Source organism: Mycoplasma testudineum (assembly GCF_002245785.1).
In the GTDB taxonomy this organism is placed as follows: domain Bacteria; phylum Bacillota_I; class Bacilli_A; order Mycoplasmatales; family Metamycoplasmataceae; genus Mycoplasmopsis_B; species Mycoplasmopsis_B testudinea.
On record NZ_NNCE01000007.1, the window covers coordinates 1 to 53,101 of the forward strand.

Genomic DNA, 53,101 nt, shown 5'->3' on the forward strand with positions numbered 1-53,101 from the left:
AGTGTTCTCTAACTGTTAATTTTTTCATTTATAAATTTTACTCACTTTCACCCTTTAAAATAAAACAGTCGCTTTCATTCGTTATTTATTTTTTAAATATAATTAATAAAAATTGAATTATTTTTTTATAATTATGTACGAGTAGCATTACAATAAGTTGCTACAAAACTTTAATAAATATTTATATATTGTTTTTGAAAGGACTATATGAAAAAACGTAAATTATTGTTTGGACTAGGGATTCCAGTTGTAACTGGCTTAGCAGCTATTGTAGCTGTTGCATGTAATCCTGGTACAGGCAACTCAGCAGATGAAGAATTTAAAAAAGTTGTTGATGCTATTAGCGGAAAATCTTTTGAAGTAAAAGATACAATGTCAGTTGCATCATTTGGTACAAAAATCACAGGTTTAACTACTAAAGATACTGCTGGTAAAACTAGTGATATTAAAGCACTTTTTGCAGCTGATTTTAGTACAGCTTTAGGATCTTCAGCGCAAGTTCAAAGCGCTACTTTTACAAGTGCAGATAGTAAATTAAAACTATCATTATCTTACCCTAATACAGATGCTAATATGGAAGCTACATTTACAGTTTCTAAATTAACAGCTACAGAAACTGTTGACTTAGAAAGTATTTTTACAAAATTAAATGACAAAACTTTTGCTCCTGAAACAGAACATGCACAAAAATCACCTCAAATGTGAGAAACATGAGCAAAAGGGTTGAATAATGGCAATTTAACAACCGGAATGAAGGCATGAATTAGTGGCAATTTTGATACAGATTTAGGTGCTGCCACCATTACAAAAGTTGCTGTAACTGCGCCCGCTAATGATGAAGTGACAACTATTATTATGACATTAACATTAAGTAACGGGACTGCAAATAAAGATGTAAAAATTACAGTTAGCCCATTACCAAGTAAAAAATCATTAGATAGTAAAACTACACCTGAAAATAAAAATCAATTAGATGTCACTGCAGTAAAAACGGCTTTAGAAAAAATAAGCACTAGAACAACTGTTAATCACAAGAATGATTTACCTGCTGCAACAAATAACTATAATGATGCAGCTAAATTTTTAGCAGATATCAATCAAAGTAATTTAGATTTGAGAAGTACTAACTTAACTTTTAGCAATTTTAAAAATGATACAAACGCTGGAACTAAATCTTTTACTATAACTATTGCTAAAACTGGTGCTACAAGCATAGCATTAAATTTCACTGTTAGTGGATTTAAAACTAATGCTCAAGGAGCCCAAGCTGATGTAAATACTGTTAAAAATTCACTAGAAGCCATAAGTAAAAAAACTACTGTTAATCATAAAAATGATTTACCAATAGCAGGAAATAACTATGCTGATGCAGCTGCATTTTTAGCAGATATCAATCAAAGTAAGTTAGATCTAAAAGAAACTACATTAACTTTAAGCAATTTTAAAGATGATCCAAATTTTGGGATTAAATCATTTACTATAACTATTTCAAAAACAGGGGCAACAAGTGCAACAGTTACATTTGCAGTAAGTGGATTCAAAACAACAGCACAAGGAGCTCAAGCAGATATAAATGCAGTTAAAGCTGCTTTAGAAGCTATTACTCCTAAAACCACAGTCGGACATAAAAACGAATTACCTACAACGGAAAACGATTATAAAACTGTTGATGAATTACTAACCGATTTAAATCAAAATACTTTTGACAGTAAACAAACAACACTAGCTCTAGGTAAAATAACAAATGATGAAGCAGCAGGAACAAAAACAGTTACAATCACTATTTCCAAAAAAGATGCAGCAACTACAACAACTACAATTACTATAATAGGATTTAATACAACCGCTAAAGTTGCACAAAATGAAGTTGATGCTGTAAAGTCAAATCTAGAAAAAATTACATCAAAAGTTACTAAAAGTCATGCATCAAAATTACCAAGCGCAGTAACTAACTATGAAAATTCGAAGGCATTTTTAGATGATATTAGTCAATCAAGTTTTAATGTTAATGGCTCAGTATTATCGTTAAGTTCATTTACAAATAATGATAAAGAAGGTTCAAAAACATTTACCGTAACAATTACAAAAAATGGAACAACTGCAACTTCGTCAGTAACTGTAACTGGTTTTAATACAACTGTAAAAGTCGCTCAAGCTGAAGTAGATCATGTTGAAAAATTTTTGAAGGCATTAGGAAATGATAAAACTACTTTAAAAATTAATTTATACCCCGATACAAACAACGATTACTCAGAATCAGGGAAATTTTTTGAAGATATCAGTGTGACCGCTTACGATTTAAAAGGTACAAAATTAAGTTTTAATAAATTTAATAATAATGTTGCAACAGGTATTAAGACATTTGAAATTGTTATTTCAAAAGAAAGTGCTACAAATAAAACTGTTCCGTTTACTGTAAAAGGATTTAAAATTGCAGATTCTAAAGCTAAGGCTTGATATGATAAATGATCTGCTGTAACTAATTTTGCTGTAAAACAATATGATGCAAATACTAGTCAACTAGCCTTTACAAGAGGAACAGCACACCAAAAATGGAACACTACAGAAGGAAGTGTTGCAGATAAATTTAATGCCATTTTAGCTACAAAATTAAATGAAGAAAGTACTCCAACTCTACTAACTGACTATTCACCTGTATTTGAAATTCAGCCAAAAATTGACACAAATGCCGAATCAACTACTTTAAAATTAGAATATTACTTAACAAAGGTTGTAAATGATATAACGACTTATTTCAATGCTGATGGAACAGAAGCAGACGCTTTAGAAAAAATTACTAAGTCAAGCTTAAATCTTTCTGGCATGGTTAGTGATATTAATCAACTAAAAGCACAGGAAAAAAATATGCTTACTGCAACCACTAATTCAGGTTTATATGGAACACCACGAGGTTTGAAATTAGCGGAGTGAAAAGCTAAATTTAAGACAATTAATCTAAACACTGATGACCCGTGACGCGTTGTACATAGAGAGTTAGCCCCTAGCTTATTTTCTGAGCAAGATGGTGTAGTAAATAATTTGGATAATCCACAAACTGGAGAAAACGCAAGAGGTATTCCGACTGCCTTAACATTATTTTCATCTAATGTAGTTGGTGATGATGACAAAATTAAAAAATTTATGGCACGTCTAGAAACAAAAACACAGCTTTTGAACAGGTACAAAAGTACACTACTACAAGTTTTTTCAATCACTTTAACATTAAATGGCACAAGTTACGATGCTGTAATTGGAGCTCTAAATGGAAGTGTTGCAGATAGTGTAACTCCATTAAATGACGAAGTTATTAAAACATGATTTTTAAATCCATCACGTGATTCATTACAAAATCGACAAGAAAACCCAATCCCATATGAAAATCAAACAGAGTAAATTTTCTTCTTCATTTCAAATTTAAGAAAATATCAAAAAAACAATTGCGGTACATCAAGAGCGTGTAGCAATTGTTTTTTAATTTGTTAGCATTAATATAAACTAATAAAATTTATTAGAAATTTAACTAGTATTTTAAAATTTTGTAATTGATTAAATTTGAATATTTATTATTCTCTTTGATCTTCATAAGGCACTGAAGGATCTGCTGCTTCTTGCGCTGTACGCGATTTAGTTAGAAGTCAGGTTCTATGTATTTCGTTATTTTCAGCATCTGCAGAAGTTGCTCTTCCATTCAATGCACCCATAATTGCATCGTAACTTGTGCCGTTTAGAGTTAGAGTAATTGCAAATACATGAACTTTTATCCTATTGTATTGATTAGTTAATCATTTCTTCGTTTCCGGATTGGCCATAAAACTTTTAATTTTTTCATAATCATCTACAGCATTTGAATCGAATAATGTAATTGCAGTTGGAACACCTCTTGCCCTAGCACCTGTTTTAGGATTATCAATTGGATTTATACCATTACTTAGACTACTAAATATACCTGTTGCTATTTGAGTATGAATATTATCTGCATTTACTTCGATGGTTTTAAATCTTTCTTTTCATTCAGCTAATTTGATGTCAGGTGTACCAGATAAACCTGCCCCAGAATTAATTGTCATTAAATTAGCAGCTTGCGCCTTTAGTTGATCAATATCACTAACCATGCCAGAAAGATTTAAGCTTGACTTAGTAATTTTTTCTAAAGCATCTGCTTCTGTTCCATCAGCATTGAAATAAGTCGTTGTATCATTTACAACCTTTGTTAAGTAATATTCAACTTTTAAAGTTGTTGCTTCTGCATTAGTTTGAATTTCTTCGATTTCAAACATAGGTGTGTATTCATCTAAAGTAGTTGGCGTTTCCGAATCATTCAATGATGTTGTTAATACAGAATTAAATTTCTCTTTAAAATTATTACCATTATCTCAATGAAATTTTGTTGTTCCCCTAGTTAATCCTAATTGGGATGGGCTAGTACTATATTGTTTTATCTCTCAATCTGTTCTTGAAGCTCATTGATCATATCAAGCCTTGGCTTTAGAGTCAGCAATTTTAAAACCTTTTACAGTAAACGAGACAGTTTTATTTGTAGCGCCAGTTTTTGAAATTGTAATATCAAATGTTTTAATACCTGTTGCTACATTGTTTATGAAATTATTAAATAATAAAGTTGTTCTTTTTAACTCAAGGTTATTTTCATTAATATCTTCGAGAAAAGCTGCGACACTAGAATAATTATTGCTTTCAGATGGATAAGACGTTGTTGCTTTAGTAGACTTATCTACAAATTTTTTCAAAGCAGCCTCGATAGCATCAACATCAGCTTGTGCATTTTTAACTTCGTAACTAATTAATGGGCTTACTGTAATAACTTTAATTTGCACTTCTGCAGTTCCCAATGATATTTTTAAAGAAAGTAAAATACTTGTTGCATCATTATCTGCCGGTGCTGTTGCTTCAATTAATTTAACGATTGCTTCATTTCCTAAATCATCTGAAAAGGTCCCACCAATTCATTCTCTAACAGAAACTGTATTATCAACATCTTTTAGTGCATCAGCTCATGTTTGTCATTCTTGAGGTGTATTATTTTTATGTACATTGGTTGCTTCATATGTATTTTTAAGTGTAGCTATTACTGCATTAAGTTTTTCTTTATCTGATTTTTGAATTTTTGAATCATGACTAGGTAAACCAGTTATTGTTATATCTTTTGTTTGGGCATCAGCTGAACCTAAACCTATTGTTAATGTTAAAACTATTTCGGTTGCTTCAGCACTTGTTGGGCTTGTAGAAGCGATAGATTTAACTTTTGCTTCATTACCTAAATCATTTGCAAATGTACCACCAATTCATAATTTAGCCGCTTGAGTTTGATCACCACTATTTAGCAATTTTATTGAACTGTCTCATTCTTGAGGACTTTTATCTTTATTTGCATCATTTGAAATGTAAGTAGATTTTAAAGCGGCAATAACGTTAGCTAATTTTTCAGCATCTTTAGCCTTAGTATTAGCATCAGTTTTTGTATATCCTGAAACAGATAATTTTAATGGACTAGATTTAGATTCATTTTTTGTAACAATGACATTATTAAATGTTTTGGTTCCAGCTAAATCATCATCTGTTGCAATACCTAAACTAACTATTGTTCCTTTAAGATCAATAATTTTATTAACGTCAGTTAAGAAATTGGTAAATTCATCATAAGTAACTTCCGAAGGAAGTTGGGTTTTATTTGAAACTGTAACTAAATCAGCTAAATCTGTCAAAGCAGCACTTACTTCATCAACAGCTTTTTTGTCTGTTGCTGCAGTTGTAGAACTATCTAATGATTTTTTACTTGGTAATGGACTAACTGTAACTTTAGCATCTTTAGTAGTAGTTCCGTTACTTAGTGTTAAAGTCATAACTATTGAAATAGCATCTTCGCTAGCAGGAGTAGTTACAACAACTTTTGTGATGGTAGCAACACCTAAATCTGTATCAAAAGTACCTGCAATTCACGCCTTCATTCCGGTTGTTAAATTGCCATTATTTTATCAGCCATAAATTTCGATACATTTAATATGTAATTTTAACTATTAATTAAATCTATTTTCCATAAATAAAAACAAAAAAAGCCTTTTGCAGGCTTTAAAAATTATCTAGTTTTTTGACTATTTAAAAGTGAATATTTTAAAGTCCTTTTCTTTAGTGCTTCTTTATTATCTGGTTTAAAAGCTAAAGCTTCTAAAATTGGAATTGCAGTAGTTTTACCATTTATTATTCCAATCGCAATCCCGCTTTGCCCTTGGGCTAAATAATTAATAGCATTAGTTGCCATTCTTGTTGCATCTATTCTTTCTCTAGCACTAGGTATGCCACCACGTTGGATATGACCTAAAACAACTGCTCTAGTATTAACTTTTGTTTTTTCTTGAATCTTTTTAGCTAAATTTTGGACACTTTCAAAAATAAATTCACTTACAACAATTATCATTGAACGATGTTTATTTACATTCATGATTTCATCAACTTTATTAATAACTTCATCTTCGGAAAGAATTAAATCATTACTTACAATTAATTCTGCTCCAGTAGCAATACCTGAATATAAAGCTAAATCACTAGCACCATGTCCCATTGTTTCAACAATAAAACATGAATTATGACTTTTAGCAGTGCTTCTAATATTATCAATTGCACTTACAATTGAATTTAAAGCCGTATCATAACCAATTGTAGTATCACTTGAAGTAATATCATTATCAATAGTTCCTGGAAGTGCTACTGTTTTTACAGCTAATTCATGTAATTTTTGTGCTCCTTGATATGAACCATCACCACCAATTACTAAAAGTGCATCAATTCCTCTTTTATCTAAATTGCTTTTAGCTATTTTTCTTACTTCAATATCTTTAAATTGCGGATACCGAGCTGAATATATAAATGTACCACTAACATTAATATAATCATTAACGTCATATTTACTAGCTAAAACAATGTTATCTTCAACTAAGCCTTTATATCCTTCAATTACTAAATATGGTTCAATATCTTTGGCTCTAGCTTGTAAAACTGCAGCACGAATAGCACTGTTCATTCCCGGCGCATCACCACCACTAGCCATAATGGCTATTTTATTGATTTTACTTTTCATATTAATCCTTTAAGTAACTTTTTAATAAATCTTTTACTTCTTTTTCAGTTTCTAAATCTAAAGCTTTTAAAGCCATTTCTTTAGCTTTTTCATAATTAAGTGATGATATTAATTTTCGTGCCGGTAAAATTGAACTTGCTGACATTGAAAATTCATATAAACCTAAACCTAATAATAAAGGAATTGCTTCATGGTCTCCAGCCATTTCCCCACACATACCTACTCAAGCATTACCTTTTTTACCGCCATCTATAACCATTTTAATTAAACGTAAAATCGAAGGATTAAGTGGTTGATATAAATATGACATAGTTTCATTCATTCTATCTGCAGCCATTGTGTATTGAATTAAATCATTAGTTCCAATTGATAGAAAATCAGCATGTTTAGCAAATTTATCTGATAATACTGCTGCAGCAGGAGTTTCAATCATTAAACCAATTTCAATATTACTACGTTTACCAATTATTACTTTTTCTTTTTCAAGTTCTTTATATGTAGTTTCAAAAATTTCTTTAGCATCTTTAAATTCATTTACATTTGTTATCATCGGAAACATGATTCCGATTTTTCCAAATTGACTTGCTCTAATTAATGCTCTAAGTTGTGTTTTAAAAATTTCAGGTTTACTTAAACTCATCCTAATTGCACGGTAGCCTAAAAATGGATTTAATTCATATGGGAATTTAAAATAATTTAATGTTTTATCTCCACCAATATCTAAAGTTCTAACAACAATTTTTTTATTTTTATCATTAAATTTTTTTATAGTATCTGAATAACTTTTAAATTGCAATTCTTCACTTGGTCAGTTATTAGAATCCATAAATAAAAATTCACTTCTAAATAAACCAACTGCTTCAGCATCATTTTCTATAACATTATCCATATCAACTACATTTCCAATGTTAGCAGCTAATTCTACTTTATGTTTATCTAAAGTTAAAGATGGTTTATTTTTAAATTCTTTAACTGAAATAAGGTATTCTTGATATTCTTTAAATTGTCTTTCAAAAGCTTTTTCTTCTTCTGAATTAGGTTTTAAAATAACGCTTCCGTTTGAACCATCTACAATAATTAAATCATCATTACTTGTATTTTCAAAAACAGATTCTAATCCTACTACTGCGGGAATATTTAAAGATCTAGCCATTATCGCACTATGACTAGTTGCACCACCTATGTTTGTAGCAAAAGCTAAAACATATTTTTTATTAATTCTAGCTGTTTGACTTGGAGTTAAATCTTTAGCAACAATTATTACTTCTTTATCAATATTTGATAAATCAAACAATTTTACTTTAGCAATTCTTGCTAATATTTTTTTACGTAAATCTTTTAAATCGCTTGATCTTTCTTTCATGTATTCATCATCCATGTTTGAGAACATGTTAATGTATTTTTGATAAGAATCATCAACAGCAGCCATTGCGCTTAATTTATTTAATTTGATTAAATTTTCAAGTTCTTCAGCAATTATTGGATCTTGCAGCATATCAATATGTGCACTAAAAATAGCTGCATTTTCATCTTGATTTGCCTCTAATTTATTAACAATTGATTCAAGCTCAATTTCAACTTCTTTTTTAGCATCAAAGTATTTTTTTAATTCGATTTCAACAGATGAAAATTGCTTGTCAATTTCAATAATTTCATCGATTATTTTTAATACGCGCCCTTTTGCTATACCGGCGCTTGCTTTTATACCGTTTATTTTCATGTTGTTTTAATAATAAATGAATTTTTACGTTTTAACACATTTATTAAACTAAAAAAAGCGCTAGTCAAATTGACTAAACGCTTTTGTAATAAAAGTAAACTAAATCATTTTTTCATCAAGCATAACTTGCTTAATTGCCATAAGTGCTTCAGCTGCATCAGGACCATTAGCCTTGATTTCAAATTCATCACCTTTTTTTATTCCAAGTGCCATTACGTTCATAATAGATTTAAGATTTGCTTCTTTATCTTTTCCGGAAATAAAAATATCTGATTTGAATCTACTTGCCGTTTTAGAAACAATAGCCGCAGGTCTTGCGTGCAGACCAATAGGGTCAATAATTTTTGCTTTAAATTTTTCCATTATCATCCTTTGAATTATTTTAAATAATTTATATTTTAACATATCTATTAAACTTAGCATTTTTTTAAACTAGTGGTTTAAACATGTTGTAAAGAATTCGTTTTGGTAAATTTAAATATTTAGGAGAAAAATTCGATGTTTTACTATGACTTTGAGCTTCTAAGATTTCAAAATATTTACTAATTTGTTCAACAATTGTTCCATGTAAAATATCAATATTTTCATATTGTGCATAAAAAGAACGAATGTCAAAATTCATTGAACCAACATAAGCAATTTTATTATCAAAAATTCCTACTTTTGAATGATTAAAAAAATCATTCGTGTTTTTAACAATAAGACCGTATCCAATTAATTGTTCTATTTCAAAATTGCTAATTGAAGCAACAATTTTTTGAGGAGAAAAAGAAGGAAAATATAAAGTTACTTCGATTCCTGACATTAATGCAATTTTAATAGCTTGTTTTAAAGGTTCAGTAATTGAAAAATATGGAGTTGCAATTTTGATATTTTTTTGAGCTCTATTAATGAGTTTAATAATAGATTCTTCCAAAATCGGGTCGTTTATTTCTGGACCACCACTTACCATTAATAAATCTGCATTTGAATCAATATCTTTTTTAGGTATCAATCTTGTTATTGTACTATCAAGACTTAAATCCTGATCAGTTCACCTTTTTCACATTGAAGCAAACAATTTAGCATATTCAATAACATATTCACCTTCAATGCGGTAATTATAATCTTTAAAATAACCATGATCTTTACCCATAGAAATGTAATTATCACTTATATTAGAACCGCCATTATAAAGAATTTCATTATCAATTATTATTGATTTTCGATGATTGCGATATAAATTTGAACTTAAGAAAAATGTAAATTTCAATTGACCAATAAATGAAATTTCAATTCCGTTTTTTTTAAGTTCATGCCAGCAATGTTTTTTAAGGTTACGTCTGCCATAATCATCAACTAATCATTTAATTTGAATTCCCTGTTTTTTCTTTTTAATTAACTTGTTAGCTAATTCTTGAAATAGATAACCATCTTCAACTAAGTAAGAAATTAATCAGATATTGTGTTTAGCATTTTCAATTGAATCTAATAGTGAATTAAAATAATCATTAGGTTGTATAAATGGTTCAACTTTTGATTCTACTAATTTATTTCTATTAAATCATGACAATTGATTTAATGTTTCATATACATTTTTATCTTTTATTTCTTTTTTTATTTCAAAATCAACTGTTTGACGAAACTGACTTTTTAAAGCAATATAGTCTTTACGGTGCGGATATTTTTGACCTAAAGTAAAATATAAAATGTGACCAGCCAATGGCAAAACTATTATTGTAAATAATCAAGCTAATTTTGCTGAAGAATGCCTTTTTTGTAAAAAAATTATTATTGCACTAATAACACTAACAAAATAAACTGAAACTAAAACATATAAAAATATTGTTAAATGAATAATAAATAATGTAGCAAAAAAAGCTACAACTGCAGCTAAAACTAAAATAAAGAGAATGTATCATCCTCACTCTTTTATTCTTTTCATAAAATTATTATAAATAATTAAAATAAACAAATATATAGAAAAAGGTAATAAAAAAATGGCGGGTCAGAGAGGATTTGAACCTCCGCGGGAGTTGCCTCCCCTACATCCTTAGCAGGGACGCCTCTTCAGCCTCTTGAGTACTGACCCACAATCACTAGACTATTATAACCATATTTTTAGTTTTTAGATAATTTAGCTTTAGTAATTTACTCTGCTTTTTTGATTTCGTCAAGTATTCGATCAATTCTTTCAGCAGATTTAGCTACTTCATCAATTTTAAAAATTAAATTAGGAATTTTTCTCCAAGGAAGTATTTGTGATAATTCTGTTTTCAAAAAACCTTTTACTGAATTTAATTTTTCTAGATTTACATTTTCGTGATCCAAAAATGTGACATAAACTATTGCTTGGTCTAAACTTGGAGATAATCTTAAATCTCTAACAGTAACTAAAGTATCTTTTAATTTATAGACTTGATCATTAATAATTCTTGATAAGTTTAACATTAGTTCTTTTTCTTTTTTTTGTAATTGAATTTTATTCATAATTACTCCTTAATTTGACTCTAACATGATGAGTTAATATTTATAAATATTTTACTTGCTTTAGTCTTAAAAACCATTATTGTGTTTAAATAGTATATATGATTAAAAATTTTGATGCAATTGTAATAGGTGGAGGACACGCCGGAGTAGAAGCTGTTTTTGCCTTAGCAAAAAATAAACTAAATGTTGCTTTAATTACATTAAATGCAGATAAATTAGCTGCAATGCCATGTAATCCTTCAATTGGAGGACCAGCTAAAGGAATTATAACTAGAGAAATCGATGCACTTGGCGGGATTCAAGGTTATTATGCTGATCAAAATATGATTCAAGTAAAAATGCTAAATGAATCTAAAGGACCAGCAGTTAGAGCTATTAGAGCCCAAATTGATAAAGATAAATATTCTGAAGCAATTTCAAAAGCCGCTGCCAACAACGAATACATTAGTGTTATTGAAGATTTAGCTGAAGAAATAATTATAGAAAATAATAATGTGGTGGGTTTAAAAACAGAATCAAATGGAATTTTAAAAACTAATCAAATTATTGTAACCACCGGAACATACATGGACAGTCGAATATTGCGCGGTAAAGATATAAAATATACAGGTCCAAATGAAGAAAGAACTTCAAATAAATTGTCAAATTCATTGCGAAATTTAGGTTTTAAATTAATAAGATTAAAAACCGGAACACCGGTGAGAATTTGAACTGATTCAATTGATTTTTCAGAAGTAGATCAAGAAGTTTTAGATTTAAAAGAATATAAATTTTCAGATAATTCAACAAATAAATTAGCAAAGCAAATTCATTGTTATTTGACTTATACTAATGAAGAAACTCATAAAATCATTGAACAAAACATTAATGAATCAGCAATGTATTCTGATACTATCAAGGGGATAGGACCGCGATACTGTCCTTCTATTGAAGATAAAATAATGAAGTTTAGAGATAAAACTAGACATCAAATATTTTTCGAACCAGAAACTGCAAAACAAGATGTAATGTATATAAATGGTTTGTCAACTTCTTTTCCTGTTGAAGTTCAAGCAAAAATTTTAAAAACAATTCCTGGATTAAAAAATGCTAATGTTAAAGTTTGAGGCTATGCAATTGAATATGATGCAATTGATGTACAGGAATTAAAATATACTCTTGAATCAAAAAAAATAAATGGATTATTTTTTGCAGGTCAAATTAATGGAACAAGCGGGTATGAAGAAGCTGCTGCACAAGGATTGATTGCCGGTATAAATGCTGCTATGAAATTAAAAAATAAAGAGCCAGTAGTCATTGCTAGAAACGATGGTTATATCGGAGTTCTTATTGATGATTTGATTTCTAAAGGAACAAAAGAACCTTATAGAATGCTAACTTCCAGAGCTGAATATCGCTTACTTTTAAGAAATGATAATGCCGATATAAGACTAGCAAAATATGCCTTGCAAGCTGACTTAATTGATCGAAAATATTATGAAAAAATACTTAATAAATATAAAACAATTGATGAAAAAATTGAATGAGCAAAAAATCAGTTTGTTTCATCTAAAAGTGAATTTGGAATTAAATATAATATAGAAAATGGAGTAAGTTATTATCAAGCATTATCTAGACCTGATATCGATGCAAATGACTTAATCAATGATTTTGATTACTTATATGAAATGGTTGTCCAAATCAGATTAAAAGGTTATATTAAAAAGCAAAATATTCAAGCTGAAAAAATGAAAAGATTAGAGCTTTTAAAAATACCAAATGATATAAATTACGAATCTGTTGCAAATCTTGCAACAGAAGCAAGACAAAAATTGCTTAAAATTAAACCCAATACAATTGGGCAAGCAAGTAGAATTAGCGGTATTAATCCTGCAGATATACAAATGTTACTTTTCCACATTGATTCCAGAAGATTAAAGAAATAAAAAAATCCAATATGGCTAGAGCAAAGCATAATATTGGATTTTTTATTTCTAAATGTGATTAATTTGCTTTAATTTGATAACGTCAACATCAATAAATTCAACTTTTTCATTCAATTTTTTGACATCCACATCGATTGTTTCAACTTTTACATTTAATTTTTTAACATCAGTATCGATAGTTTCAACTTTTTCTTTTAATTCTTTAACATCTGTTTCAATTCGGTCAACTCTTACATTTAATTCTCTAACGTCAGTTTCAATTCGCTCAACTCTTACCTTTAACTCTTTCACGTCAGTTTCAATTCTTTCGACACGTTTTTCGAGATTATCAACTCTTACTATTAGGCTAGTCACATCATTTTGGATGTTATCTACTTTATCGGTTAGTTTGTCTAAAATTGTGAATATTTTGTTTAGAACATTTTCATCTTTATTTTCAACTTTATTAGGCATTACTGGATTATTATAACTTAAAATACTAGTAATCTTAACTTGGTAATTCTCTAAAATTTCAATTTTTTTATTATTTCAATCGTATAGTTCTTCAAGCTTATTTTTTGACGTAATATCTAATTTTTGGCCAATTTTATAACCTCTTATATATTTTTCAAACTTAACCGCAGCTTCTTTTCTTTTCTTTGTCATATCATTCATATAATTATTATAAATTGAAAAATAAACTATATTTAATGTGGAACAAAAAGCAGATATTGTGGAAAATTTTGTCGATTATGTTACAAAATTTACTGCATGATTTTATGATGTTTCTAAAGATAAAAAAATATAAACCAAAATTAATTGATTTATATAATATTTTTATGCTGCTGGTTTAATTCTAAATACTTTAGCTGTATTTTCAGCAATTACATGGCCTTTAATTTTTTGTAATAAAGTTCCACTATTTAAATTGCTATCACTAAACATTGCATCATTTGATTCAACATCAAGTGCAAATACAAATATTCTATAAAAACCGGTGTTGCCTTTATTAGGTGCTAAAGCACTAAAAGGAGTTTTTGAAAATATTGCACTTTGTGCTAAATTCAATCCCTGCACACTTGTTGTAAACGAATTAGCATAACTAAATGAATTTTGCCCGACTTTATAATTTGTATTTTCTGCTAAATTTGGATTAATAGCAACAGTTATTTTATCGGTACTTGGCTGACTAATTCCATAAGCTGTAAAATTATTTAACGGAACAGCATATGTATTAACATCTTGGGAATTGTTAATTAAAACAACGTAGCTTTTAGCTGGTTCAACTTTATTAAATGTAAGATTTAGTATTTCGTTACTACTTGGATTACTAAATACTTTAGTTTCTTTATTAAAAGTTGAAATATATTTTCTATCAAGTAAATCAGGACCAGCACTTTGAGCTTCTAATTTATCAATTGTTACATTTTGAATTACTTTTGTTGTAAAAATATCTTTGTAGAAATTACCTTTTAAATTTGCATCGGCAACAATATTCCCATTTGAATCAATTTTAGGGCTTGAAGCAGTGATTTTACCAAAACCACCACCTACTTGAAAACGGCCAATAAGCTGTTCGGCTAATGATAAAGAATTAATTCCAAAATTGCCACTTGCCATAACTGTATTAGCAATTTCTTCAGTAACTACTTCCTTTAAAGGCACGATTTGAATTTCATAATTATGATCTGTATCTGTAGGATTTGGACCATAAAATGCTTGGCTATTAGGTTTTTGCAAGTTTGTTGAAACTAAAGATGTTGATAATTTAGAACTTTGAACAGTTGAATTATTAAATTCAAGCAACAAGTTTTTGTTACCACTAGCTCCTTCAATCAATGAATTTGAATTAGTTTGTGTAAATGCTACTCAATGAACAAATGGATATCCGTATTCACTTGTTGATTCTTTATCAACTAAAATGATTGCATATGATTTAGCATCTTTGATTTTGTCTCAAGTTAATTGAGGTGAAATTGCAGAGCCTTTTAAAATGTTATCTTTAAAAACAAAATTAGAATCTATTGAAGTTGATGTTACCTTGAAATAAGGCTTATTATTTATTTCAATTGTTGCTTGTGTTGTTGGTTTAAATCCTGTAATTGTTAAAGTTATTCCATTCAAAGTGGCACCAGGCTTACTAATTGATATATTATTAAATGTCTTAGTACCAGCAGTATCATTGTTTGTTGCATCGCCTAAAGTGATTGTTGCTCCGTTTAATTCTAGTGTTTTATTAATATCAGTTAGTAATGCAGCAAAATTTGCATAAGTAACTTCTGAAGCTTGTTTTGCTTGATTGGTTGAAGTAGTTAAATTTGCAAATGATTTTAAAGTATTTGCAAGAACATCAACATCTTGTCTGTCTTTATCGTTATGAGAACATGATACTGCTGCAAATGCGGCAATACCAGTTATAACTGGAATTCCTAGACCAAATAATAATTTACGATTTTTCATATAATCCTTTCAAAATTTAATAAAAATAATTTATTAAATTTCAGTAGCCATAAATTTCAAATGCTACTTCTGGATTTTATCAATATATTTTTAAAGGATGAAGAATAAATTACGCAATTTGATTTATAAAATTGATAATTTTTAACAAAAACATATTTTTTAAAATAAATTTGTACTTAAATATAGTTTTTTAAAAATCATTAATAGATTTAACCCTAAATACCTTTGATGTACTTTCGGCTATTACATGACCTTTAATTCTTTGCAACAATATGCCACTATTTAAACCATAATCACTAAAAATAGAAGCATTAGGTGCAATATCTAGTGCAAATACAAAGATTCTATAAAAACCCGTGTTGCCTTTATTAGGTGCTAAAGTACTAAAGGGAGTTTTTGAAAATGCTGCATTTTGTTCTAAATCCAATCCTTGCTTACTTGTTGTAAATAAATTGGCATAACTAAATGAATTTTGCCCTACTTTATAATTTGTATTTTCCACTAAATTAGGATTAATAGCAACTGTTACTTTATCCGTACTTGGCTGACTAATTCCATAAGCTGTAAAATTATTTAATGGTACAGAATATGTATTAACATCTTGAGAATTATTAATTAAAACAACGTAGCTTTTAGCTGAATCAACTTTATTAAATGTAAGATTTAGTATTTCGTTACTACTTGGATTACTAAATACTTTAGTATCTTTATTAAAAGTTGAAATATATTTTCTATCAAGTAAATCAGGCCCAGCATTTTGAGCTTCTAATTTATCAATTGCTACATTTTGAATTACTTTTGTTGTAAAAATATCTTTGTAGAAATTACCTTTTAAATTTGGATTATCAACAATATTCCCATTAGAATCAATTTGTGGACTTGAAGCAGTGATTTTACCAAAACCACCACCTACTTGAAATCTCCCAATAATTTGCTCTGCTAGCGATAAAGACATATATTGAAAATCAGCACATTTCATAACTGAATTAACAAGTTCTTCAGTAATAATTTCTTTTAGAGGTGTAATTTGAATTTCATAATTATGATCAGTATTTGGAGGATATGGCCCAAAAAAAGCATTGCTATTTAATAATTGAAATGCAGCAGGAATTAAACTTGTTTTTAAGTTAGAATTGTGAATTGTTGAATTATGAAATTCTAATAATAGATTTTTGTTTCCGCTTGCTCCTTCAATTAAATGATTATCATTATTTTGAGTAAAAGCAACTCAATGAATAAATGGAAATCCAATGGCACTTGAAGCTTCTTTGTCAACTAAAATTATGGCATACGATTTTGCGCTTTTGATTTTTTGTCAACTTAACTGAGGCGAAATACTTGAGCCTTTTAAAATATTATTTTTAAAAACAAAATTAGAATCAATAGAACTTGATCAAACAATAAAAAATGGTTTATTTTCTATTTCAATGTTTATTTTTTCCATAAAATCTCCTTCTATTTATTGTGAATTTCTTTGTTTGTAAATTAGATATGTTTATGTAATGTTTTTGAAAATTTTTATATAATTTAAAAGCCTATAGAACAATAACCTTGTTACCTGGTCAGGACAGAAATGTAGCAGCCAAATCGAGAAGTATTGTGTCTATAGGTCTTTTTTATATTGCATTTTTTAATGCTTTTTTTCGTTTAATTACTTGATAAATTATGTAAGCAACTGGAATAATTATTAAAAACAAATTCACTAATAAAAAACTTCTAAATCAAATTTTTCTACGGCCGCTAATTCATCTATCAATTGTGTCTTGATCAATAAATTCTCCAGTTGAAAAAAAGGCTTCAATATCAGTTTTTCGTTTTTTTCTAATTAGAGCAAAAACAATATGCAAAATTATCCAAGCAAATAAAATCACTAAAAATAATGTAACAACTAAATCAGGATCAACAAAAGCATTTTTAATTCAAACATTTCACGTAATTGGAATGTATAGTTGAAATGCTTCAGGATTTCCAATTGATCAATCAGCATTTTTTAGTCAAAATAAGATTGCAACAAATAAGCCACCGAATCAAAGTAAAAATATTGTTATTCAGTTGTGGTCAATTTGTTTCAAAATAAGTTTTTGATATAGTTTTGTAATATAAGGATTAACATTACGGTTTGAACTATTTGCTTGCGAGCGATACGCAATTTCAGCTTTTTTAATAGCTCCAAGATCAATTGAGACAGAGGCTATTTTAAAAATTGCAAATAGAATTAATACTGCCGAAAATATGTATACATAAACAATGGGTTCAAAACCCTGATTTAAATTTTGAAAAGATTGCTTAACTTGTGCAGTTAAAAGCAAACTTGGATCAAAATAATTTACTAAAGATAAACTAATTGCAACAATAATAACTATCAGTGAAAAAATCAACATTAATTTATTGATTACTTTTTCAAAACGAAACAAACTCTTAATTCTAAAAGTAACAGTTTGTTCTGAATTTAACTCTTGAGTGCTTGCTCCTTTAAAGCTTACTGATTGCACTCTTGGTTGATTTATGGCTACTAAATTTAAAGTAGAAGTATCATTCACTGGTTTAATTTGCATATTAAAATTATATGTTAAATTTATTTTAATGATAGCATTCCAAAGTTGAATTGAATTAACAGTTTTATTCAAAGTTAAATTAAATTTATTTTTGAAATTTAAAACAATTTTGTTGTTAATTTTCAAAAACTTTTTTATAAATATGCATATTTATTGCTTTATGTAAGTTATAAATGAGTTAAAAAACAATGATTTTTTAATAACAATGAAAGTTAATTTTTTAGATTTTTTTCAATACCATTTTTGCACTTTCCGTATAATCATTTAATGGGTATAAGTTATTGGTAAAATCATGTTTTTCCCTTTTGATATGAATTGTAATTTGCCCCCTAAAAGAGAATCAACGCTAAGCTCTCATTTGTTTTTTTCATTTAGTTTTTAGTTCAGTTAAATTATTCCTCTTAATTTAATCGCTTTCCTTAATCACTTTCATACAACGATTCTCTTTGCACCGTCTTAAGACGGTGTTTTTTTTAATATTTTTGACAAAATTAAAAAAGACCAAGGACAATCCCGGGTCTTTTAAAAGTAAATATACACTATTCTCTAGTTGTTGGTAAACCAGGAATAGGTGGGTAATTTAAATCATATGCAAATTGTAATGAATATGTATATGTACTTGATACTCCGCCTAATCTAGTGATTTCTCATTGAGTGTCGATTTCCATCATTGGAATTACTGGAACAGCATCTTTTACAATTTTTTCATAAACAGTAATTAATTTAAAATTCTCATGTTCATTTCAACCAGCTGCTTTTTCTTCATCACTAAATTGAAACGCAAAGAATGAATTAACTCTATCTTTGAATTGCTGAGTTGTTTCAGAATCTTTTTGAGTTGATAATTCTTTAATTTTATCTCATTGATATTTTTCAACTTCTAAACGCACTCTAGTTTCTTCATCAATATTTTCAGAAGCTAATTCATCAAAATAAGTTCGGTAGGTTCATGAACCAGCAGGATTTGTTCTAAATCCAGTAGTTTTTTGATTGTTGATTTCGATTCCATCACTAAAGAAGAATGTTTTTATATATGAATCATATTCAGTACCAAAGTAATCGAAATTTTTAAATGTTAAATCAAATTTACCTTCTGCACTATATTGTTCAAAAACATTAGCAGGATAACCTTTTATATCAATAACAACATAATCACCGAAAGCCTTTTTAATTGCATCTTGAATTGAAATTCCGGCTTTAATACCTATGTCACTAGAATCATAAACGTATTGCAATCTAACTTGAGAAACATTAGGGTTTTTTCTTTTATATAAATCAAGATAAAACCTTGCTGTTTCTAAGTCAAAATTATTGTCACTTCGATCAACGTTTTCAAAAGTAAATCCTTTTGCTAAGTTATCTTGGTATGGAATAATTTGTAAAGGGAATTTTTTGCCATCTTTTGAAGTAACTTTAACATTTTCAAAATATTGTTCTAAAGCAACTCCTCTAGAGTTTTTAGCATTACCAAATCCTGTTCAAACAGAAACTGGAAAAGAAGTATCTAAACCAACAAGTTTTAAAGCTTCTTCACGATTCATTGCATATCATAAAGCACTTCTAAAATCACTATCTAATAAAGCGGGTTGACGGTTTGTTTCTTTATCAGCATTTATTTGAATTGCAATTGTTCCAAATCCAGTTTTTTTGTTCATTAATTTACGAGTATCTTTATTTGCTCAAAATTGATAAATGTATTCTGTTGGTATATTTGTTTGACTTATATGACCGTCATTAAATAAAGAAGCATTAACAGTTTGTTGAGTTTGGAAAAATATTTTAATTCTATTTACCATTGTTTTAGAAGAAGAATAATATTTTTCTCTTTTAGTTAAAATAATGAATCCTCCATCACCTAAAGCAACGGTTTCTGGATCAAACGGACCGTTTCAAATGAATGTTTCTTTTGATGAACCAAACAATTGAATTCCTCCAACTGATTCAACAAATTTTCTGCTAATTGGTTTTAATCTACTTTCACTTAAAGCATTAGCAAATGAAAAAAAGTTAATTGGATTGTTTTGTTCAAATTCATAACGTAATTGTCATTTATCTTGAGCATAAGCAGCTTTTGTACCAACGATATTATCATCAGAATCAAATTCTCATGTTTGTCTTGGGTCTGCATATCTATTAGTTGGCTTTTTTAAGAATTCTTCTAAATTTCTACCACTTGGTAATGTGTTTAAATCAACTGGACCAAAATCACCTGTGTAAATTCCGAATCCTTCAACAGCTGCTTTAATTGCAGCTACTTCTTTTTCGTCATTTTCCGATTGACTTTCTCAACTACCAGGTTTGTAAAAATCAATTTCTACTTCATTACCATTTTCATCAATTGATTTACGACCGAATGGATCAAGATAAGGCTTTTTATGAATTTTAATATATTCATTTTGTGCATCAACAATGGCTTGAGAATTTTTAATATTTAAATTTAAAAAATCAACAAGTAACTGGCTACCAGTATTTAAATCCAAAATATATTGAGCAGCGTCTATAAAATCTTGTGGTGTAACTGGATCATTGTTACCTGGAGCATTTTCATTAGCTGTACTTCAAGTAGATTGGCCATCATTCATTCTTAATTTGAAACTATATACATCGTTAGTACTTGACATTAATGCAATTGAAGAAGCTTCATCACTAGTTGTGGCTGCACCAACACCAACTGTGTAATTGAAATTACTAAAAGGATAAAATCTACCTTGTAAATCTTGGATGTTGCTGGGATGAACATAGTTATCCAAATTATTTACATCTATTGTAGAAATAGCTAAGTTTAATGTAGGCATACCAATAAGATTTTTAACTTTATCAGTTGTACCAGATTTCATAAATCCTTCAATAAAAGAAGGCATTATAATGAAAGTATTTTTATTTTTTAAATAATTCAAATTGTTTAATGGTGCAGTTGAAAGTCCAACATCGTATGTTAGTCCATTGTTAGTTCTATTTTTAACTACTTCAGTACTTGGATTAACTGAATTACATGCAGCAATAGTTGCTAAAGTTGCAATAGAAGCAATTGAAAGTGCACCTAAAATTAATGATTTTTTTCTAAATATCATAATGTCTCCTTTCTATAAATTGAATTGATCTACTAAATAAAATATCAATTCACCTTTTTCATTTAATTTTATTTTTGTAGGACTTTGACGTTCTGTTTTACCGTTTTCCGAAATAACAGTTCTTGAACCAATTGTTAAATAATTTTTTAATTCATTTTTATTTTCATCAACAAAATAAATTTTGTAACTACTATCAGGAATTAATAAAGCATCGTTATATTTAGCAAAAACTCCATAATCAGAAATTCAACTTCTGTAGCCTTCATCTTCTAAAGTTTTTTTACTACTTGGATTAGATTGTTCTTGGTAATAAAATAGATTACTTGTATTATTAAAATTAACTTTTAAATATTTAACAGTGCCATCTTTTTCGTTTTCAAAAGCTAAATGAGTTATTTTTTCAGCTTGTTCTTTTGTAACAAATCCTCACATTACATTTGAATCAGTATCTTTATTTCGATAAATACCAGTAATAGTTCTATCTCCGACACCTTTTGATCTAAGAAGATACATTCATGTAGCTTCTGCTCTATTTGTTACTGTTTCATTTTGAAGGTTTTTTATTCTTAATGAATCATCTTTAATTGACATTCCATTATCATCATAAATTTGTCAATCAACAACTTCTTTTTGTCATCTATCTTTAAAGAAACCGTTATTTAAACTGTTAACAATTCCAAAATAACTTGATCTAATAATTGTATTTGAACCGTCAGTATTAAAACTTGATAATTGACTTAATTTATTTGCTTGTTTTGAGACATTATTAAATAAATTTTGAACTGCACTTCTATAATTTGAATAATCTGCAGTTGATGAAATTTTTACTATAGCAGCTAATGCATCGGTAATTGATTTAGTAGAAAGTTTAGCTAATTCAGTTTCTTTTAATGTTTTTAAAGTATTGTATCGAGAAACTGTATTTTGGTCCTCGGTTGGTAAAATTTCATTAGACATTTTTGTGTTTAATAAAGTTATGTAAGCTGCTAAATTAAGTGAATCAACTTGCAATTTTATTTTTTCTTGTCCATCGTCTAGTGTAGCAATTTTAGCATCAACTTCTGCTTTTTCATTTGTGTATTTAGTGATTGACTCATCAATAACTTTTTGTAATTCTTTTTGTTCATTTTCAGCTTTAGCAATTTCAGCAAGGGCAGCAATATTAGCTTGATTTTCAGTATATGCTTTTAAAGCATTATCATATGCTTGTACCAATGGAATTAAAGCAGCTGCTCCATCTTTAGTTACTTGTCTAGCAGAATTAACTAAATCTAATCATTCTGTATTTAATGTCTTAAATGAATCTGGATTTTTAACAGGTGAAAGTTGACTAAAAGCATTTGAAACTTCAATTGCAGATAAAGTGTTTGGCTTATTGTTAGCGCTTCCAGCAAATTTTGATTGACTTGAAGATCAAATTTTAGTTGATGAAGGATCTAGGAAATATTCAAAACCAGTATTTGCTTCAGAAGCACCAGAAAGATATGTAGGTAAATTGTGTAAGTCTTTTTTATCTGGAGCATATGTGATTTGAATGTAATCTCTTGTTAAAGCTTCAGCAATTGTATAAACATAGTCGGTAAAAATTTGACTTATATCTGTATTTATTCTATCAACGTTATATGCTAAAGCATCACTAGATGGCTTTGTTAAAATTTGTGGATTTATAAATGCTTTTTCTAAACTTGCTGGGGCAAAAATATCATCGGCATAAACTAATGCTCCTGAAAATGTAAAGTAGTCAAAAATTCTCATTTTTTTAGAATAATCAGAAGTTATATTATTTGCATCAAATTGTTTTTGAAAGGCAGCTTTAATAGTTGATCCGTTTATGGTTCCGCTTTGAGTTATATCTTGATTTTCAACAGATTTGAATCCAAAAATTGGATTAGTGTAATTATATAAAAAATCAAAGTTTTCACCTAATTCAGCATTTTTAACATAAACGTTGAATGCTGAATTTCTATATAATCCCATTACAAAATTAGCTAAAAATTGTTTATTTTCAATATTAGTTAAAAATTCATTTTTTTCAGTTTCTAAAACAATTCCATCAGTTACTAATTTATCTATATTTGTTTTATAAGCTTGTAGTAATTTAGTTAGATCAAATTTAGTTTCAACATATGCAATATCATAGTTAACAGTACTTGTAGCAGCATCGTAACTTATTTTTGTAAAATCTAAAGATAAGAATTCAATTGCATCTCTAAGGTTTGAAAATGAAGAATTTGTAAATGAATCAAATACAGCTAAAGTAGTTCCATTTGTTTCACTATTTAATGCACCTTTATTTATATCAATACTTGTATATCTATTAGTTGCACCTTTTAAAATTATTGGCATAGTTGAACCTGGAACTCCAGTTGTACTTCTAGATTCAAAAAACATTGTATTACGATTTAAGATATTAACAAATGGCATCGGTATTATTCCGTTTAGTAATTCTTTAATTAAATCTCTTTGGTCATAATAAATTTTACCGTTAACAGTATTTGGATTTGCAAAATATGAATCAATAGAACTATAATTAGCTATTTGTGCGTTTCTTATACCGTTTACACTTGCAAGTTGTCCGCCATTAACAAAGTTTAAAACAGAATTGTAGTTAGTTCAATAATATAAATTTCCGGTGGTATCATGAACAGCTAATTGTAAACCTATATCTACTACAAGTTTTGAAAATCCTTCTAGTTCTAGATCGTTTCAAATTACTGCAGTATGGGGAGCTTTACGAAAATCATAATTTCGGTCTGCTCGTAAAGCAGCTACATTTTCTGTTGAAGATTGAGTTCTTATTCAACCAGTGTAAGTATTTTCAATATCTGGATTATCGCTAAAATATTTTACAAAATAATCTTTAGTTGCTTTTTGATAAATACCAGCTGGATCTTCACTTGTTAAAGCAATAGTAGGTTGATCAATTAAGAAAGTAGAAGATGTATTTCAACCATTATTTGAATAATCAATTTCAACAAGTCTATTTATTGTTGAATGAACTTGACTAATAATTTCTAAATCAGCAGCACTTAAAGATTGTCCAACTGGTGTGGAAATAATAGGACTTCCATCTTTATTGAAAATGTTAATTGATTCAATTACGTCAGTATTATTTCCTTCTTCATCTTTTTTAACTGTAACTATAATTGGACTATTTTCTTCATCAAATTGAATTGGATTTCCTTGTCCATCTTTTAAAAATGATTTAGCATTTTCAACTGAAGCAAGAACAAATTTAGGTTTACCATTTTCATCGTATGTAAAGTATTTAGCTTTACCACTTATACTTGGATTTAATGTTCCTGAATGAAAGTCAATAGCATTTAATAAAAATAAATCTGATAGTTTTAGACCTCGTAAATTAGCTGCTTCTTGTAGACCTTCAAAATCTTGTAAAAATCTTCTTTGTTTATTAGATAAGGTTGTAAAAATATCTGAATCATCTTCACTACCAAAAACCATTTTAGTATCTTCAACAACTTCGTTACCATTATTATCAATTCAACTAAAAGCAGGGAAAGCACCGCTTCCATCTCTAGTGATGTTTTCTAATTTAAAATCAATTTTTGAAGTTCTTGCTTTTAAATATAAATTAAAAACATCACGATTGTAAAAGCTTTCATAAGACATTCCAGCACGCGTGCTTATACCACCTAAAACTGCATTTTCAGTTTCGGCAACATCTTTAATATTTTGTAAAGTTGTATGATGACCATATTCGTGTGCACCAACATATTTTAAGAATTCTGCACCTACTCCTTTGAAATTAGGATCAGTTGCTTGAAGAAGATATAAAAATGAAATTCTATCTGATGTTGCTAATCCTTTGTACGAACCAGTTTCAATGCTAAATTCCATTTCTCCTTGATCATTAATTTTCTTAACTAAATGCTCACCTTCAAATGATTTTAATAAGTGTGGATATTGTCTTTGAACTTTATCAATTAAACCGTCATATACTTGATTAAATAATGAAAATTCTCGATAAGGTTTATTATCTTTTCTAGTTTCTACTTCGCTTTTAATTGTATATGGATTAATATGACGAATATATTTTATCGCTCGACTAAAATCATCAATTAAATCAAGTTCACTTTGACTAGTTGCATCTGCTTTGAAAGTATATGTTTTTTTAGTTTCGCTATTAGTTGTTGCTTCTAATTCAACGGTTAATATTTTATTTGCTAATGTTAAATTCTTAATTATAAAAGATGTTAAATTAGCCGCTGAATAAGAAGTACCTAAAACATTAGAAGCACTTAAAGCTGAATCGAAAAATCTTAATAATGAACCATCTTCATATATTTGAATTGTATCTCCTATATATTGACCAATATTTGCAATATATCTAAAGTTTACAAATTTAGATGTGATTGTATCTTGAATTTTTTCTAAAGCAAAAAGTCTCTCAGTATTAACTTTATCAAAAGCAAAATCACCAATTGAAATTTTTGAACTAAAACTAGATTCATCATTTGTAAATGTCAAATTTAATTTAGATGTAGAAACAACATCAGAATCAACTATATTATCGCCATTATTAGCTGAATCAATCGAAATAGTAGAAAGTTTAGTTTTAATTAACTTAGATGAATCAAACGTTAAATCTGGATAATTTTCATTAAAAAATTTAGTTGCTTCTTCTTGTGTTTGTCCGGCTAAAATCAAGTGTTTGATTCCGTAGCCACTCACACCATCAGATTCTAAATATAAATAAACATCTAAATCTTTAAATAAATTTAAAAATTGAATATTTCTAAATGTTGCTGTGTCCATTGCATCTGCATTGGCTTTTAAATTTGCTAAGGCATTCATTAAATTTACATTTTTTAAATACGAATTTAATTCATCAGTATTCATAAAGTTTTTGTTTAATTGTTGCAATAGTTTATCACCAGCATTTGATTGACCACCTATTGTTGAATACAATGGAAGGGAACCAAAAAATGAATCAGGATAGAAAACAATTTGAGCATTTTCTTTATTTGCATTTGAATGAGCACCTAAAGTAATATTGTTACCATTTAATACAACATTTTTTAATATGCTGAAACTATTCATTGTTATAACATCTGGTCCTCATGCAACATCATTTTTAAATCATTCTACATAATCATAAAATTCAGTTGGAGCAATAACTTCAGTGTAATAGTTTTTGAAAAATAGAGGGCCTATTTTTACTATCTGAATTGGAGTTTCATTATTGTATGTTTTGATGTAATGACTATTAAATTCAGCATACGACATTGTTGAAACACTAACATCTTCATACTTGCTTAAAATATCAAAATTAGATTCAACTAGTTTTACTTCTGTTCCTGCTTTATTCATAATAGCAACAGGCAATTCATTTATTGGATCAACAAAATAATTAGCAAGTTCTGTTTGTGAATAATTAATTACATCTGGGCTAGCATTAGTTTTAGCATCACTATTGTTTGGATATTTTTGATTTACAGCATTGTAAATAGCTACTCCACCAACAATAGCTCCAACTCCAGCAGATAGTGCTGCAGCTGCTACTAAATATTTACCTCACGTTGGAATTTTTTTCATAAATACTCCTTTTTTAATAATTACCATTTTTTCATTGGTTAAATTCTTCATGTGTTGCCAAAATGAAATGGTCTTGGCTAATTTGAATTCATTCTGGTTGTATTTTGTCTGTATATTTATGCATTTCAGGATTATAAACATAACCAATTAATGAACCTTGCTTAGATTCTAAAGAAGGGATTGCATCTAGAAGAGATTTAGTATATGGGTGATATGAATTTTTAGCAATATCATGTGATTTACCAATTTCAACAATTCGCCCTTTATACATTACTGCGATTCTATCTGATACATATTCAACCATTCTTAAATCGTGAGCAATCAATAACATTGTTAGGTCATATTCATCTTTTAAATCATTAAAAATATTAATAACTTGAGCTTGTATACTTACGTCTAAAGCTGAAATAGGTTCATCAGCTATTAATAATGTTGGTCTCATTACTAATGAACGTGTAATACCAATTCTTTGTTGCTGTCCTCCTGAAAATTCTAGAGGGTATCTTTCTAAAACTGAACTATCTAAACCAACTGATTTTAGAGTGTTAATTATTCATTCTCTTTTTTCTTTACGAAGGTTAGAAGATTGCAAATTTTTTACTTCAGTTTTTGAAACTGCTAAATAAGCAGCTATTCTTTTTAATTCAATACTTTCGCTATCTTTTGAAAGTGCTTTTATTTTGGTATTGAATTTGCTAAATAAAAATTCGATTGCTTGATTAGTAGAATTTTTATTTAATTCTTCAAGATTTTTTAAATTTCAATTAAGTGTATTTTCTAAATTGTATTCTTTGATTTTTTCATCTAACTTTAAAATAATTTCATCTATTTTCATTTTTAAAAAAAGACTTTTTAAATTTGTTAAATTATCCAAACCTTCTTTTGTGATTTTGAAAATATTTTTATGTGGATTCAAACTTCCAGCTGGATCCTGAAAAATCATTTGAATTTTATTAATCAAAAAATATCTTAAATCTTTTTTGATTCTAGATCTTTTTTTAGGAACACTTTTACCAAGTACTTCCATTGAACCAAAAGAACGATTAACTAAACCTGCAATTACATTTCCCATTGTAGATTTACCACTTCCAGATTCACCTACTAAACCAAGAATTTCACCTTTGTAAATATTTAAAGAAACATCTTTAACAGCTTTAAATTTACGAAAAGCGCTACCGTAGTTAACATCGATATGACGCAATTTTAAAACTGTTTGTTTTTGTGATTCTGCTTCGGTAAAACGAGCTTCTAAATTTTTAACAACCGGTCGATAAGCAACACCATATTTACCTTTAAGTTTATCAAATCAGCCTTCAGGTTTTTCAACATAAACATTACCAAGTGAATTGATATTTTCTAAAGAAATTTCAGATTTAGAAAATAAATTTGAAAACATTTTTTTCAATTTAGATAATGGCATTACTTATCCTTTCTTAAATTATTTTTAATTAAATTTTTTAATTGGCTTGATGTTTTAATAATAAAATTCTGACTTCTTATATCGTTTTGTTTTTTATTATTTATGTAATCATCTTTATCGATTGCTAATCTACTTGTAAAAGATGAAATAGCACTTTGACTAAATTGACTTTTAACTAAAAGAGTAGGTCTTAAAGCTTCTTTAATTTCTACTAAACCTTCTTGTGCAATTTTTTGTGGATTACCTAATTTTGATTGATTCCATTTTTCAAAAATAATTGAAGGTGGAATTATTGAATCTGCTTTTTCATTGTAAAGTCATGAACGCACAAAATGAGTTGTACTAAAATAAACTGAAGGCGGTTCTAATTCGAAATCAATATCTAATGCATAATCATTTCTAATCGCAAATGCATCACCTTTAATCTTATTTAATGATGAAGGTACATTACCTCTAATAGTGTTTAATCTTTCGGAATTATTTACATCGGGCATCGATGTAATAAGACCTCATGTATATGGATGTAGTGGGTATTTTAAAATTTCTTCTCTAGTACCACTTTCAACAACTTGACCAGCATACATAATGCTAATTCTATCTGCGATCGAAGCAACAACTCCTAAATCGTGGGTAATAAATAAAACCGAAATTTTAAATTTACTTTGTAAATCCCTAACAACATCCAACACTAAAGCTTGAACTGTTGGATCTAGAGCAGTTGTGGGTTCATCCATTATTAAAACTTTAGGACGCAAACTAACAATAGCAGCTATGACAACACGTTGCATCATTCCACCAGATAATTCATGTGGGTAAAGACTCATAACGTGTTCAGGATTGCTAATTTTTGTTAATTTTAAATATTCAATAGCTAAATTTTTAGCCTCTTTTTTAGAAGATGCAATTCCATTTATTAACATTCCTTCCATGATTTGTTTTCCAATTTTCATTGTAGGATTTAATGTTGACATTGCATTTTGGAAAACTGCGGAAACAATTTTACCTCGATAAGTAAAACGTTCTCAATCTTCTCTATTAAAATGTTGCACTTGATTATTGAACAATCTTACAGATCCACTTTCAATAACCGAATTATCACCAGTAAGACCATATAAAGTCGAACAAATCACACTTTTTCCTGATCCAGATTCACCGATTATAGCGTGAACTTCACCTTCGTATAATTTTAAACTTGTCCCTCTAATAACTAAATTTTTCTCATTTGGTCTAGCCGGATTTTTGAAATATAAAACCAAATTGTCAACTTCAGCAACTATTCTTTTTTGTTCTCCATTTATAGTGTCATACTTAGCATTTTTTTCAAAATTTTCTCAGTCAAAATCTTGAATTTTTCTAGAAGGTTTAATAAATTTTTTAACTACTGGAACTTTTAACAATTTCTTTTTGGTTGCAGAAATACTTTGCGTTACAAATGTTGTAGTTTTCGTAAGTTTACTTACTTCTTTATTATTTTTTGTAGCTTCATTTTTAACATCATTTGGAGCTTTAAAAACAGTTGAATTTTCTTTTTTATTAGTAACTTTTTTAGCTTCTGAATTTTTGGCACTTATTTCAGAAGTTTTATTATTTTTGCTTTTATTTTTTGGAGTAATTTTTAGTAATTCTCTGACAGATTGAATTTCTTTTTTTTCTGTATTATTTTTTGCCATATTATCTCTGTCTTCTTAATGCATCTTGTGTTGCATTACCAAATAATTGAATTGATGTAGTTAAGGTTACCAATATAAATGAAGGAATTAAAACATAACGAGGATACAATGTAACAACGTTTGCTCCATTTGTAATTAAATTCCCCAATGTAGCGGTATTAGGTAAAGATAATCCGATAAATGAAAGGCTAGTTTCAGCTAGTATAGCGCCAGGAATTGAAAATACTAATTGTGTTATCAAAATCGGAACAACTACAGGAATAAATGATTTTAGTATTTTTCATTTTGGAGTACCTAAAACTATACTTGCTTTAACCCATTCAAGTGAACGAGCTCTTTTTACTTGAGCTCTAATTTGATTCGCACTACCAATTCAACCATTTATAGTTAAGGCACCAACAATTGTAAAAAAGCTTGGTTGAAAAACTATTGTTGCCAATATCATAATAATTATTGTTGGCACATTTGATAAGATTTTTATTAAAAATTGAAAAATTCTATCAAATGTATCAGAATAACCCATCAAAATTCCAATTGTGATTCCAATTGTTACATCCAAAATTGTAGCAACAAATGCAATGGCAAGACTGAATCTTAAACCTCATCATAATTGCGCTCATAAATCTCTACCTAATGAATCGGTTCCTAAAAAGTGATCACCACTGAATCAAGTTAAATAACGAGTTTGCGGATTTAATAATGTTGGATCAGCTGTTGTAAAAGGAATTATAAGAGCAGCAATTAATAAGAACAAGAAAATAATTACTCCGAAAACTCCACCTCAGTTTTGACTAAACCTGTTAACAAATTCTTTAATCGGTTGACTTTTTGAACCCATTTGGTCAACTTCGCGAATATTTATAATTGCGTTAGCTAATTTAAATGCAGAATATTGAAAAGGGGTTGCAATTTTATTTGGCGTATAAATTTCGCTAACTAAACTGTCTATATCAGTTTTAGCAATATTTTTATGTTTGCTATTTTTTAATAGTGCCATTTTAATGACCTCCTCTTCTAATTCTTGGATCGATCAATCTATATAAAATATCACGACTTGTATATGAAAGTATTGTTAAAAAAACAAATACGATTGTTAAAAATAAAACAATTGAAAAATCTTGCCCTTGTATTGCGTTTAAAAATAATCCACCAGAACCAGGTATTGAAAATATTTGTTCAATAAATAGTGAACCTATAAATGAACCTAGAATAACACCTGGGAAAAATGTTGCAATAGGGAATAATGAAGGTTTTAAAGCATGCATTCAAACAAATCTATTTCTGCTTACACCTTTTAAATATGCAAATTTTGCATGCATAGAATTTAGTTCTCGGTTCAATTCTGTTCTTATGTAGCGAACATAGATAACTATCGAACCTAATGATAAAGCTAATACTGGCAAGATATATGTTGCAAAATTAGCTTGATCAAAAATATATGGTATTCCTATTGATCTTCCGATTAATAATAAAATCAATGAAAAAACTATTGATGGAACTGAAACTAAAACAGAAATTAATAATGTTGAAGCATTATCTAAAAGTCCACCTGGTTTTCTACCAACAAGAATTCCTAGTGGAATTCCTATTAATATAGTTACAAATACCGAAATAATACCAACAGAAAACGAAGTTCCAAATCTTTGTCAAATAAACTGACTTATTTCTACAGTTGGAAAAATAGATAAACTAATTCCAAAGTTTCCCTGAAATAAATCTCCTAAATATTTTAAGTATCTTTGACCTAATGGTAAATCCAAACCATATTTTGCTTTTATAGCAATAGCTTGTGATTCACTTAAACCCGATGTCAATGAAGTAGAACCGGGAACTGAACCCAGTAAGAAAAATACTATTGTTACGACTATGAAAGAAATAACAACAAATTCAATTAAAATTTTTAGAGCGGTAAAAATTGCTGCTCAATAGCGATTTTGAAAATTGAATATCCTCGCAAGTGGGTCATCTACTTTTTCTATTTTAGTTGAATGAAATAGTATTTTATCTTCATTCAATATCATACACTCTCCTTATAAATAAAAAATGGGCATAATTACGATTAGGCCCATTGTGTTTTTTGTTAAATAAATTAAATTATTGAAAACCAAAGACCTTTACTACTCGTTTCGCGAATAGTAAATTAATTTTAGTAGCTTGTTGCATATAGCTGATTTTCATTAATTTAGTTACTAACATATTGCAATTATACATCAATAAGGCAAAATCGACCGTTTTTTTAGTTACTGTAAAAAAACACTTTTTTGTCAATCTTAGCTTTTAAATTGTAATCATGTATTATTAAATAATATGAGCAAAAAACATAATGATCACGTAAAGAAATTTTTTAATATGTCCTATTATTTTTGATTATTCGGATTACTGTTTTTTGAATTAGTTTTATTTTTAATTACTTATTTTGTTAGTAAAAGTGTTAGTGATTCTTATTTAAAAATTACTTCGGCAACATTTTTAATAGTTGGTTCACTTTTATTATTACCTCATCTTTATTACTGATTAAATCAAAAAGTTTTTAATAGTAAACGTTTTAGTGAAAACAATAGAAACATAAAATTCAAAATTAAAAAAAGCGATGAAAGATTAATCGACCGCTTTTATTTAAATGTTGAATACAACAAGCACAACTTACGTTATGCGCAAATAAGAAGTTGACTTTGATATATTGCAGTTAGTTTAATTCCTGTTATTGTTGCATTTATTATTGGTTTTACATTATCTTTTGTTTAATGAATTAAATCGTATTCCAAATCATTTTCTTCAAATAATGTTAAAAAATTTTCTTCTCTAATTAATGATTTATCATAACGGATTATTAATATAAAAGATAGGTCATTACTTGTAAAAGTAACTAAATTTTTTTTTACTCAATCATTCAAAAAAATTTGAGCTTTTTTAAATTCGCTTTCGGTTCTCATTTTAAATTTAACTGTTCACATTCTTATTCCTTATTTAGTAAAATTCTTTTCTTTAATTTAACAATTCCGTTTTGAACTTCAATTACACCGATAATACTTTCATCATCTTTATAAACATAAATTCCATCTTCTATATTTAATTTAGTTTTTATACCATTATGAATTGTATTAATTGATTCCTTATCTAATGTCAAAATAGGTATTTCTAGTAATTCTCTTAAGGGGATAATTCCTAATTTATCTTTATCCAATTTTCCTAATTTAGTTCTAGTTAAATGTGTCATAGTTGCAAATGTTTCAAGTCTTAAACCTATTTCATGAACTAACGAACGGATATATGTTCCTTTACTAACTAAAACATCAAATTTGATAACTTGATTTTCAAAATCAAATTTCAAATTTGAAATACTTTCTATTTGTACAGTATTGGGCTTAATTTCAAAATCAATTCCTTGTCTTGCTAATGCATAAGCTCGTTTACCATTTATTTTTCTGGCACTATATTTTGGGGCAACTTGTTCAAATTGTTTAGGTATAGAATTAATGACTTGGATAACATTATCTAAATTTACTTTTTTATTTGAAGAATTTACAATTTCGCCTTCTGAATCATATGTAGTTGTTGAATAACCAAGTGTTGCTTCAACATAATACTGTTTCAAGGAATTATCAATATATGGAATTCATTTTGTGTCTCTATCTGTTGCGACAATTAATAAACCATCAGCTAATGGATCCAATGTTCCTGTGTGACCAATTTTTTTTATGTCATTTTCTCTTCTGAATTTTGAAATTGCAGAAAATGATGATTCACCTTTTTCTTTTCAAATTAAATAAAACATTTTTTAATTATACTTGCAATTTGAGATGTCCCATTTATTCTAAGCCATTTAATTTTAAGTAATTGTTTTGCTTTAAATATATTAGTTCCAGGGATATTAAAGTTTATTTTAGTGATTAAAAAACGAACTCAAGAGTTCGCTTTAAAAAATTTATTTTTTACCGAAGTAGTGACTTGCAAGTGCATAATAAATTGCTTCTGCAATAGTTGGATGTGTATAACCAATTGTCATTAAATCTTTTAATTTAATTTTCCCGCTCACTGCTAAAGCAAGTGTGTTAATGATTAATGATGCACCATCTAAAATAATATGTGCTCCTAATAAAGCATCTTTTTTAGGATCAATTAAAAGTTTTAAAAATCCAAATTTTGTGTTTTGTTCAGCATGCATTCTTGGAAGATTACCTGCACCAACTTTTAAGACTTTGTACTCAATTCCTTTATCTTTTAGTTGCTTTTCATTTAGTCCTACTGAAGCTACATCTAAGGATAAATATAAACTTGATGGAATGTGATCAACATTTACTTTATCTATAGGCATTCCCATTAAATTTTGAAATACTGCATCACCCATTCTGTAGGCAACAGATGAAAGCATTTTTTTACCAGTAACATCTCCTAAAGCAAGAATGTGTTTTTCTGAAGTAACTTGATTTTCATCAACAATTATGTTTCCTCTTTGATCTAGATCAACTATCCCTTTTATCAATTCGCTATTTGCATGTCTACCAACTGCAGCAAAAAATTTATCAGCTTCAAAAACTTGTTTTTTACCTTGAATTGTTGTTACTAAGTTTAATTTTTCGTCAAACTTTTCAAATCGAACTTCAGTTAAAATTTTCACTTTTGATTCAGATAACATGTTCTGAATTTCTTCTCGTAAATCAGAATCATATGCAGGCATTGCTACAGCACCGTATTCTAATAATGTAACTTCTGTTCCTAAGGTTGAATAAAAGTAAGCAAACTCAAGCGCAATAATACCAGAACCAATAATTACTAATTTTTTAGGCAATTCTGATAATTTTAAAGCAGAAGTAGAGTGGATTAATTTTCCTACTTTAGCTGCTTCATAAGAATTTTCAACACTAAATTGGTTACTTCTTGAACCCGTTGCAATAACAAATTTTTCAGCACTAATTTTTGTACCTTCTAAATCAATAGTGTGTTTATCAATAAATTTTGCAGTTTTACCTAAAAATACTTCAACACCTGCACCACTTAAAGCATTAGCGATTGCGCCATTTAAAGTTTTTGAAATATTAGCAGCGTTTTCAACTATTTTTTCTAGTTTATGGTGATATCCTGAAGCATTTAATCCAAATTTTTCAAATTCCTTTGATTCACCAATTAATCTAGCACTATTTATTAATGATTTTGTTGGAACACAGCCAATATTTACACATGTTCCTCCTAATTTATTTCTTTCTATAATAGCTACTTTTTTGCCATTCATTCCTAATCTAGCTGCTAAAGAATATCCTCCTGGACCAGCACCTACAACAACAACATCATATTTTTTCATAATCATCCTTTACAATATGTTTAAATTTTATTACATTAAAATAATAGTACTATTAAAGTAAAAAAGTGAAAAAATGTGCTTAAAATTGCAAAATAATATGTTTTTGCTAAATTTTTAAAAATTTTAACTTTTGTTTATTTAAAGATTAACTATTAAATTTAGTCATAAAAGTTAATAAAAAAAACGGTTCATGCAATTTACAAAACCGTTTTGAAATGCCAGTTAAGAAATTTTTCTGGCCATTATATGTATGAAAGAAGTGGTTATCAATAAGATAAATATGATTATAGGCAAAGAATAACCTAAGAATTCAATTGAATGAATGTAAGACAAACCACTAAGTAAAAAATAAGAAAGAATAGAGATTAATTGAAAAAATAAAAGAAATCTCAATAACAAAAAAAGATTTTTAAACGAAAATAACATAAATAAGGTTCTTATTCCAATTATTAATATTGTTAATCAAGCTCCACTATCTGCAACTAATTTAAAAACTAAGAAAAGATTATCGACGATAAAAATTCTTAATTCTTCTGGAATAGTTGATGGGATATTTCAGCTTAAAATTCAATTACGAACATTTTCTTCTTGACTAAGTAAAACTATAGAAAAAATTAGAAAAATAGTAGCAAATATAATTGCGATTAAATTTCCTCTAGCTCGCTTTTTAAATTTTTTAACATTAAACATATTGAAATTATAACCTTCAAAAAAGCTCTCCTGAGAGAGCTATTTTGGCCATTAGTGAGGATCGGAACGCATTAAGCATTGAGAAATAAAATATAAATAAAAAACAAACGAAATCACTAATGATATGGTGCACGAGGAGGGACTTGAACCCTCACGCGATAAAGCACTGGTGCCTAAAACCAGCGTGTCTGCCAATTCCACCACTCGCGCTTGTGGTAGCTTCCGCTATATGGTGCCGACTGTCGGAATCGAACCGACGACCTACTGATTACAAGTCAGTTGCTCTGCCTGCTGAGCTAAGTCGGCAAAATGGTGGAGAATGAGGGGCTCGAACCCACGACCCACAGCTTGTAAGGCTGTTGCTCTCCCAGCTGAGCTAATTCTCCAAAATGGTGACCTATACGGGACTCGAACCCGTGAATGCATGGATGAAAACCATGTGTGTTAACCGCTTCACCAATAGGCCGTGGCGCCGATTACAAGATTCGAACTTGTGACCAACTGGTTAACAGCCAGCTGCTCTACCACTGAGCTAAATCGGCACGGTATTTGCATTTAAAGCTACATTATTATATAGATAAATTGCACCTTGTAAATAAAAAAAATTAAAATTTAACACCAATTAATTTATGAATTTTTTATGTAGTTTTTAAGCTAAATTTGCAATAAAAAATATCTAAATAATAGATACTCCTTTATTGAAATTTATAAATATTTTTTATTAAATACTCCTATGTAAGGAACATTTCGATATTTTTCTTTATAGTCAAGTCCATATCCAACTAAAAATAGTTTTTTATCTAAAACAAATCCACTTTTATCAGGCACAATTGCTTGCTTTCTAAAGTTTGGTTTATCTACTAATGTTAAAATTTTAATTGATTTAGGTTGTCTAGATTTAAGTAAATCCATTACTTTATTTAAAGTAATTCCGCTTTCAACAATATCTTCAACAATCAAAACATCTTTTTGGAATATATCTGTTTTAAGATCTAATATTATTTTTACAGAACCACTTGATTTATCTGCACCTTCATATGATGAAGCGATCATAAAATCAATGGCATGGTCGGTATTTACATTTTTGATAAGTTGAGCTAAAAACGGTAAGCAACCTTTTAATAAGCCGACGATAACTAATTCTTTTGAGTCTTTATAAGTTTCATCAACTCAAAGCGCTAATTCTTTAATGCGCTTTTCTATTTGATCTTCAGTGTAAACAACTGATTCAAAGTGTGGGTGTAATTCTTTTATTTCTTTATTCATAAAAAAATTTTAACATTTTTTATTTTTTTAATTAGTGGTAATTATTTTTTATATTTTTTTAGTAAATAAAATTAGCATAAAGTGGTATAAATAGATTTTTGCATTCCTTTCATTAAAATAATTACAATTTCTGGTATAAAATATAATTTAATTATGGGTTTTTTCAAGAAGTTAAAAGATAAGCTGTTCACACTTAAAACAGATGAACAAAAATTAGAAGAAAAAAATGCTAAAGTTGAAGCTAAGCTTGCAAAAAAAATGGCTAAATCAACTCCAACTAGAAACTTGGAAGATGAACAATTAAAATTAAAAAAAGTTCAAGACAAATTAGCAAAAGAAGAACAAAAAGAAATTGAAAAAAATACTAAGGTTGAAAAATTTGTAACCGGTTTAGCTAAAAGCAATAATTTATTTTCTAAAGCTTTATTAGATTTAGAAAAAAATCACATTGTTTTAGATGAAGATTATTTTGAATCATTAGAAGAAATTTTAATAATGTCAGATGTAAGTTTAAAATTAACACAAGTTTTACTAAACGAAGTTAAGCAAACAGTACGAAGACAAAATATTGAAGATCCTAAAATGGTAGCTGAAATCATTATCGATAAAATGTTCTTGCTATATGCAAATCAAGATGACATAAATACAGAATTAAGTTTTGATCCAACTAAAATGAATGTTTACATGATGGTTGGAGTCAATGGAAGCGGTAAAACTACTTCTATAGCTAAAATTGCTAATTTATTTATTAAACAAGGTAAAAAAGTTTTAATAGCAGCTGCTGATACTTTTAGAGCTGCAGCAGCAGAGCAGTTGCAAATTTGAGCGCAACGTGTTGGTGCTGACATTGTTGTAGCGCAAAAACAAAATCAAGATCCTGCTAGTGTTGTTTTTCAAGCATTAGAAAAAGGTAAAAATGAAAAATATGATTTAGTTATTATTGACACTGCCGGACGATTACAAAATAAAGTTAACTTGATGAATGAACTTGAAAAAATAAATCGAATAGTTGAAAAGTTTATTGAAAGACCTATTGATGAATCACTTTTAGTTTTAGATGCAACAACTGGACAAAATGGTATAAGTCAAGCAAGAGCTTTTAATGAAGTTACAAAACTAACCGGAATCGTTTTAACTAAAATGGACGGTACTTCAAAAGGTGGAATTGTTTTAACAATAAAAGATGAATTTAATTTATATGTTAAATATATTGGTCTAGGTGAAAAAGTTGATGATTTATCAGAATTCGATTTAGATGCATTCATTTATGCAATGGCCAAAGATGTAATTGAAAGTGAAATTAATAATGCCTAAATTAAATAAAGAAGAATATTTCCATTTGTTTGATACTTATCAAAGTTTCTTACCCCAAAGTCAAAAGAATGTTTTATCATTGAGTTGATATGAAGATTATTCTTATAGCGAAATTGCACAAATCTTAAATATTAGTAAAGCTGCTGTTGCTGATGCTTATAAAAAAGGTTTAGCAAAATTAGTTGATATTGCAGAAAAATTAAATGATGGTAATTCGGAAATAGAAGTCGATAAAGGTGAAAATATGAAGTTGAATACAAAATATAAAAGAGTATTAATTAAACTTTCTGGTGAAGGATTAGCAAATAAAACTGATAGTTTATTAATTGACAATAGATTAGTATCTAGAATTGCAGAACAATTGAAAAAATTAGTTGAAGCAAAATTAGAAATAGCAATTGTAGTTGGTGGCGGAAACTTTTGAAGAGGTTCTTCAGCTGAAAAAAATGGAATTCCTAGAAATAGAGCCGATTACATCGGAATGCTAGCAACAGTAATGAATGCTTTAGCATTGCAATCTGGTTTTGAAAAAATTGGTTTAAAAGCAAGAGTGCAATCATCTTTAAATATTGATAATAGAGTTGCTGAAAATTATATTAATGAAAAAGCAATAAAATATTTAGATAATAAAGAAATTGTTATTTTTGCAGGCGGAACAGGAAGACCTTATTTTACAACAGATACAGCTTCAACATTATTTGCAAGTGAAATAAAAGCTGATGCTATTTTAATGGGTAAAAATAATGTAGATGGAATTTATTCAGCAGATCCTTTAATTGATAAAAATGCAACTCACTATAAAACAATAACTTATGACAAAATTATTGAAGATAACTTAAAAGTTATGGACATTACGGCTATATCAATGGCTAGAGATAATAATTTAGATATTGTTGTATTCAACCTTTTAGAAAAAGATTCAATTTATCGTGCAATTACAGACCAAATTACATTAACTAGAGTTGTTAAAGGAGACAAATAATGGATTTTGATTTGATTATGCTTGAGATGCAAGAAATGATTGATGAAAAAATGAATCATTTTGAAAAGCAACTATCAAAAATTTCAACTGGGGCTGCAAATCCAGCTATGCTGCGAGGAGTAAAAGTTTTATATTATGAAGAATTAACACCACTAGAAACTGTTGCAACAATTTCGGTTCCTGAAGCAATGCAATTACTAATTAAACCTTTTGATTACGAATCAGTTAAAGATATCATGAAAGCATTAATGAATTCTGGTTTAGATATAAATCCAGTAAATGAAGGTGATAAAATTAGAATCACATTTCAACCTTTAACTACAGATCGAAAAAGAATGATGGTTAAGAATGTTGCTAAATTAAGTGAAGAAGCAAAAATTGGAATTAGATTAGCTAGACAAAATGCAAATCATGCAGTTACAAAAGCTGAAGATTTATCTAAAGATTTAGCCGAAAATTATAAAGAAGAAATCCAAAAACAAACTGATAAATGAATTCAAAAAATAGTCGACATAACTAAAGAAAAAGAAATTCAAATAATGAAAGTTTAATTTCAAATCATAATGCTCAATTTATCAATGGGCATTTTTTTAATTAAAAAACTCCACATTAATTCGTAAGAAATTTGTGGAGTTTTTAAGTATATTTAGTAACTACTTTGAAGCTAAATATTGGATTAATGTTTTTGTCATTACTGCGGTAAAATCATCACCAACTTTTGCTGTACCTGCAATGTCAATGTGAATGTGTTTTACGTTCTTATCTTCTTTTTTAACAAATTCATTTAAGAACATTGCAGCACTAATTGAACCACCCATTTGATAATCTGCATTAACTAAATCGGCAACTTTTGTTTTCTTTGTTGCTTTTAGAAAAGCAGGATCAAAAGGTAATCTTCAAATATTTTCATTTACTTCTAAAGAAGCTTTTTTGAATTTTTCAAAATCAGCATCATCGGTTGCAAAAACACCTGTATAAGTATCTCCAAAGGCAATTTTAATTGCACCAGTTAATGTTGCAATATCTATAATTTCAGTTGCATTTAAATTTTGGATTGCATAAGTAATTGCATCAGCTAAAATTAATCTACCTTCAGCATCTGTGTTTGTAATTTCAACAGAAATACCACTTTTTGAAATAACAACATTATCTGGTAAGTTTGCATCTCCATTAATTCTGTTATCAGTTAAAGGAGCTACTGCAACAAAGTTCTTTTTCAAATTCATTCTTGAAGCAGCAACAACTGCAGCAACAGCAATAGCAGAACCAGACATGTCATATTTCATTGTTCGCATTCCTGTTGATGGTTTAAGACTATAACCACCTGAATCAAATGTTATACCTTTACCAACAATAGCAGTTTTTTCTTTACTATTTGGATCACCCATGTATTCAATTACAACTAACCTTGGTTGATAAACTGAACCTTTATTAACTGATAAAAATAAATTCATATTTTCTTTTTCAATTTCTTGTTTATCTAAAACTGTAACTTTAACATTTTTAGCTTTAACTTCAGCTAATTGTTTATAAACATCTGCTAAATATTCACTATTAGCTATATTTGGAGGTGTAGATTGCATTGTTCTAGCAAAACTTACTGCTTTAGCCATTCTTAAAGCTGAACTAACGTTTGAGTCTTTAATAGAATCAGCTTTTGAACTTAGTAATGAAACATGGTATTCTTTTTCATCTTCATCTTTTTTGCGTTCTGTATATAACTTATCAGAAACATAATCATATGAAATAATAGCTTCTTTTAAAACTGCTTCTAATTTAATGTTATGAGTTACAAATGAATCAAGGTCTAAGGTAATATCTTTTGATAATGTAGAAAAAATAGTTCTTAATGCTTTAACCAATCTTCAAGTTGTAAATTTTTCTTTTTCAGCTAAATAAATATATGCTGTTTTTTCTACAACATGTTCTGTGATTTCATATAGTCTTTTAACAATTTTATGTTTTTCAGCTTCTTTACTAAAGATAGCTTTTAAGACAAGATTTTCATTCTTAGATTTTAGTAATTCTAAATTAATCATATTATTTACCTTTTCTTTCTAGGAATTTAACCATTGTTTTTAACATTGCTGCCATTGCTAAACCTTTAACTTCAGCTGTTCCTGCAATATCTAAATGTAAATATGGAACATTTTCCGCAAACTGGATTAAGAACATAGCAGCAGCATTTGAACCACCAAGTCCTGAATAATCTGTATTATAAAAATCAGCTAATGGTGAGCCTTTTAAAAAGGTAAAGTAATTTTCATGAACTGGCATTCTTCAAACTTTTTCATCAGCATCTTTAGCAGCTTTTTCAAAATTTTCATAATCAAAATTATCTGTAGCTCAAGCACCTGTATATTCATTTGCAAGTGTATAAACTATTGCACCTGTTAAAGTTGATAAATCAATTAATTCAGTAGCACCTAGTTTTTGAATTGCATATGTCATACCATCAGCTAAAACTAATCTTCCTTCAGCGTCGGTATTGTTAATTTCAACAGTCATTCCGCTCATTGATGTAACTATTGAATCAGGTAGTGATGCATCTCCATTTACTCTATTGTCTGTTAGCATCATTACTGCAGCTGCATTAACTTTAGCATTAGTTTTAGATAATGTAAGAATTGATCCTGCTGCAATTGCAGCACCTGACATGTCGAATTTCATGTTTGTCATATATTTATCTGGTTTAATGTTATATCCACCTGAATCGAATGTAATACCTTTACCAACAATAACTGTTTTGTCTTTTGAATCAGGATTATTGTTGTATTCTAGAACAACAATTTGAGGTTCAAACATACTTCCTTTATTTACTGATAAATAAAGTCCCATTCCCATTTTAATTGCTTCTTCTCTACCTAAAACTGTAACTTTAACATTGTCAAATTTCTTTGCATGCTCTTGTACTTTTTTAGCTATTCATTCGCTATTTGCAATATTAGGTGGCATGTTTTGTAAAAGTTTTGTAAAATCCAAATTTTCACGCAATGCTTCTAAAACTTTGTGTGATTTAGGTAATTCTTTAAATAGTAAACTTGCTTTAATTAAATGCTCATAGAATTTTTTTGTTTTAACATTTCAAAGCTCAACACTTTTATGAGTTAAACTTGTTGCTAATATTTCTATTAATTTGTTTTTTTCTATATCTTTATGTTCAAAAGATTTCATCTCAATTTGAAAATCAAATCTGTTTTTCATAAAGTAAGCATTAATAAATTCTCCTACAGCTTTTGCGTTTAATTTATCATTTTCTTCTAAATATAAAAAAGCAACATTTTTATCAAGTAATTCAGTTACTTGTCCGTTTTTTTGAACTACGTTTGAGTCAATGCTTTTATCATTACTAAAAGCAGCTTTTAGAGTCAAATCGTATTTTTTTTCTGTTATGAATAAATTCATAATTTCCTTTCTGATATTCAACAAAATTTTGATTAATTTTTAATCTATTTAAAATTATAGAATACATGTTAATTTTATTCCTAAATTGGCTAAAATTGACTAACTATTTCTTGAGAAAATTGTACAAGTGATAAAAAATTATGCTCGAAGCATTTGAAACATTTAGTGATTGAACTGTCCCGATAGTTTCAATACTAAATTCAACGTCAGAATTCTTTAGTAAAGTGTGATTTACACCTTTTTCTTCATTACCAATTATAATCACACTTTTTTGGTCAAAATTAACTTTCGATATGTCCATTGATTTTGCGCTTAAATTTGTAGCATAAATTCAATATCCAGCTTTTTTCATTTTTTCAATATCACTGATAAGTGAATTAGACATATGAAAATTCATATTTACAAATCCACCTGATGAAACTTTTAAAACTGTTTCATTTATTGTGACACTGCGGTTTTTTGGAATAATTATATTTTTGTATCCAAAAGCATTTGCACTTCTTAATATTGAACCTACATTTTGCGGATCTTGTAAATGATCTAATATTATTACTGGTTCGCTAGTAGAAATTAATTGTTCAATATTTTTAAAATTTATTTCTTTAATTTGTGCGATAAATCCTTGGTGGTTAGTTTGTACTAATTCATTTAAAAATTTATAATCATGATATTCAATTTTTAAATTATTTTTGATTTCAATTTTTTTGCCTTTTGCAATTATCAATTTTTCAATAGGATAATTATTTTTGATTGCGTCAATAACTGAATTTTTTCCACTTAAATAAATTTTGGACATTATATGACATTCCATTTCATTAGTACATCTCTTAATTTATCTGCTTCTATAAAATTATCTGTTTTTAAATAATTTTGTCACTGTACATAAGTTTTAAATAATAAATCTTTATTATCATTAATTTCCTTTATAAAGCTAAATTGAATGAAATTCATTAATGTATAAATTCTTTGCAACACTATTAAATCGTTATACTTATTGAATGCTTTTATCATTTTTTCAATTGAAGTTAAAAATTTACCATATTGAAATTCAGTTATTAGTTTTACCGTATCTATAACATTTTCATCTAATAAATTACAACTTGAATTAGTCAATAAAGCTTGAAAGTATATCTTTTTATATTTATTTAAAATTGTTTCTTGTTGATTAATTAAAACGGTAGTTAAATTAATTGGTGAACTAATGTTTGATGAAAGAATTATTAGTCTGAAAATATCTTCATTGAATTCATCGGCATTTATTACATTTCCAAGTGATTTTGACATTTTTTCATTATTCCAAAATATTTGTCCAGTATGAATTCAATTGTCAGTTATATTTTCATTATGGATTGCATAATGTTGTGCATTTTCGTTTTCATGATGAGGAAAATTTAAATCAACTCCTCCTCCATGGTAGTCTATTTTTTGACCTCCAAAAAAATCATTAATGAATGCTGCACACTCAGTATGTCATCCAGGTCTGCCATCTATACCATTAAAATTATATTGTTTTCCTTCATCAGTTTTTTTTCAAATATAAAAGTTATCTTCATTAGTGTATTTAGGTTTATTTCTGTTTACACGTTTTGCATAATTTGTAACTTTATTTACATCTAAAATTATGCCTCTTTCGTTTTCTAATGTTTTCCCTGATTTGATTAATTTATGTATATATGAATTTATTTTAGGAAGATTTTTAGTAACATAAACCAATTTACTTATTGTATTAATTTGGTACTTTTTTAATAGTGAAATATACTCTTTTGAATACTTTTCACTCACCTTATCTTCTGTAGTTTTTTGCTCTATTGCTTTAGCAATTATTTTGTCATCAATATCTGTAATATTGTGTACGAAATAAGTAGGCTTTTTAAGAAGATTTAATGCCTTAACAAAATAATGCATCGTTAAAATTGGTCGCATGTTTCCGATGTGAGGTTTGTCATATACTGTAGGACCACACACATAAATTTTTACACTATTTTTATTTCTAATTTTATGAACTGGTTCGATGTTATTATTTCTTGTATATTTTTTTACAAAGTCTTTTAGTCTTTTTTCTTTAAAAATTAACAAGTATCTTTTAACCAAATCTTCTACAATTGAGTTAATAAATTCTGGCTTAAAAATGCCACTTCTTTTCTGTTTTTGATCTGTCAATTCTTCAATACTATGAATTATCATTTTAGATAGTTCATCTGGATATTTTAGTTTAATTCTATTTGTTTGAAATTCCTTTGTATCTACGATTTCAAAATCACGATCAGGATAATCTTTTATATCCAAATCATAATCAATATATTTCATTGTATTGTCTTCAAAAAGATAAGATGAAGCAATATTGATGTACAAAAAATTTCCATCAGGTCTTAAAGTAAAAAAAGCATTATAATTTTTTTCAGGAAAAAAAACCATAACTTGCGGTTCTGACACAACATAGTTACGATCACTTAAACTTACAACTTTACTTTTATATAAAAATAATGTAATTAATTTTGAATCACTATTTAGCACTAAAGCTTTATTTCACTGACGATATAATGTACCATCATATTTGTAAGCTTGAATGTCGATATAAGTATTTGGTTTTGGAAGTTTAGGTGTTATTTTCATAAATAGTCCTTTTAGATAACTAGTATTTAGATAGAATTATTTGAGATGTTCCAAATGAATTAAAATCAATTTTAAAAAATACTGGATTGTAGTTGCTTAATCCGGTTCTAAAAGCACCGAGGAAATTATCAAATGTTCTCCGGTAAGAGCTTATTAATCTTGATTTATTATTCATTTCAGGAGCGAAAAGTTCATCTGGTTCAACGCTATTATTTTCATTTTTATCATCTCAAAAATAAAGTACAGATCTATTCAATGATTTTGGTACAGCATTAATATCAGTTATGTATGCTACAAAATCTGAAGTTGAAATTTGAGAATCAGAAATTGTTGAATTTACATTGTCTTTATTATTTAAATAATTTGAACTAAGCGGGCTAACATTTTTAGTTAATGCAGTTGGAGAATTTTTTGTTCTAAAAGTTAGATCTCCAAGTTTTAATAAATTATCAGAATTTGGAAGTAGTTGTTGATCACTTGCTTTTATTGTGCTATTTGTTGCATTATGATTTATATACTGCATTGGATAAACTACGTAAGAACCATTATTTGATAATACTAACCCTTTGTATTTATTGGCTTTTTCACGAGTTAAATATCCACTAAAACGTAATTTATAAAAATTATCTTCTTCAAAATTACTTGGGCTTAAAGATTTAGTAGTTGCATTTTTAAAAACAGTAGAATTATTTAAAAAATATACTTGGTTGATTTCATTTGTATAACCCAGAGCATCTAAATATGCTTCATATAAATCGTTATATCTATCTTCAAAAGCATATGTACCTTGTTCAGTTGTTAATGTTCCGCCAAAGACATTATTTGCAGCAAAATAAGTTAGTTCTGGATTTGTAATATTTTGATTTCTATTAAAAAGCATTTCATTATTTGCATTTCTAAAAATATATGTGCTTCTACCTCAATCTTCAAAATATGTATCACTTGCAATATTGCTTGCACCAATTCTAGTACCATAAGCATTTTGAGTAGTATTACCAAAATTTTGTGAATTATAAATTGGAACATAAGCCATTTTTTGATATTCTCTTGGCACAAGTTCTGATTGTGAATAATAATAAGCCAACTGACTTGCTCTATATAAAACTGAATCATTATTGCTTGTTAAATTTGAAGGGCTTGCAACAAGTCTCATATTATTTGTTGCTATTAAATCGTTTGAATAATTTACATCATTAGCCATTCGATATAAATGTGATGCAGATGCAAATCCACATAAACATGTGAAACTAATATTTCCACTTAAAATTAAGTTTCCGTTAGCTGCTGTATTTGTATAACTTAAACTACTTTGGAATTTATTAATAAAATTACTATTTCATTGCACTTTATTACTGCTAACATCATTTCCTGAAACATTTATTGAATCAAGTAAAGTGGGTGTTAATCCATCAGTTTTATTTAAATTAACATTTTCATTTTGTAAATACGAATTTGCAAAATGATGAAAGTATTCATGGTAAATAGTTGGTAAAACTGCATCAACTTTTTGTTCAAAATTTAATTCAAGTGCAATGTAATTTTTTACACTTATAAAAATTTCATGAGTAGACGGAATATATTGACCATTTACATCAGCTTCTAAAATATCAGTGTTGTTAAAAGAAATTCTTTTTAAATCGTATATTTCGGGACCATAATCTAATCTATCTAAAATGATATGATGAAGTTTTTCTAATTCTTTTTCAGAAAAGAAATGAACATCTTTTGTCGTATTGTCAGGGTATCTTACTTGTGATGAAAATGAATCATAAATTATTCATGTTTTATTAACATCATTTTGTGCTCCTAGTGAAGAATTTGCACTTCACGAAACGCTAACACTGTTTTCTGGTGCATAGCTAACTAATTTACCGTTATTAGTTTGATCAACTAGTTGCGGAGCACGCTGTTTAAAAATGTCAGTAGTAAAATATAATGCTACAACCGCTCCTGCTCCAACAAATGATGCTCCTAATACAATTGATGAAGAAGCAACTAAAAAACTGAATAATTTACTTTTTCCTTTTTTGTTATTTCTTTCCATGATTTATATTATACAAACTAAATTTTTTGTTACATGATTTAATCTATATATAATGTGGAAAATTTGCGCAATTATATAGTTATATTTTTTATTAAGTTTTAAATGAAAATTTATTCAATTTCAACTTCTTTTAATGTGGATTTTTTCCACATTTGACTAAAAAATGTCATATTTTTATTTAGCTATTTTATAATATAAGTGGAGGTAGTTTATGTATCAGTACAAAGCAATTTTAAAAACTACTGGCGAAAAAATCGCCGAAGGACATTCAGTTCAAGAAGTTGAACAGGAAGTTAAATCATATCGTCGCGGCCAAAAACATGGCGAACACACCCGTGGTGATGATTTAGTTGAAATCATCCACGTTGAAAGATCTAAAAAAGAAGGAACACTAGCTTCTAAAGAAAAATTAGTGAAAACAGTTTAATCAAATTTAATGGCTTCGGCCATTTTTTTGTATCATAAATTAATTATGGGACGACTTAGATATGATTCAAAAAAAGAAAAACATGCTTTAGAAAGTGAATATACAATTAATTCTTTTCCATATGACAATCCAGTTAACACAATTATTGAAATCGGAACCGGAAAAGGTGAAATGATTACTCAGATGGCACAATTAAATCCAAATAATTTTTATATCGGGATTGAAAAATATGCAGTGCCAGCTTCATATGCAATTAAAAAAGCTGAAAAATTAGAACTTAAAAACATTAAATTCATTATTGGTGATGCATTAGAATTGCAATCATATTTTAAAAACAAAATTTCAAAAATTTGATTAACATTTAGCGACCCTTGGCCTAAAAAAAGACACGCTTCTAGAAGGCTTAGTCATGAAAATTTTCTAAAGTTGTATCAAAACATATTAGATGAAAACAGAATTGTTCATTTTAAATCTGATAATAATGATTTATATGAATATACATTAGAATCACTAAATAATTTTGGTGCAAATGTTATTGAAAAAACAACGGATATAAACATTGTTGCACATAAAATAAATAATATCCAAACAGGATATGAAAAAAAATTTTCCTCTAAAGGAAAAAATATTAATTACATTAAATTTAAATTTTAGACTTATCTAAAAATTGATCTGGGATGTTGCTTAAATCAATGTGGCAATACCCGTTTTTATTTTTAATCAAATAATCTTGATGATATTCTTCGGCTCTAGTTTTATCTTTTACAATTTCAGTTTCGAAAGTAGTTTTTTGATTAAATTTAGTTTCGAATTCTTTGATATATTCACGGATTAAATTAAGATCATCTGCACGATCTTTTTCTACATAGAAACCAATGCGATATTGAATTCCAACATCATTTCCTTGCTTATTTAAACTAAAAGGATTCACAATATTTGTTAATAAATAAAATATGTCTTTAACTTTCAAAATATTTTCATCATAAATTATTTCAACAGCTTCTACATGTCCGCTTGCTGAACAAACTTCCTTGTAACTAACATTATCAAAACCACCGTTTAAATAATAAGATTCAGTTTTAAAAACTCCTTTAACTCTTCGAAAATATTCTTGTACACCTCAAAAACAACCACCCGCTACATATATTTTTTGCATCAACACTCCTTTGCTATAATAAAATATAGACTATTTAAATTATATACAATAATGCAAGGAGATTTCATGGGATTAAAAGCCGGGATTGTTGGATTGCCAAACGTTGGTAAGAGTTCGTTATTTTCAGCCTTAACAAAAAAAGAAGCAGAAAGTGCAAACTATGCTTTTACAACAATTGAACCTAATGTCGCTAATGTTGAATTACAAGACCCTAGAATTGAGTATTTAACTAAAATCACAGAACCTAATAAAACTGTTTTTGCTACATTTGATTTTGTAGATATAGCAGGCTTAGTTGAAGGTGCAAGTAAAGGTGAAGGATTAGGAAATAAATTTCTTTCAAATATTAGAGAAACAGATGCTATCGTACATGTCATAAGATGTTTTGAAGATGAAAATATAATGCACGTTTCTGGGTCAGTAGATCCAGTTAGAGATGCTAAAATTATTAATTTAGAGTTAATTCTAGCTGATGCTTCGACTATTGAAAATGTAATTAATCGTGTCAAATCAAAAGCATTACATTCTAGTGATAAAAAAGCAAAAATTGAATTTGAAATAGCTACTAAAATGCAGAATTGATTAGCTCAAGAAAAAATGCTTAGTTCTCTTAGTTTTGATGAAAGTGAAATGGCTATTGTTAAGTCATATCAGTTGCTAACATTAAAACCACAAATTTATGTTGCCAATGTTCATAGTCTTGATGTTGCAAATCCAGAAGCAAATATTCATTACCAAAATTTAAAAAAATTCACAACTGAAAATAACTCTGATTTAATTGCATTAAGTATTCAATTAGAAAAAGAATTATCACTAATAGATGATTCTGAAGAAGCAAATCAAATGATGGAAATTTTAGGCATACAAAGTTCAGGTTTGAATAAATTAGTTTTCGAAGCTTTTAAATTATTAAATTTATCTACCTTTTTTACAGTAGGTAAAATTGAAGTAAGAGCCTGAATTTTTAAAAACGGAATGAATGCAGCTCAATGCGCGGGAATAATTCATAGTGACTTTGAAAAGAATTTTATAAAAGCCGAAGTTATATCTTATGAAGATTATAAAGAAGCTGGTAGTGAAAATAAAGCTAAAGAGTCAGGTAAATTAAAATTAGAAGGTAAAACCTATATAATGAAAGATGGTGATATTGTTCATTTCCGTGTAGGAAAATAATATTAGGGGCTTAGTATAATGGTAGTACCGCAGCTTCCAAACCTGCTTGCACGGGTTCGATTCCTGTAGCCCCTGCCATAACAAATTGACCTAGCCAATCGCAATGATTGGTTTTTTTAATGTTCATTTAATTGTTATATCAGCTATTGATACTATGAATAATAAAAACATAAATGAAAACAGAATTATGTTTGCAATGATATTTAACATCATAGTGTTATTTTGATTTTGAGCATAGTAGATAACAAAACCTGAAACTATTATTACGATAATAAATCCCATAAATGCAATTAATAAAAATGAAATAAATATTTTTGTTAATTTTCATTCTAAATTTGAACTATCTTTAAATTTTTTAAGAAAAAATATATACCCGCCAATAAGCAAGGTTAATATGATTATGTAAGTTGTCATTTTAAAAATTGGGTCATTTGCAAAAGAAAAACCGTTATTAAATTTTAAAATAAATACTAATAACATACAGGTTATGAAAAGTGGAATAAGGCGACTAAAGTACGATAAAAGTTGTTTGTCTTTTTTATTTGCAATTATTAGAATTAATCTATAAATAAAAAAAATCAGCAACATTCCAATAAAAATATATTCAAATAAATTAGTTCTCATTATCGAAAAGAGAACACTCATAGATATAGCCAAAAACTCATGTTTGCTAATTGCAGAATTATTAGATGCAATAAATCATTTTTTTGATTTAAAAAATAAAACCGAGTAATTAATAATCAAAATGAAATAATAAATTATTAATAGGGCAAAAATAGTTCATAAATAGCTGTAAATTAAATTTCTCAAATTTCCAGTGAACATATAAATAAATTGCATGTACTTATTTTATGTTTTTTAGTTTATAGATTTTTAAAAAATTGATATTTTTTTAAAATATTTTCTTTAGGATTCCTAAATGCAATAATCCTGTACTAATATTAGATATAGAAAATACAACTGTAGATTTATAGTAAAATAAACTTGCACAAAATATATTTAGATTTTAAAAGTGCGTTTAGGAGAATAATGAGTTTAGTAGATCCTCGTCAAGCAACTGATGAACCTCAGGGCTTTAACCCAAATGTTAATAATGCTAATAACAAAGCAAAATTAAGTACTGCAGGTAAAATACTTTGAATAATATCTTGATTTTTAACTATTTTTATTACGTTAATTGTTCATGTAGTATTAAGCAACAAGTTTAATAGACAACAAATGGACATAAATAATGCTGCTTCATCAATTGATGTTTATTTAAAAAATAGAAAAGATACATTAACAAAATTAGTTGATGGAACACGTAGTTATGTTAAATACGAAAAAGAAGTTTTAAATCAAGTTACTGAATTAAGAAATATGAATATCGGTCAATCAAATAGAGTTGAAGCTCAAGGTAAAATTGAATCAGCTTTTGGAAGATTATTAGCTGTGGCAGAAAATTACCCAGATTTAAAAGCAAGTCAACTATATAAAGATACAATGAGTCAAGCAAGTTACATTGAACAAGAAATAGCTGCTGCTAGAAGAAATTACAATGCCAATGTAAATCAGTTCAATCAAGATTTATTTACCTGACCTGCAAGTATAGTGGCTGGATGAAAACGATTAGTTCAGTTACCTTTATTTGTTGCAAGTGCAGAAGATAAAAAAGATGTTTCATTAGACATCTAATACTAAGCCCTCTAGTGAGGGTTTTATTGTTAATTAAGGACAAAAATGTTAAAAGTTTCGAAAATTAAAAATTACGATGAATTTGAAAAAAACGCTATTCAAATTGTTGCAAGACCAATTGAAAAAGCAATCGAAAAATCATATGAAGAAATACCTAAAAAATATTTTACAAGATTAAAATGATGATACTGATTTATTGGTATTTTAACCTCGCCAATATTAATTGGAATTGTAATGATTATGCTGTCAATTAGCGCCAATAAATTAATTACTGAAACAGTTAAAAGCAAAATTAATTTACTAGAAATATATCAAGAATTATGACAAGTTGGAGATCCATTTCTTCGATTAGAAAATGTTGAAAATGATGTTAATAATAACATTGATAAATTTAAAGGTAGTTATGCCATACCAGCTGATGCAATTCGAATAAGAAGCTCTCTTTTGTTTAGTGGATCAATTAGATCATTACCTACTAAAGTTTCGACATCAACATTTAGATGACAAAGGGGCAATGGCAAAAATGTTCAAACATTTTTAAAAGAAATAGGGTTATTAGAAATTGATATTAATAGTTTAGAAAACGAAAAGGATTGATCATTTAATATGATTAACCGTATTGGACCGAAATTAAATAATGTAATAACCGAAAATAAAAAATTTAATAAAGTATTTGACTTAGAATCTGACAATCAAATTAAGGCTAGAATGTACGCTACTCCATTAACTACAGAAATGTATTTAGATCATTTAAAAAATAATGTTTCTAGTAGGGAAATTGGTATTTTAAAAAAAGGCAAAAAGATTTATATTTGTTTTGTTCCTTATAAAAATGATGCCTTCAATTTGAATTTTAAAATTAAAAATTCTATAACGGAAATGGTTAGATTAATACTAAGTGATTTAATTAATGATACATATGAAATATATGCCTTATATGCATTTCTTTTAATTCCACCATTTTTACCGGAAAATGAGTAAATAAGCGGGTTTCAGCCCGTTTTTTTAATTAAAATAAACGTTTTTTTAAATCGAAAAAAATTACTTAAATTTTTGTGTTTTAATGGGGAGCAAGTAAAAATTAACGGATTTAAAATTTTATTTTTTTTAGAAACTTAAAATTAAGTCTCATTTTTACCTTAG

At 27.9% G+C, this 53,101-nt stretch carries 39 protein-coding genes, 7 tRNA genes and 1 other RNA gene; 13 read left to right on the forward strand and 34 right to left on the reverse strand.

Annotated features, from left to right (window positions below):
* Nucleotides 1-207 precede the first annotated feature (207 nt).
* The gene (locus tag CG473_RS03310; protein ID WP_094254899.1) at nucleotides 208-3,393 is read left to right on the forward strand and encodes a lipoprotein 17-related variable surface protein; all 3,186 of its coding nucleotides are present in this window, start codon (nucleotides 208-210) and stop codon (nucleotides 3,391-3,393) included.
* A 170-nt stretch (nucleotides 3,394-3,563) separates the two neighbouring features.
* Here CG473_RS03310 and CG473_RS03315 read toward each other — a convergent pair whose 3' ends face one another.
* The 7 genes from CG473_RS03315 to rbfA all read right to left on the reverse strand — a co-directional run bounded on the left by CG473_RS03315 (nucleotide 3,564) and on the right by rbfA (nucleotide 11,279).
* Nucleotides 3,564-5,963 carry a hypothetical protein gene (locus tag CG473_RS03315; protein ID WP_094254900.1) on the reverse strand — a complete coding sequence of 800 codons (2,400 nt, stop codon included), beginning with the start codon at nucleotides 5,961-5,963 and terminating at the stop codon, nucleotides 3,564-3,566.
* Between the two features lie 128 nt (nucleotides 5,964-6,091).
* Complete coding sequence (gene pfkA, locus CG473_RS03320) at nucleotides 6,092-7,090, reverse strand: 6-phosphofructokinase (RefSeq protein WP_094254901.1); 999 nt, start codon at nucleotides 7,088-7,090, stop codon at nucleotides 6,092-6,094.
* A 1-nt stretch (nucleotide 7,091) separates the two neighbouring features.
* Nucleotides 7,092-8,810 (reverse strand): phosphoenolpyruvate--protein phosphotransferase, encoded by a 1,719-nt coding sequence (ptsP, locus tag CG473_RS03325; RefSeq protein WP_094254902.1) that lies wholly within the window; start codon nucleotides 8,808-8,810, stop codon nucleotides 7,092-7,094.
* Between the two features lie 99 nt (nucleotides 8,811-8,909).
* Nucleotides 8,910-9,173 (reverse strand): HPr family phosphocarrier protein, encoded by a 264-nt coding sequence (locus CG473_RS03330; RefSeq protein WP_094254903.1) that lies wholly within the window; start codon nucleotides 9,171-9,173, stop codon nucleotides 8,910-8,912.
* Between the two features lie 64 nt (nucleotides 9,174-9,237).
* Nucleotides 9,238-10,734 (reverse strand): phospholipase D-like domain-containing protein, encoded by a 1,497-nt coding sequence (locus CG473_RS03335; protein ID WP_094254904.1) that lies wholly within the window; start codon nucleotides 10,732-10,734, stop codon nucleotides 9,238-9,240.
* Nucleotides 10,735-10,790: 56 nt separating this feature from the next.
* Nucleotides 10,791-10,881: transfer RNA gene (locus tag CG473_RS03340), tRNA-Ser, on the reverse strand.
* Nucleotides 10,882-10,940: 59 nt separating this feature from the next.
* Nucleotides 10,941-11,279 (reverse strand): 30S ribosome-binding factor RbfA, encoded by a 339-nt coding sequence (gene rbfA, locus CG473_RS03345; RefSeq protein WP_094254905.1) that lies wholly within the window; start codon nucleotides 11,277-11,279, stop codon nucleotides 10,941-10,943.
* A gap of 98 nt (nucleotides 11,280-11,377) precedes the next feature.
* Between rbfA and mnmG the strand changes: the two genes are divergently transcribed.
* Nucleotides 11,378-13,204 carry a tRNA uridine-5-carboxymethylaminomethyl(34) synthesis enzyme MnmG gene (gene mnmG / locus CG473_RS03350; RefSeq protein WP_094254906.1) on the forward strand — a complete coding sequence of 609 codons (1,827 nt, stop codon included), beginning with the start codon at nucleotides 11,378-11,380 and terminating at the stop codon, nucleotides 13,202-13,204.
* 48 nt (nucleotides 13,205-13,252) lie between these two features.
* On the opposite strand, the gene CG473_RS03355 is transcribed toward mnmG, so the two are convergent.
* The 3 genes from CG473_RS03355 to CG473_RS03365 all read right to left on the reverse strand — a co-directional run bounded on the left by CG473_RS03355 (nucleotide 13,253) and on the right by CG473_RS03365 (nucleotide 17,087).
* Nucleotides 13,253-13,858, reverse strand: a complete 606-nt coding sequence (locus tag CG473_RS03355; protein ID WP_133510000.1) for a coiled-coil domain-containing protein — start codon at nucleotides 13,856-13,858, stop codon at nucleotides 13,253-13,255.
* Between the two features lie 162 nt (nucleotides 13,859-14,020).
* Nucleotides 14,021-15,643 carry a YbhB/YbcL family Raf kinase inhibitor-like protein gene (locus tag CG473_RS03360; RefSeq protein WP_094254908.1) on the reverse strand — a complete coding sequence of 541 codons (1,623 nt, stop codon included), beginning with the start codon at nucleotides 15,641-15,643 and terminating at the stop codon, nucleotides 14,021-14,023.
* 190 nt (nucleotides 15,644-15,833) lie between these two features.
* Nucleotides 15,834-17,087, reverse strand: a complete 1,254-nt coding sequence (locus CG473_RS03365) for a YbhB/YbcL family Raf kinase inhibitor-like protein (protein ID WP_094254909.1) — start codon at nucleotides 17,085-17,087, stop codon at nucleotides 15,834-15,836.
* An 82-nt stretch (nucleotides 17,088-17,169) separates the two neighbouring features.
* On the opposite strand from CG473_RS03365, the gene ffs reads away from it, so the two are divergent.
* An RNA gene (gene ffs, locus CG473_RS03370) (signal recognition particle sRNA small type) lies at nucleotides 17,170-17,266 on the forward strand.
* Here ffs and CG473_RS03375 read toward each other — a convergent pair.
* The 7 genes from CG473_RS03375 to CG473_RS03405 form a co-directional block, all read right to left on the reverse strand.
* Nucleotides 17,260-18,198, reverse strand: coding sequence for an MSC_0882 family membrane protein (locus CG473_RS03375; protein ID WP_133509999.1), 939 nt, complete (start codon nucleotides 18,196-18,198; stop codon nucleotides 17,260-17,262). The genes ffs and CG473_RS03375 overlap by 7 nt on opposite strands.
* A 539-nt stretch (nucleotides 18,199-18,737) precedes the next feature.
* Complete coding sequence (locus CG473_RS03380) at nucleotides 18,738-21,269, reverse strand: periplasmic substrate-binding domain-containing protein (protein WP_094254911.1); 2,532 nt, start codon at nucleotides 21,267-21,269, stop codon at nucleotides 18,738-18,740.
* A 12-nt stretch (nucleotides 21,270-21,281) separates the two neighbouring features.
* A complete protein-coding gene (locus CG473_RS03385; protein WP_133509998.1) occupies nucleotides 21,282-26,825 on the reverse strand; it encodes a PDxFFG protein in 5,544 nt (1,847 codons plus the stop codon).
* Nucleotides 26,826-26,838: 13 nt separating this feature from the next.
* The gene (locus tag CG473_RS03390; RefSeq protein WP_243720106.1) at nucleotides 26,839-28,245 is read right to left on the reverse strand and encodes an ABC transporter ATP-binding protein; all 1,407 of its coding nucleotides are present in this window, start codon (nucleotides 28,243-28,245) and stop codon (nucleotides 26,839-26,841) included.
* Nucleotides 28,245-29,915 (reverse strand): ABC transporter ATP-binding protein, encoded by a 1,671-nt coding sequence (locus tag CG473_RS03395; RefSeq protein ID WP_094254913.1) that lies wholly within the window; start codon nucleotides 29,913-29,915, stop codon nucleotides 28,245-28,247. Before CG473_RS03395 ends, CG473_RS03390 begins: the two co-directional genes overlap by 1 nt.
* Before the next feature lies 1 nt (nucleotide 29,916).
* Nucleotides 29,917-30,912, reverse strand: a complete 996-nt coding sequence (locus CG473_RS03400) for an ABC transporter permease (RefSeq protein WP_094254914.1) — start codon at nucleotides 30,910-30,912, stop codon at nucleotides 29,917-29,919.
* A 1-nt stretch (nucleotide 30,913) separates the two neighbouring features.
* Nucleotides 30,914-31,936 (reverse strand): ABC transporter permease, encoded by a 1,023-nt coding sequence (locus tag CG473_RS03405; protein WP_094254915.1) that lies wholly within the window; start codon nucleotides 31,934-31,936, stop codon nucleotides 30,914-30,916.
* A gap of 286 nt (nucleotides 31,937-32,222) precedes the next feature.
* Here CG473_RS03405 and CG473_RS03410 point away from each other — a divergent pair, with 286 nt between their 5' ends.
* Nucleotides 32,223-32,660: a hypothetical protein gene (locus CG473_RS03410; RefSeq protein ID WP_133509997.1), complete on the forward strand. Its 438-nt coding sequence runs from the start codon at nucleotides 32,223-32,225 to the stop codon at nucleotides 32,658-32,660.
* On the opposite strand, the gene CG473_RS03415 is transcribed toward CG473_RS03410, so the two are convergent.
* From CG473_RS03415 to hpt, 10 genes are all read right to left on the reverse strand, one after another.
* Nucleotides 32,657-32,869: a hypothetical protein gene (locus CG473_RS03415; protein WP_094254917.1), complete on the reverse strand. Its 213-nt coding sequence runs from the start codon at nucleotides 32,867-32,869 to the stop codon at nucleotides 32,657-32,659. The genes CG473_RS03410 and CG473_RS03415 overlap by 4 nt on opposite strands.
* A gap of 2 nt (nucleotides 32,870-32,871) precedes the next feature.
* A complete protein-coding gene (truB, locus tag CG473_RS03420) occupies nucleotides 32,872-33,690 on the reverse strand; it encodes a tRNA pseudouridine(55) synthase TruB (RefSeq protein WP_094254918.1) in 819 nt (272 codons plus the stop codon).
* Nucleotides 33,691-33,840: 150 nt separating this feature from the next.
* On the reverse strand, nucleotides 33,841-35,214 hold the full coding sequence (locus CG473_RS03430) for a dihydrolipoyl dehydrogenase family protein (protein ID WP_166623202.1): 1,374 nt from the start codon (nucleotides 35,212-35,214) through the stop codon (nucleotides 33,841-33,843).
* A 222-nt stretch (nucleotides 35,215-35,436) separates the two neighbouring features.
* A complete protein-coding gene (locus CG473_RS03435) occupies nucleotides 35,437-35,904 on the reverse strand; it encodes a hypothetical protein (RefSeq protein WP_094254921.1) in 468 nt (155 codons plus the stop codon).
* 125 nt (nucleotides 35,905-36,029) lie between these two features.
* Nucleotides 36,030-36,114, reverse strand: a tRNA-Leu gene (locus CG473_RS03440).
* A 20-nt stretch (nucleotides 36,115-36,134) separates the two neighbouring features.
* Nucleotides 36,135-36,210, reverse strand: a tRNA-Thr gene (locus CG473_RS03445).
* 4 nt (nucleotides 36,211-36,214) lie between these two features.
* Nucleotides 36,215-36,290 (reverse strand) — tRNA-Val (locus CG473_RS03450).
* 4 nt (nucleotides 36,291-36,294) lie between these two features.
* Nucleotides 36,295-36,370, reverse strand: a tRNA-Glu gene (locus tag CG473_RS03455).
* A gap of 1 nt (nucleotide 36,371) precedes the next feature.
* Nucleotides 36,372-36,446 (reverse strand) — tRNA-Asn (locus tag CG473_RS03460).
* A 163-nt stretch (nucleotides 36,447-36,609) separates the two neighbouring features.
* Entirely contained in the window at nucleotides 36,610-37,170 is a 561-nt protein-coding gene (gene hpt / locus CG473_RS03465) for a hypoxanthine phosphoribosyltransferase (RefSeq protein ID WP_094254922.1), read from the reverse strand.
* 153 nt (nucleotides 37,171-37,323) lie between these two features.
* Between hpt and ftsY the strand changes: the two genes are divergently transcribed.
* Genes ftsY through CG473_RS03480 form a run of 3 tightly spaced genes read left to right on the forward strand, consistent with a single transcriptional unit; the run spans nucleotide 37,324 to nucleotide 40,017 of the window.
* Nucleotides 37,324-38,484, forward strand: coding sequence for a signal recognition particle-docking protein FtsY (gene ftsY, locus CG473_RS03470; RefSeq protein WP_094254923.1), 1,161 nt, complete (start codon nucleotides 37,324-37,326; stop codon nucleotides 38,482-38,484).
* Nucleotides 38,477-39,466, forward strand: coding sequence for a UMP kinase (gene pyrH, locus CG473_RS03475; protein WP_341799056.1), 990 nt, complete (start codon nucleotides 38,477-38,479; stop codon nucleotides 39,464-39,466). The genes ftsY and pyrH overlap by 8 nt, the downstream gene beginning before the upstream one ends.
* Nucleotides 39,466-40,017: a ribosome-recycling factor gene (locus CG473_RS03480; RefSeq protein WP_094254924.1), complete on the forward strand. Its 552-nt coding sequence runs from the start codon at nucleotides 39,466-39,468 to the stop codon at nucleotides 40,015-40,017. Before pyrH ends, CG473_RS03480 begins: the two co-directional genes overlap by 1 nt.
* A 102-nt stretch (nucleotides 40,018-40,119) precedes the next feature.
* Here CG473_RS03480 and CG473_RS03485 read toward each other — a convergent pair whose 3' ends face one another.
* From CG473_RS03485 to CG473_RS03505, 5 genes are all read right to left on the reverse strand, one after another.
* Nucleotides 40,120-41,505, reverse strand: coding sequence for a leucyl aminopeptidase family protein (locus tag CG473_RS03485; RefSeq protein WP_094254925.1), 1,386 nt, complete (start codon nucleotides 41,503-41,505; stop codon nucleotides 40,120-40,122).
* Nucleotide 41,506: 1 nt separating this feature from the next.
* A complete protein-coding gene (locus CG473_RS03490; RefSeq protein ID WP_094254926.1) occupies nucleotides 41,507-42,871 on the reverse strand; it encodes a M17 family metallopeptidase in 1,365 nt (454 codons plus the stop codon).
* A gap of 103 nt (nucleotides 42,872-42,974) precedes the next feature.
* On the reverse strand, nucleotides 42,975-43,667 hold the full coding sequence (rlmB, locus tag CG473_RS03495; protein ID WP_094254927.1) for a 23S rRNA (guanosine(2251)-2'-O)-methyltransferase RlmB: 693 nt from the start codon (nucleotides 43,665-43,667) through the stop codon (nucleotides 42,975-42,977).
* Nucleotides 43,667-45,484, reverse strand: a complete 1,818-nt coding sequence (locus CG473_RS03500; protein WP_094254928.1) for a DUF402 domain-containing protein — start codon at nucleotides 45,482-45,484, stop codon at nucleotides 43,667-43,669. Before CG473_RS03500 ends, rlmB begins: the two co-directional genes overlap by 1 nt.
* A 19-nt stretch (nucleotides 45,485-45,503) precedes the next feature.
* On the reverse strand, nucleotides 45,504-47,528 hold the full coding sequence (locus CG473_RS03505; RefSeq protein WP_094254929.1) for an MYPU_1760 family metalloprotease: 2,025 nt from the start codon (nucleotides 47,526-47,528) through the stop codon (nucleotides 45,504-45,506).
* Nucleotides 47,529-47,739: 211 nt separating this feature from the next.
* On the opposite strand from CG473_RS03505, the gene CG473_RS03510 reads away from it, so the two are divergent.
* Nucleotides 47,740-47,955, forward strand: a complete 216-nt coding sequence (locus CG473_RS03510; RefSeq protein WP_094254930.1) for an MAG6790 family protein — start codon at nucleotides 47,740-47,742, stop codon at nucleotides 47,953-47,955.
* Nucleotides 47,956-47,964: 9 nt separating this feature from the next.
* Nucleotides 47,965-48,609 carry a tRNA (guanosine(46)-N7)-methyltransferase TrmB gene (trmB, locus tag CG473_RS03515; protein ID WP_243720105.1) on the forward strand — a complete coding sequence of 215 codons (645 nt, stop codon included), beginning with the start codon at nucleotides 47,965-47,967 and terminating at the stop codon, nucleotides 48,607-48,609.
* Here the strand turns inward: trmB and msrA are convergent.
* Nucleotides 48,599-49,111 carry a peptide-methionine (S)-S-oxide reductase MsrA gene (gene msrA, locus CG473_RS03520; RefSeq protein ID WP_341799055.1) on the reverse strand — a complete coding sequence of 171 codons (513 nt, stop codon included), beginning with the start codon at nucleotides 49,109-49,111 and terminating at the stop codon, nucleotides 48,599-48,601. The two genes, trmB and msrA, sit on opposite strands and share 11 nt — an antisense overlap.
* A gap of 66 nt (nucleotides 49,112-49,177) precedes the next feature.
* Here msrA and ychF point away from each other — a divergent pair, with 66 nt between their 5' ends.
* A complete protein-coding gene (gene ychF / locus CG473_RS03525; protein ID WP_094254932.1) occupies nucleotides 49,178-50,284 on the forward strand; it encodes a redox-regulated ATPase YchF in 1,107 nt (368 codons plus the stop codon).
* Nucleotides 50,285-50,288: 4 nt separating this feature from the next.
* A tRNA-Trp gene (locus tag CG473_RS03530) sits at nucleotides 50,289-50,362 on the forward strand.
* 12 nt (nucleotides 50,363-50,374) lie between these two features.
* On the opposite strand, the gene CG473_RS03535 is transcribed toward CG473_RS03530, so the two are convergent.
* Nucleotides 50,375-50,929: a 7TM diverse intracellular signaling domain-containing protein gene (locus CG473_RS03535; protein ID WP_133509996.1), complete on the reverse strand. Its 555-nt coding sequence runs from the start codon at nucleotides 50,927-50,929 to the stop codon at nucleotides 50,375-50,377.
* A 384-nt stretch (nucleotides 50,930-51,313) separates the two neighbouring features.
* Here CG473_RS03535 and CG473_RS03540 point away from each other — a divergent pair, with 384 nt between their 5' ends.
* Nucleotides 51,314-51,958, forward strand: a complete 645-nt coding sequence (locus CG473_RS03540; protein WP_094254934.1) for a LemA family protein — start codon at nucleotides 51,314-51,316, stop codon at nucleotides 51,956-51,958.
* A gap of 45 nt (nucleotides 51,959-52,003) precedes the next feature.
* Nucleotides 52,004-52,939 carry a DUF3137 domain-containing protein gene (locus tag CG473_RS03545; protein ID WP_094254935.1) on the forward strand — a complete coding sequence of 312 codons (936 nt, stop codon included), beginning with the start codon at nucleotides 52,004-52,006 and terminating at the stop codon, nucleotides 52,937-52,939.
* The last annotated feature ends 162 nt before the right edge of the window (nucleotides 52,940-53,101 follow it).